This window comes from Actinoplanes sp. NPDC051470 (assembly GCF_040682035.1).
Lineage (GTDB): Bacteria > Actinomycetota > Actinomycetes > Mycobacteriales > Micromonosporaceae > Actinoplanes.
Genome location: NZ_JBFBAA010000001.1, coordinates 551,875 through 609,402, shown reverse-complemented (window position 1 = coordinate 609,402; position 57,528 = coordinate 551,875). Strand labels below are relative to the sequence as shown.

The following is a 57,528-nucleotide window of genomic DNA, read 5'->3' as shown; positions in this document are numbered from 1 at the left end:
GGCGAGACACCGGCCCGACTCTGGAGACGGACACATGGCGCACTACCCGGTCAACCACCCGCTGCGACCGCTCTACCGTGCGCTCGCCGCGCTGGCCGGCCTCTACCTGGTCCTCTACGGCATCGTCGGGCTCATCACGGTGAGCGACGACGGCCTGTTCGGGCACCCCGACGAGCGGATCCTGGGCCAGGGCGGCAACCTCTTCTGGTCGATCCTGTCGCTGCTGGTCGGCGCGGTCGTGCTGGTCGCGACGCTGCTCGGCCGCAACGTCGACACCGAGATCAACCGGGTGCTCGGCTGGGGTCTGCTCGTGGTCGGCAGCTACGAGCTGGCCGCCAGCCGCACCGACGCCAACTTCCTCGACTTCACGATCGGCACCGTCGTCGTGACCTATCTCGTCGGCCTGATGCTTATCCTGTCGGGGCTGTACATCAAGACCGCGCGCCAGGCCGACGCCGGCGCGCCGCGACAGGTAAGGGAGGGTCGCACGGCCTGATGGCGCATTTCCCCCTCAACCATCACCTGCGTCAGACCTACCGCTTCGTCGCCGCCCTCGCCGGCCTCTACCTCCTGGTGGCCGGCGTGATCGGCGTCATTCAGACCGCCGGGGCGCCCTTCTTCGACCGCTCCGGCGGCGCCTGGTCCCTCGGGCTCCGGGTCAACCCGGCCGGCTCGTGGCTGCTCGTGCTGCTCGGCCTGCTGATCCTGGCCGGCGCCGTGATCGGCGGCAACGTGCACCACCACCTGAGCATGGTCGTCGGCTGGGGCGTGCTCGGCATCGCCATGTTCGTGCTGGCGGCGATGCAGACCGACGTCAACGTGGTGCACGCCTCGATGATCAACGTCATCGCGCTGACCATCGTCGGCCTGGCCGCGTTGCTGGCCGGCCTCTACGGCAAGATCGAGCGGGCCTGACCCGGCCTCACTTGGTCTTGCGGGTGAGCAGGCTCGGCTTGGCCTCGAGGTGGGACAGGCCGTTCCAGGCCAGGTTGACCAGGTGGGCCGCCACCATCTCCTTCTTCGGCTTGCGCGCCTGCTGCCACCACTGGCCGACCAGCGCCACCATGCCGACCAGCGCCTGGGAGTAGAGCTCGGCGAACTTCGGGTCGAGGTTCCGCTGCTTGAACTCGGCGCCCAGGATGTGTTCGACCTGGTGGGCCACGTCGTTCATCACGCTGGAGAAGTTGCCGGTCGGTGACAGCACCGGCGACTCGCGGACCAGCACCCGGAAGCCGTGCGGCTCCTCGTCGATGTAGTCGAGCAGGGCCAGCGCGGCCTGTTCCAGCAGCTCGCGGGGATGGCCGGCGGTGAGCGCGGTGGCGATCCGGTCGAGCAGGGCCCGGACCTCCCGGTCCACCACCACCGCGTACAGGCCTTCCTTGCCGCCGAAGTGCTCGTAGACCATCGGCTTGGAGACCTTGGCCCGGGCGGCGACCTCTTCCACGCTGGTGCCGTCCAGGCCGCGCTCGGCGAAGAGCTGGCGTCCGATGGAGATCAATTGCTCGCGGCGCTGCGCGGCCGACATGCGCACGCGCGATGTCGCCGGAGCCCCGCCCGCCACGACACGAGTGCGTCGTGCTCGCGGCGGGACGGGACTCTCGTTCGACTCGGTCACCCGGTCATCCTGCCAGGAGACCGTCAACTGGTGGCCTTCACCATCTTGGCCGCGAGGCGCTCCGGCTTGGGCCATCTCACCTCGGACGCGGCGCCGGCCTTCTCGAACAGCCAGATGACGCGGGCCGAGATGTCGACCTGACCCTTCAGGACGCCGTGCCGGGCGCAGGTCGGGTCGGCGTGGTGCAGGTTGTGCCAGCTCTCACCGAAGGAGACGATCGCCAGCGGCCAGAAGTTGGCCGCCTTGTCGCCGTTGCGGACCTCGAACGGGCGCTCACCGTACACATGGCACACCGAGTTGATCGACCAGGTGATGTGGTGCAGCAGGCCGATGCGGACCAGGCCGGCCCAGAAGAACGCGGTCGCCGCGCCCTGCCAGGACTGGGTGATCAGGCCGCCGGCCAGCGCGGGCCCGAGCGTGGAGACGACCACGATCAGCGGGAACAGCGCGTCGACCCGGGCGATCGCCTTGTCGGCCATCAGGTCGGGGGCGAACCGGGCGCGGTTGGTGAGCTCACGCTTGAACAGCCAGCCCATGTGCGCGTACCAGAGACCCTTGGTCAGGGCCCAGAAGCCGGTGCCGAACCGCCACGGCGAGTGCGGGTCACCCTCCTGGTCGCTGAACGCGTGGTGCCGGCGGTGGTCGGCCACCCACTGGATGATCTCGCCCTCGATCGCCAGCGAGCCGGCCACGGCCAGGGTCACCCGCAGCCACGGCTTGGCCTTGAACGAGCCGTGCGTGAAGTACCGGTGGAAGCCGACCGTGATGCCCAGCCCGGAGATCACGTAGAACACCGCGCCGATGGCGACGTCGGTCCAGGACAGCCAGCCGCCCCAGGCCACCGGAACCGCCACCAGGACCGCCACGAAGGGGATGGCCACGAACAGGTAGAGCGCGAACAGGATCCCCTTGGACTGCGGGCCCTCGGTCAGCGGCTTCGGCCCGGTCTTCGGGGTGGACTCGGCAACAGCGGATGTCATGGCACCTCACAGGGGTGGTCGACGATCATTAACTTACGGCTACGTCACCGTAACCTACGCAACCGTAACCTGCCCACCCACCACCTGCCCGTTCGGCGGGCCCGCGTCAACGCTGAGGGTTGCCTCCGCCAGGGGCGGATCTGGCGAGAATCCGGTCGTGGGGGGCCGCTAATATGTGGCACGCGGGCGGCGCTCGGAACGGCTGCGCCCGATGTGGGTCCCGGATCGTCTAATGGTAGGACCGCGGCTTTTGGTGCCGTTTATAGGGGTTCGAATCCTCTTCCGGGAGCACTGATCCCTCCGGCGTGCTGAACTGATCACCGCCAACCCCCACCCCAACCCACCTCTGGAGTTCTCGCGTGAGCCAGACTCAGCGAACCGTCGTCGTACTCGCCGCCGGTGAGGGCAAGCGGATGAAGTCCGCCACGCCGAAGGTGCTGCACCCGCTGCTCGGCCGCACCCTGCTCGGTCACGTGCTGAGCGCGGCCGCCGCGGCCCGCGCCGAGCACACCATCGTCGTCGTCGGTCACCAGGCCGACCAGGTCCGCGCCCACCTCGACGAGATCGCCCCCGGGGCGACGCCGGTGCTCCAGGCCCAGCAGAACGGGACCGGGCACGCCGTACGCATCGCCCTGGAGGCCGCCCCCGACGCGGCCGGCACCGTCGTCGTGCTCAACGGCGACGTCCCGCTGCTCCGGCCCGAGACGGTGGAGGCGCTGGTCGCCGCGCACGAGCAGGCGGGCTCGGCGGGCACCGTGCTGGCCGCCGAGGTCGACGACCCGGCCGGGCTGGGCCGGGTGGTCCGTGACCCGGCCGGCCGGCTCGAGCGCATCGTCGAGGAGCGTGACGCCTCGCCCGAGGTGCGCGCCGTCCGCGAGGTGAACGCCGGCATCTACGCCTTCGACGCGGCCCGGCTGCGCGAGGCGCTGAGCAAGATCTCCACCGACAACGACCAGGGCGAGGAATACCTCACCGACGTGTTCGAGCTGCTCACCTCGGTCGGTCACCCGGTCGGGGTGTTCGTCGCGCCGGACGCCGAGGAGACGCTGGGCTGCAACGACCGGGCCGAACTGGCCGGGCTCGGCCTGCGGCTGCGCAACCGGGTCAACACCGGCTGGATGCGGGCCGGGGTGACCATGCTCGACCCGGCCACGACCTGGATCGACGTGACCGTGACCGTGGAGCGGGACGCCCAGATCGAGCAGAACTGCCGGCTCACCGGCCGGACCACGGTCGGCGCCGGGGCGGTCATCGGGCCGGACACCACGCTGACCGACACCACCGTCGGCGAAGGGGCGTCGGTGCTGCGTACGCACTCGATCGGCGCCGAGATCGGGCCGGAGGCGACCGTGGGGCCGTTCTCCTACCTGCGGCCGGGCACCCGGCTCGGGCGCAAGTCCAAGATCGGCGGCTTCGTCGAGGCCAAGAACGCCGAGCTGGGCGACGGCGCCAAGGTGCCACACCTCACCTATGTGGGTGACGCCACGATCGGCGCCAAGGCCAACATCGGGGCGGGCACGATCTTCGCCAACTACGACGGGGTCAACAAGCACCACACCACGGTCGGCGAGGCCGCGTTCGTGGGCAGCGACACCGTGCTGATCGCGCCGGCCGAGATCGGTCCCGGGGCCTACGTCGCCGCGGGCAGCGCGGTCAGCAATGTGCCGGCCGGTCACCTGGGCGTGACCCGCGCCGCGCAGCGGAACATCGAGGGGTGGACGGAGCGTAAGCGGCCGGGCACAGTTTCGGCTGATGCGGCCCGCCGGGCGACCGAGGAGAAGTGAGCAGGCACACCCCGGTTACCTGAGCGGGTGGCTTCCGGGCGGTCGAGAGGGATACTGCAAGCGAACAATCCCCCTCGACCCACGGGAGCAGACAAACCGATGGGCAGCATCGTCGCGGAGAACCGCAAGAGTTTGATGCTTTTCTCCGGACGCGGCTTCCCGGAGCTGGCCGAGGAGATCGGCCAGGTGCTCGGTATCGAGCCGACCCGCTCGGATTCGTACGAGTTCGCGAACGGCGAGATCTTCGTCCGGTTCAAGGACTCGGTCCGCGGGTCGGACTCGTTCGTCGTGCAGTCCATGACCGCCGGGATCAACACCTGGGTCATGGAGACGCTGATCATGGTCGACGCGTTGAAGCGCGGCTCGGCCAAGCGGATCACGGTCGTCCTGCCGTTCTATCCCTACTCGCGCCAGGACAAGAAGCACCGCGGCCGCGAGCCGATCTCGGCCCGCCTGGTCGCCGACCTGCTCAAGAGCGCCGGCGCCAACCGGATCCTCACGGTCGACCTGCACACGGCACAGATCCAGGGCTTCTTCGACGGGCCGGTCGACCACCTGTTCGCGATGGACATCCTGGCCGAACACGTGCAGCGCAAGTTCGAGGGCCGGCCGATGACCGTGGTCGCGCCCGACTCGGGCCGGGTGCGGGTCGCCGAGCGCTGGACCGACCGGCTGGGCGGCTGCCCGCTGGCCTTCATCCACAAGACCCGCGACCCGCTCAAGCCCAACCAGGTCGTCGCCAACCGGGTGGTCGGCGAGGTCGAGGGCCGGGTCTGCCTGGTGGTCGACGACATGATCGACACCGGCGGCACGATCGCCAAGGCGGCCGACATCCTGTTCGACTCGGGCGCCGCCGACGTCGTGGTGGCGGCCACCCACGCGCTGCTCTCCGACCCGGCCACCGAGCGCCTGAAGAACAGCCGGATCAGCGAGCTCGTGGTGACCAACACGCTGCCGCTCACGCCCGAGAAGAGGCTCGACAAGATCACCGTGCTGTCGATCGCCCCGCTGCTGGCCCGCGCCATCCGCGAGGTCTTCGACGACGGAAGCGTCACGACCCTCTTCGGTGGCCTGAGCTAAATGCTGTGCAAGTTGCACCGTTGGTGTCGCGATTTCGCTCAGGACGGGGACCGGTTCCTCGATGTGTGACATGGGCAGGTAGGCTGGTGCGGTTGCCACGGCGAGGGTGCCCCGTGGACTGCTGAGGTCCGCAGTCCTGGTGGAGGCGCCGTTATCGACGCGGTGCTCCGGGCCTGTGCCCAGCGCGCCCCTCTCGCCTCGGCACAGCCGACGCCCGCAGCCCGCCGACATGACGCCGCCGATTCAAAGAGTTTCAGGAGTTTCCCCGTGTCCGAGGTAAAGATCACCGCCGAGCCCCGCACCGAGTTCGGCAAGGGTGGTGCCCGCCGCACGCGCCGGGCCGGCAAGGTGCCCGCCGTGCTCTACGGACACGGCGAGAAGCCCCAGCACATCGCCCTGCCCGCGCGCGAGTTCGCGGCCGCGATCCGGCACGGCGGTCTCAACCAGGTTTTCACCATCGACATCAACGGCGCGTCAGGCACCACGCTCGCGCTGCCCAAGGCGATCCAGCGTGACCCGATCAAGGACACCTACGAGCACGTGGACCTGATCATCGTCAAGCGTGGCGAGAAGGTCCAGGTCGACGTCCCGGTGACGCTGGTCGGCGAGGCCGCCCGCAACACCCTGGTCGTCTCCGAGTCGACCACGCTGGCCGTCGTCGCCGAGGCCATGCACCTGCCCAACGGCTTCGATGTCTCGATCGAGGGCCTGGAGGCCGGTGCTCAGGTCACCGCGGCCGACGTGCAGCTGCCGCAGGGCACCGAGCTGGCGGTCGAGCCCGACTTCGTGCTCGCGCAGATCAGCCAGGCGCAGACCGCCGAGCAGATGGAGGGCGACACCGGTGACGCCGAGGGTGGCGACGCCGAGGGCGCTTCGGAGGGCGAGTCGGCCACCGAGGCATCCGCTTCCTGACGCTGCACCATCTCAGTTCTTTTCAGGGGAAGCGCCTTTCGGGGCGCTTCCCCTGAGCTGTCGTTGAGGAGAGGCGATGAGCGAGCCCTGGCTCGTGGTCGGTCTGGGCAACCCGGGCAAGGAGTACGCGGGCAACCGGCACAACGTCGGCTTCATGGTCGCCGACCTGCTCGCGTCCCGGGTCGGCGCCAAGTTCGGCCGGTCCAGGCGGGCCCAGGCCGACGTGGCCGAGGGGCACCTGGGGTTCGGCGGCCCGAAGCTGGTCCTGGCCAAGCCGCTGACCTACATGAACCTCTCCGGCGGCCCGGTCAGCCAGCTCGCCCAGTTCTTCAAGATCCCGGTGGAGAACGTGCTGGCCGTGCACGACGAGCTGGATCTGCCGTACGGACAGGTGCGCGCGAAGCGCGGTGGTGGTGAGGGCGGTCACAACGGCCTGCGCTCGATGTCGAAGTCACTGTCCACCAAGGAGTACGCGCGGGTCCGGTTCGGCATCGGACGCCCGCCCGGCCGGCAGGACCCGGCCGATTACGTGCTCTCCGACTTCCCCTCGGCCGAGCGCAAGGAGCTGGAGTTTCTCGTCGATCGGGCGGCCGACGCGGTGGAGGCGATCGTGCTCGAGGGCGTGGAGTGGGCCCAGAACAAATACCACGCCACCTGACCGGACCCGCTCCGAACGGATAGATCGTTTAGACCTTTTTGTCGGTCTATCCATGCCGTGACGATTGTCGGGTTCCGCGCGTTGGTCACGTGAACGCATCGCACGGTGCGGGATGGTCGGCAACGCGGGGAGGTTCGGGGTGCGAGACCTGTCCGAGGACCGCGGGACGGACGCCCTCGACGGTCCGACCGTGACGCTGCCGACGATCGCCCCCCGGCGGATGCCGGGGCCGCAGCGCCGCGACCACGACGACCCGGATCCGACGCCGATCCCGGAGAACTACGCGCCGGCCAACCACCCGCCGGCCAATCACGGCCCCCGTCCGCGCCGGCCGTCGCCGCGCAGCCGCAACAAGATCCCGGCGCCGGCCGTCCCGACCAGCCCGCCGCCCGCCGGCTCCGGCGACCTCAACCAGCTGCCGCTGGCCGGCGAGGGTGGCCGCCACCCGGTCGGCCGCGCGCGCAACCGGGCCGTCGAGCGGCACTGGTCGCCGGAGCCGAGCCGGTCGATGGCGGTGCGCCCGCCGACCCGGCCGTTCGTCCGGGTGCGGGGCCGGCACGCCGCGATGTCCCGGCGGCAGCGCTGGGAACGTAGTTACGTCCGCGCCCTGGTCGTCTGCGACCTGTTCGCCGGGGTGGCGGCCGGCGCGGCCACGTTCGGGGTGCGCTTCGGCGACGTGGTGACCCAGTACAACCGGTGGTACCTGCTGCTCTCCGCGCTGCTGCCGGTGGTCCTGCTGGTGGTGCTGGCGGTGAGCCGGGCCTACGAGCGGCGGTTCCTGTTCGTCGGCACGGACGAGTACCAGCGGGTGTTCCGGGGCGGGGTCGGCCTGATCGCGGGGGCGGCCGTCCTCTCGTACGCGCTCGATCTCGATCTTGCTCGTAGCTATGTCCTGGCCGCCATCCCGACGGCGATCGCCACGGCCGGCCTGCTCCGGTTCGGACTGCGCAAGCGGCTGCACCACGCCCGGTCCCGGGGCGAGCGGCTGCGCCGGGTGATCGTGGTCGGCCACGAACTCAGCGTCATCGGCATCACCCGGCAGCTCCGGCGTGAGCGGTATCACGGGCTCGAGGTGGTCGGTTGCTGTCTGCCACCGCAGCACGACGGTGTGGTGGATCTGCCGGTGTACGGAACCTTCGACGACGTGGCCACCGCGGTCGACGCCGCCGACGCCGACACCGTGGTCGTGCTGAGCTGCCCGGAACTGGACGGCGTGGTGCTGCGCCGGCTGGCCTGGCGGCTGGAACGCGACGAGGTCGACCTGGTGGTGGCCAGCGCCCTGATCGACGTGGCCGGCGCCCGGACCACCATCCGTCCGTTCGACGGGCTGCCGATGTTGCACGTCGAGCACCCCCGGCTGCACGGCGGCATCCGGCTGGTCAAGGAACTCGTCGACCGGCTCGGGGCGCTGTTCCTGCTCGGCCTGTTCAGCCCGGTGCTGCTGGGGGTCGCCCTGTGCGTCCGGGCCACGAGCCGGGGACCGGTACTCTTCCGGCAGGTTCGCGTCGGCCGCGACGGCCGCGAGTTCCGGATCTTCAAGTTCCGCAGCATGTATGTCGATGCCGAGGCGCGGCTGGCCGAGCTGAGACACCTCAACGAGCACGACGGTGTGCTCTTCAAAATGCGTGACGACCCGCGCGTCACCCCGATCGGTCGATGGTTGCGCCGGTTCTCGGTCGACGAGCTTCCGCAGCTGCTGAACGTGCTGACCGGGCAGATGTCGCTGGTCGGGCCGCGACCGCCGCTCCCGTCGGAGGTGGCCGCCTATGCCGACGACGTACGCCGCCGGCTGGCCGTCAAACCGGGCATGACAGGTCTCTGGCAAGTTTCCGGCCGATCGGACCTCTCCTGGGAGGAGGCGGTCAGACTGGACCTTCGCTATGTGGAGAACTGGTCCCTCAGTTTGGACCTGGTGATCCTGTTGCGGACCATGACGGCCGTGGTTCGGTCCTCGGGAGCCTACTGAGATGGGAGCACCATGAGCGAGACGAAGGCGTCTGCGCACATCACCGGTCAGCGTGAGCCGCTCGGCGAGAGTGGCACCCCGCCGGTGATCGACGCGGCGTTCGCGCGCTGGCTCGCCGACCGGGCCGGGCAGCTGCTGCTCCAGGTGCGGGAAGACATGGGGTACGCGGACGGCAAGGCGCTGAAGGCGGCCGGCGACAAGGCCGCGCACGACCTGCTGCGCACCGAGCTGGCCCGGTGGCGCCCGGCCGACGCCGTGCTGTCGGAGGAGGACGACCAGTCCCGGCTGGCCTGGACCGGCGAGAAGAACGCGATGCGCCCGGACCGGCTGGACGCGTCCCGGGTCTGGGTCGTCGACCCGCTGGACGGCACCCGGGAGTTCTCCGAGGAGGGCCGCACCGACTGGGCCGTGCACGTGGCGCTCTGGACCGCCGACTGCCACAGCCCGAACTGCCTGGCGGCCGGCGCGGTGGCGATGCCGGCTCAACACCGCACGATCGCGACCGACCACCCGCCGGCATACCCGCCGATGCCGTTGTCCGCGGCGACCGGCGGGCCGATCCGGATCGCGGCCAGCCGGACCCGCCCGCCCGCCTTCGTCACCGCCCTGGCCGACGACATCGGCGCCGAGCTGGTCCCGATGGGCTCGGCCGGCGTGAAGATCGCCGCGGTGATCAACGGCGACGCCGACGCCTACGTGCACGCGGGTGGCCAGTACGAGTGGGACTCGGCGGCGCCGGTCGCTGTGGCGACGGCCACCGGCCTGCACGCTAGCCGGATCGACGGATCTGAGCTGAAATACAACCAGCCCGACCCGAAGCTGCCCGACCTCGTCGTGTGCCGTAAGGATCTTGCTCCCCGACTGCTCGCAGCGCTGCAGCGTCATCTCCCGGTAACCTGACCAACAGCCCAGCGCGAGCCAGAAAGATAACGATGAGTCAGACGAAGCCCTACCGTGTGTCACACCTCGATGCCCTGGAGGCCGAGAGCATCTTCGTGATGCGCGAGGTGATGGCCGAGTTCGAGCGCCCGGTGCTGCTGTTCTCCGGCGGCAAGGACTCGATCGTGATGCTCCGCCTGGCCGAGAAGGCCTTCGCGCCGGGAAAGATCCCATTCCCGGTCATGCATGTGGACACCGGGCACAACTTCCCCGAGGTCCTGGAATACCGCGACACCCGGGTGGCCGCGCTGGGCCTCAACCTGGTCGTGGCCAGCGTGCAGGAGGCGATCGACACCGGCAAGGTGCGCGAGCTGCCCGACGGAACCCGCAACCGGATCCAGACCCCGGTGCTGCTGGCCGCGGTCGAGAAGTACCGCTTCGACGCGCTGTTCGGCGGCGCCCGCCGCGACGAGGAGAAGGCGCGGGCCAAGGAGCGGGTGTTCAGCTTCCGCGACGAGTTCGGCCAGTGGGACCCGAAGAACCAGCGGCCCGAGCTCTGGTCGCTCTACAACGGCAAGCACCACCCGGGCGAGTCGATCCGGGTGTTCCCGCTGTCCAACTGGACCGAGCTGGACATCTGGCACTACATCGCCAAGGAGCGGGTGCCGCTGCCGGACATCTACTACGCGCACGACCGCGAGGTGGTCGAGCGCAACGGCATGTTCTACGCGGTCAACGAGTTCATCCGGCTCCGGGACGGCGAGACCTCGGCCACGATGCGGGTGCGCTACCGGACGGTCGGTGACGCCTCCCAGACCGCCGCGGTCCGCTCCGACGCCGACACGGTGGAAAAGGTGATCGAGGAGGTCGCGGCGACCCGGATCACCGAGCGCGGCGCTACCCGCGGCGACGACAAGGTCAGCGAGGCCGCGATGGAAGACCGCAAGCGAGAGGGTTACTTCTGATGTCCCAGGCTGTTCTGGAGCCGGAATCCGCGTCGGCCCGTGGCATGGACCTGCTCCGGTTCGCCACCGCCGGCAGCGTCGACGACGGTAAGTCGACGCTGATCGGGCGGCTGCTGTTCGACACCAAGACGATCTTCGAGGACCAGCTCGAGTCGGTCGAGGCGGTCAGCGCGGCCCGTGGCGACGAGTACACCAACCTCGCCCTGCTCACCGACGGCCTGCGCGCCGAGCGCGAGCAGGGCATCACGATCGACGTGGCCTACCGCTACTTCGCGACGCCACGGCGGAAGTTCATCATCGCCGACACCCCGGGACACATCCAGTACACCCGGAACATGGTGACCGGGGCGTCCACCGCCGACCTGGCGCTGATCCTGGTCGACGCCCGTAAGGGTCTGGTCGAGCAGTCGCGCCGGCACGCCTTCCTCACCTCGTTGCTGCGCGTGCCCCACCTGGTGCTCTGCGTGAACAAGATGGACCTGGTCGACTGGGACCAGGCGGTCTACGAGCGCATCGCCGACGAGTTCACCTCGTTCGCGGCCAAGCTCGACGCCCCCGACCTCACGGTCATCCCGATCTCGGCGCTCAACGGCGACAACATCGCCTCACGGTCCGACAAGAGCCCCTGGTACGAGGGTCCGTCCCTGCTCCACCACCTGGAACACGTACACATCGCCTCGGACCGCAACCTGGTCGACGTGCGCTTCCCGGTGCAATACGTGATCCGCCCGCAGTCGACCACGGTCACCGACTACCGCGGCTACGCCGGTCAGGTGGCCTCCGGCGTGCTCAAGCCGGGCGACGAGGTCATGGTGCTGCCGTCCGGTCTGACCAGCACGATCGCCTCGATCGACACCGCCGACGGCCCGCTCGACGAGGCGTTCCCGCCGATGTCGGTGACGGTGCGGCTGACCGACGAGATCGACATCTCCCGTGGCGACATGATCTGCCGGCCGAACAACGCGCCGGCGGTCGCCCAGGACGTCGAGGCGATGATCTGCTGGATGGACGAGACCGCGCCGCTCTCGGTCGGGAGCAAATACCTGATCAAGCACACCACGCGTACGGCCAAGACGGTGGTGCGCGGCCTGCAGTACCGGCTCGACGTGAACACCCTGCACCGGGACGAGTCGGCCGATTCGCTGGGGCTGAACGAGATCGGCCGGGTGAAGCTGCGCACGGCCATGCCGTTGCTGGCCGATGAGTACCGCCGCAACCGCACGACCGGCGGCTTCGTGCTGATCGACGAGTCGACCAACCGCACGGTCGGCGCCGGCATGATCATCGAGGCGTCGTAGCTGTTGCGTATGAGTGCGCAGAGCTTCGCGGATCGGGCGTTTTGTTCGAAGTGAGCAGATGGAAAGGGCGGGCCCGGATGGGCCCGCCCTTTCCCGTCAGGTGATCGAAGATCAGCCGACGCCCTGCACGGCGCTCTCGTCGGCGTGCACGCCGGAGGCCAGCTCGAACATCTGCTGCTGGGTGAAGCTGAGGCCGCCCCAGAACTGCACGAGCACGTAGATGCCGTTGTCCTGCTTCACGAAGATCGTCGAGCCGTAGTCGCCGTCGGCGCGCTCGGGCTCGGGGGTCGGGAAGCCCTTGGCGTCGGACACGTCGCCGCGCGGGCTCTTGCGCAGGATCATCTCGCGCCCGTTGACCGTGGTCGTCTTGCCCGTGGGAGCTTTCTCGTCCTTGCTCTGCAGGAAGACGGCGATCTTTCCGCGGAAGTTGTTCGGGTCGTAGATCGGCGCCTTGGACGGGTCGACGTCCGGGCCCGGGTTCTTGGCCTTGTTCGGGGCGATCACCAGCGAGTAGGTGTCGATGGCCTGGACGAACCAGCCGTCCGGCACGGTGTCGACGGTGAAGCCCTTGGGCTGCTCACCCTTGTAGGCAACCAGGTTGATCTTGGCGGCCGTCGCGGCCGGCGGCGCTTTCGCGTCGATGGCGGCCGGCCCGGTCACCGTGCCGGACGTGGCGACCGCGAAGGCGGCCACCCCGGCGGCGATGGCGAAGATCGAGCCGCCGGCGGTCTGGATCAGCCGCCGCTTGCGCAGCTTGTCCCGGCCGCGGGCCAGGTCGGCGTCGGCCTGCTGGATGGTCGGCGCGACCGGGCGTCCGGCCAGATCCTGAAAAGCGTCACGAAGGTCCATGGCTAATTCACTCCTTGCTGAAGAAACGAGCCACGGGGCTCGAGGGCGGCGCGCAGCTTGTCCAGCGCGCGGGCGGTCTGGCTCTTGACGGTGCCCTCGGAGCAGTCCAGAGCGTCCGCGGTCTCGGCGATGCCGAGGTCGTAGAAGTACCGGAAGACGAGGGCGGCCCGCATCCGCGGTGGCAGCTGCTTCAGTGCCTGGCGCAGCTGGTCACCGCCGGGCACGTCGGGCGTGCCGGGGAAGTGTGGCTGGTCGGGCAGTTCGGCCACCGGTCGCTCGCGCCGCCGCCACAGCCGGCGCCGCTCGTCGGTCAGCGCGTTGACCAGGGAACGGCGTACGTACCCCTCGGGGTTCTCGGCCCGGAGGAAGGACGGCCAGCCGACATAGAGCTTGGTCAGCGTCGACTGCACCAGATCTTCCGCCAGGTGCGCGTCGCCCGCCGTCAACAGCGTCGCGGTACGCACCAGGCCGGCCCGCCGGGCCAGCACGAAATCGTGGAACTGCTCATCACGCTCGTTCATCACGAGCCTCCTGAAGTCTCACGCCCCCCTGACCGCCGCACCCGCCTCCGGGGTTGCATGGCCGGGAACGTTGTTATAGTCCGGGGGTTGGCGGTTGACGAGGGGGCGAGGCCGGTGCCTCCGGGCTTGAAGGATGTTGCCGCGCTGGCCGGCGTGTCCATCAAGACCGTGTCAAACGTGGTCAACGGCTATGTGCACGTGGCGCCGGACACCCGATCCCGGGTGCAGGACGCGATCGATCGGCTCGGGTACATCCCCAACGTCGCGGCCCGCCAGTTGCGCAGCGGCCGGTCCGGGGTGATCGCGCTGGCGCTGCCCGAGTTGCAGTCGCCCTACTTCGCCGAGATGGCCGGGCTGATCGTGCAGGCGGCCGAGCGCCGGTCGTGGACCGTGCTGATCGACCAGACCGACGGCCAGGCCGACCGCGAGCGCAACCTGGTCGCGGGGCTGCGCCGGCACGCGATCGACGGGGTGATCTTCAGTCCGCTGGCGCTGACCGGCGACGAACTGGTGCGGTCCGACGGCAGCCCGATGGTGCTGCTGGGCGAGCGGGTGTCGCACGGACCGGCCGACCACGTGGCGATCGACAACCTGGCCGCGGCCGCGGAGGCGACCGGCCACCTGGCCGCGCTGGGCCGGCGCCGGATCGCGGCGATCGGCGCCCAGGACCAGCCCTCGGCGGTGACCGCCCACCTGCGGCTGGCCGGCTATCGGCGGGCGCTGGCCGAGGCCGGTCTGCCGGTCGACGAGACGCTGGTGGCGCCGGCCGAGCAGTTCCACCGGGCTGACGGGGCGGCCGCGATGGAACGGCTGCTCGACCTGCCGGAGCCGCCGGACGCGGTGTTCTGCTTCAACGACCTGCTGGCCCTGGGCGCCCTCCGCACCCTGCTGCGCCGGGGCCACAAGGTGCCCGACGACGTGGCGGTGGCCGGCTTCGACGACATCGAGGACGGGCGCTTCAGCACGCCGACGCTGACCACGGTGGCGCCGGACACCGCCCGGATCGCCGAGATCGCGGTGGACCTGCTCGCGGAACGAATCGGGCAGACCGCCGAGCCGCCCCGGGAAGTGCGTGTGCCGCACCGCCTCGTGGTGCGCGAAAGCACGGCCTGACCTCAGGAAATCCGCACGTGACAGAATCACCTCAGGCTATTTACAACGTTGGTTCCAACGTTGTAAAAAGACTTGCATGTCAGTGGCGCAGCTCACTCTCGACCCCGCGTACACGATCGCGCCGGTCGATCCCCGGCTCTTCGGCTCCTTCGTCGAGCACATGGGCCGGTGTGTCTACACCGGCGTGTTCGAGCCCGGGCACCCCGAGGCGGACGCCGACGGTCTCCGCACCGACGTGCTCGAACTGGTCCGCGAGCTTGGGGTCACCACGGTCCGCTACCCGGGCGGGAACTTCGTCTCGAACTACCGCTGGGAGGACGGCGTCGGGCCGGTCGCCGAGCGCCCGCGGCGGCTCGACCTGGCCTGGCGGTCGCTGGAGAGCAACGCGTTCGGGCTGAACGAGTTCATGCGCTGGGCCACGGCGGCCGGGGTCGAGCCGATGATGGCGGTCAACCTGGGCACTCGCGGGGTGGACGACGCGGCCGCGCTGGTCGAGTACTGCAACCTCGCCGAGGGCACCGCGATCAGCGACCGGCGGCGGGAGCACGGCGTGGCCAAGCCGCACGACGTACGCCTCTGGTGTCTCGGCAACGAGATGGACGGCCCGTGGCAGGTCGGCCGGATGACCGCCCGTGAGTACGGCCGCCTCGCGTCCCGGGCCGGCGCGGCGATGAAGAAGGTCGACCCGGGCATCGAGCTGGTCGCGTGCGGCAGCTCGAACGCCGACATGCCGACCTTCGCGGGCTGGGAGGCCACCGTCCTCGAGGAGGCGTACGACCAGGTCGACTACGTGTCGCTGCACCAGTACTACGACCCGGAGAAGGACGACCCGGCCAGCTTCCGGGCCTCCGCGTACGGGCTGGACGGCTTCATCGAGGACGTGATCGCCACCGCCGACCACGTGCGGGCCAAACTCCGCCGGCGCAAGCGCGTCAACCTGGCCCTGGACGAGTGGAACGTCTGGTACCAGGGCCGGTTCACCGAGCCCGAGGACCGCGGCATCGAGGAGACGCCGGCGCTGATCGAGGACGACTACACCGTCACCGACGCCATGGTGGTCGGCAACCTGCTGATCAGCATGCTGCGGCACGCCGACCGGCTGAGCATCGGCTGCCAGGCGCAGCTGGTGAACGTGATCGCGCCGATCCGGACCCGGCCCGGCGGCCCGGCCTGGCGGCAGACCATCTTCCACCCGTTCGCGCACACCGCCCGCCTGGCCCGCGGCACCGTGCTCCGCACCGCCGTGACCGCGCCCACGATGGCCACCGGCCGATACGGCGACGTACCCGTGGTCGACGCCATCGCCACCCACGACCCGGAGACCGGCGCGCTGTCCGTGTTCGTCGTGAACCGCGGCACCGAGCAGGTCCGGCTCGACCTCGACCTGCGCGCCTTCCCCAACCACCGCCCCGGCGACCACCTGTGGATCGCCGACGGGATCAATGAGCCGCTCACCCAGACCGGCGGCAGCACCGTCGCCCTTCCTCCGCTCTCCTGGCACGCCCTGACCTTCGAGGAGTCGAAGTGAACAACAACCTGACCCGCCGCGGCCTGCTCGGCCTCGGTGTCGGCGCGAGTGGCGCCGTCCTGCTCGGCGCCTGCGGCGACGACGGACCCAACCCGGTCGTGAACGGCGGCGGTTCCGACGCCCAGCCCGCCGCGACCACCTACTCCGGCCCGAACGTGACCCTGACCTTCTGGAACGGCTTCACCGGCGGCGACGGCCCGGTGATGAAGTCCCTGGTGGACAAGTTCAACGCGGCCAACCCCAACATCAAGGTCACGATGAACGTGTACGAGTGGGCCGACTACTACCAGAAGGTGCCGGCCGCGGTGTCCACCGGCAACGGGCCTGACCTGGGCATCATGCACGTCGAGCAGGTCGCCACCAACGCGGCCCGCGGCGTGGTCCTGCCGCTCGACGACGTGGCCGCCTCCCTCCAGCTCAAGGAGGAGGACTTCTCGCCGCCGGTGTGGCGGGCCGGGGTCTACAACAGCAAGCGGTACGCGATCCCGCTGGACGTACACCCGCAGGGCATGTTCTACAACAAGAAGGTTCTGCGGACCGCCGGCCTCGACCCGGAGAAGCCGCCGACCACCAACGAGGAGTACCTGGCCGCGCTGGACGCGTTGAAGGCCAAGGGCATCCAGGGCCATTGGGCCAGCCCGTTCCCGTTCACCGGCGTGCACCAGTTCGAGTCGCTGACCTGGCAGTTCGGCGGCCAGTTGTTCGACGAGGCGGCGGGGAAGCCGCTGTTCGCCGAGGAGCCCGGCGTCAAGGCCCTGACCTGGCTGGTCGACCTGGTCAAGAAGGGCTACAGCCCGAAGAACGTGGCCCAGGACGCGGACGCGATCGCGCTGCAGAACGGCAAGGCCGCCTTCAACTGGAACGGCATCTGGAACATCAACACACTCAACGGCGTCAAGGGCCTGGAGTGGGGCGTCAGCGCGCTGCCGCAGATCGGCACCCAGAAGGCGGCCTGGGCCGGGTCGCACAACTTCGTGCAGTTCAAGCAGAAGGCCAACGACCAGAACAAGTTGACCGCGGGCAAGGTGTTCATCAACTACATCAGCCAGCAGTCGCTCGAGTGGGCCAAGGGCGGCCAGGTCCCGGCCCGCAAGGAGGTGCGCGAGGGCACCGACTTCAAGGCGCTGAAGGAGCAGTCGGCGATCGGCTCGCAGATCGACGACCTGCACTTCCCGCCGTCGGTGCCGGGCATCGCGGACGCCATGGCCACCATGGACGTCGCGGTCAACGAGGCGATCCTGCTGCGGAAGGAGCCGGCCAAGGCGCTGGCCGACGCGGCCGGCAAGGCGGGTCAGATCCTGGAGCAGAACAAGAAGAAGTACGGCGGCTGAGCATGGCCGTCAAGGAAGCGGTGCGGCCGCCGGCGGTTGCCGCGGCGACCGGCAGGAAGAAGGCGCGCAGCCATCGGGGAGCGACGCCCTATCTCTTCCTGCTGCCGTACGCGCTGATCTTCGCGACCTTCACCCTGGTGCCGGCGGTCTACGGGATCTGGATCAGCCTGCACGACTGGGACTACCTGCTGCCCGGGAAGCCGTTCGTCGGCCTGGCCAACTACGCGGCGCTGTTCGACTGGGCGTCGCCGGTGTTCGACTTCTTCTGGCAGAGCATGCAGGCCACCGGGATCTTCACGGTGTTCAGCGTGCCGCTGCTGATCGTGGTGCCGCTGGGCGTGGCGCTGCTGCTGAACCGGGCCTTCCCGGGCCGCACGCTGTTCCGGGCCGTCTACTTCGCGCCGTACGTGCTGGGCGTGGCGGTGATCGGCCTGCTCTGGCGCTTCCTGCTCGACCCCAACCTGGGCATGGTCAACGCGGCGCTCGGCGCGGTCGGGCTGCCCGCGGACACGCCGTGGACCACCGGTCTGCCCTGGGCGTGGATCTCGCTGGTCGGTGTCACGGTGTGGTGGACGATCGGCTTCAACGCGGTGATCTACCTGGCCGGCCTGCAGGACATCCCGCGTGACCTGTACGACGCGGCGCGGGTGGACGGCGCCGGGCGCTGGGCCGAGTTCCGGCACGTGACCCTCCCCGGGCTCCGGCCGGTGCTCGCCTTCGTCGTGATCAACACGATCCTGGCCTCGGCCAACATGTTCGGGCAGGCGTACCTGATCACGCAGGGCGCCCCGGGGGTGGAGACGCGGACGGCGATCATGTACATCGCCGACGAGGGCCTGCGCAGCTACCGGATGGGCAGCGCGGCCGCGATGAGCTACTTCCTCACCCTGGCCCTGCTGCTGGTCAGCGTGATCGTCTTCCGGCTGTTCCGAGAGAAGGACACATGACCCGGGTACGCGGCATCGCCTGGTACACCGTGCTGATCGGGATCAGCGTCGTGTTCGTCGCGCCGCTGGTGTGGATGCTGCTGACCTCGTTCAAGACCACCAGCGAGGCCACCGCGATCCCGCCGGCCTGGCTGCCGCGGGAGCCGACCACCCGCGCCTACGAGACGCTGTTCGCCGGCAACACCCAGACGCCGGTGCTGCGCTGGTTCCTCAACAGCATGGTGGCCGCGGTCGGTCAGGCGATCCTGGTGCTGGTGGTCGCGTCGATGGCCGCGTACGCGCTGGCCCGGATGACCTTCCGCGGTAAGAACGTGATCTTCGCGGTGATCGTCGGGACATTGTTCGTACCCGGCTTCGTGATGTTGATCCCGAACTTCCTGATGATCGACCGGCTGGGCTGGCTGGACAGCGTCTGGGCGCTGATCATCCCGGGTGCGGCCAGCGCGTTCGGCGTGTTCTTCCTGCGCCAGTTCTTCTCCGCGCTGCCCCGCGAACTGGAGGAGGCGGCGCTGATCGAGGGCGCCAACGCCTGGCAGATCTTCACCAAGGTCATCCTGCCGCTGTCCCGGCCGGCGCTGGCCACGCTGACCGTGATCGCGTTCCTGACCAACTGGAACGACTTCATCTGGCCGGTGTACGTGCTGTTCAGTCCCGAGAAGCTGACCCTGCCGCCGGGCCTGGCCACGCTCCAGGGCGCGTACACCACCGACTATCCGGTGATCATGGCGGGCGCGGCGCTGGCCAGCATCCCGGTGCTGATCCTGTTCGTGGTGTGCCAGCGGTACATCATCGAGGGCGTCTCCCGTAGCGGCCTGAAGGGGTGATCATGAAGAAGCTCCTCGCTCTCCTGGGTGTCCTGCTCGTGCTGGCGCCGACAGCAGCCCACGCCAACCCGATCTCGGCGTCCTTCGCCGACACGTTCGCCGACCCGGTCATCGTCCGCGGCGACGACAATCTCTACTACGCGTACGGAACGACGGATCCGCTGCGCGAAGGCGAGAAGGTCGCCCACCGGATCCCGATCGCCCGCTCGGCCGACCTGGTCACCTGGTCCTACGTCGGCGACGCGTTCAGCGCCGGCCAAAAACCCGCGTTCGCCGCCGATGACGCGGCCTACTGGGCGCCGGACGTCCGGAAGATCGGCAACCGCTGGATCATGTACGTGACCGTCACCGAGACCACCGTCGCGCCCGGCGCCTCGGCCATCGGCGCCGCCACCGCGCCGACCCCGGCCGGGCCGTGGACGTTCGTGGACACCCCGGTGGTCGCGCCGCGGCCCAGCGGGGACGGGGGCTGGCTCTGGACCTTCGACCCGGCCCAGCTCACCACCCCGGACGGCCGGAAGTTCCTCTACTACGGCAGCTACTTCGGCGGCATCTGGGTCAGTGAGCTCACCGCGGACGGGCTGCACCTGACCGGCCCGGCCACCCGGGTCGCGGTCGACAACAAGTTCGAAGGCGCGTACGTGGTGCGGCGTAACGGCTGGTACTACCTGTTCGCGTCGTCGGCCAACTGCTGCGCCGGCCCGACCACCGGCTACTCGGTCTCGGTCGGGCGCTCGCGGGACCCGCGCGGCCCGTTCACCGACAAGTTGGGCCAGTCGCTCAACGTCTCGCGGGCCGGTGGCACGCCGGTGATCGCGCCGAACGGCAACCGCTGGGTCGGCACCGGCCACAACGGACTGATCACCGACCGGCTCGGCCAGGACTGGTTCGTCTACCACGCGATCGACCGGAACGACCCGTACCTGGACGAGCCGTTCGGGATCAACGAGCGGCCGATGCTGCTCGACCGGCTGGACTGGATCTCGGGCTGGCCGACCGTACGCGGCGGTGCGTGGGCCTCGGACGTGCTCCGCGACCGGCCCAACCGTCCGCTGCCGCCGGTCCGGGTGGCGTCGGCGCCGACGCCGGGGCGCCTGCTGGTCTCCGACGAGTTCGCCGGCCGCTCGCTCGACCGCCGCTGGACCGCGATCCGGGAGCCGGCCGTGACGGTGGGCCGCGGGCGGCTGAGCTGGCCGGTCGAGGGCGCCGACCTGACCGGCGCCGGCAACGACGCCGGGGTGCTGCTGCGGGACGCGCCGAAGGGCAACTGGATCGCCGAGACCAGGCTCACGCTGCCGCTGGGCGAGGACACGGTGCGCAACTACCAGCAGGCCGGGCTGATCGCCTACGTGGACGACGACCGGTTCGCGCGGCTGTCGGCGGTGGCGATCTGGAACACCCGGCAGGTCGAGTTCGGCTACGAGATCCCGTACGCGGGCGCGCTGTCCTACGGCGGCACCATCGCCGGCCCGCCCGGCCTGGAGACCACCTGGCTGCGGCTGGCGCACCGGACCGACGCCGGCGGCGAGCACGAGTACCGCGCCGGGGTGAGCCGCGACGGCCGGAAGTGGACCTGGGGTGGCGTGTGGACGATGCCGGCGAACACCACACCGCGCATCGGCCTGATCGCCCACGGCGGAGCGGCGCCCGCCGTCACCGCGACGTTCGACTATCTGAGGTTCAGCCGGTGGTGACCCCACCAGTGGTAGCCCAGCGCGCCATCCAGCGGCGAAATACCGCCAGGGGCTACCACTTTCTCGTCCTGGACGTCCTGGCCGTTCTGGTCCTGGCCGGGTGCGGCGGCGAGGCGGCGCCCGCGAAGGAGGCACCGATGTTCAGCAACCCGGTCTTCGCCGAGAACTTCCCCGACCCGGGGGTGATCCGGCACGAGAACACCTGGTACGCGTACGGGACGAACAACGCCGCCGCGAACGTGCCGGTGCTCTCCTCGCCGGATCTCGTGCACTGGACCGGCGCGGGGGACGCCATGCCCGAGGTGGGCACGTGGGCCACCAAGGGCAACACCTGGGCGCCCGAGGTGATCGCGGGCGACGGCGGCTGGCTGCTCTACTACACCGCCCGCTCGACGGCGACCGATCGGCAGTGCATCGGGGTGGCGTTCAGCGCCGAGCCGGAAGGGCCGTTCGTCGACGAGTCGGACCGGCCGCTGATCTGCCAGGCCGACGAGGGCGGGTCGATCGACGCCAGCCCGTTCACGGCCGCCGACGGCAAGCGCTACCTCTACTGGAAGAACGACGGCAACGCGATCCGGCAGCCGACCTACCTCTACGGGGCCGAGCTTCGCGCGGACGGGCGGGCCCTCGCCGGCGAACCGAAGCAACTGCTGGTCAACGACGCCGCGTGGGAGGACCACGTCATCGAGGCGCCGCAATTGGTCGAGAGAGAAGGAACGTTCTTTCTCTTCTACTCGGCCAACGCCTTCGACCGGGACGTGTACGCGATGGGCTACGCGACCTGCGACTCGCCGCTCGGCCCGTGTCGCAAGGCGGCGGAGAACCCGATCCTCAAGACGTCACCGGCGGCGGCCGGGCCGGGACACAGCTTCCTGGTCACCACGCCGGCGGGGGAGAGCTGGCTGCTCTACCACGCGTGGCCGCCGGACGCGATCGGCAGCGTCTCGCCCGGCCGCCAGCTCTGGCTGGACAAAGTGGACTGGGTCGACGGCAAGCCCGTGGTGAAGGGACCGACCGCCGACCCGCAGCCACTGCCTCGCTGAGGCCGGTCTCAGCCGACCAGGTGGCGGCGCAGGTCGGGCGCCGACCTCGCCGTCACCGCGTCGGCGTCACTGAACGCCGCGACCCAGAACCGTGCGGGAACGACCGCCCGGGTCCTCCTGGCGGACGACCCCGGACTGTCCTCAGAGGCGGGTCGCGCCCTTGCTGGGGACCGCGACGAAGGGGGTGGGCGCGGTGAAACCATGCTTCGCGTACGCCTCGGCGATCGCCGAGGCGGTGGCGTCGGCCCGGTCGGCGTCGATCAGGGCGAGGATGCAGCCGCCGAAACCGCCGCCGGTCATCCGGGCGCCGTACGCGCCGGCCATCAGCGCCGCCTCCACCGCGACGTCCACCTCGGCCACGGTGATCTCGAAGTCTTCCCGCATCGACGCGTGCGACGCGGTCATCAGTGGCCCGATCTCCCGGATCCGGCCCGAGCGCAGCAACGCCACGGTGTCGAGCACGCGCTGGTCCTCGGTCACCACGTGGCGCACGCGGCGCCGCATCACCTCGTCGTCGAGCTGCTTCAGGGTCTGGTCCAGGCCGTCCGTGGAGACGTCACGCAACGCGGGTACGCCCAGCAGCCGCGCCGCCTCCTCGCACGACTTGCGCCGGGCGCCGTACTCGCCGTCCACGTGCCGGTGGGGCGCGTTGCTGTTCACCACCAGCACGGCCAGGCCCTCGGCGGCCACGTCGAACGGGATCTGCTCGACCTCCTGCGACCGGCAGTCGAGGAACAGCGCGCGGCCGGCCTCGCAGCGGATCGACGCCGACTGGTCCATGATCCCGGTCGGCGCGCCGACGTAGACGTTCTCGCCACGCTGGGCCAGGGCCGGCCGTTCGTGCGCCGGGATGTCCAGGCCGCCGAGGTCGATCAGCGCGGTGAGCACGGCCGACTCCAGCGCGGCGGACGACGAGACGCCGGCGCCGAGCGGGACGTCGGAGGTGAGCGCTATGCGGGCGGGCGGGGGCTCGTACCCGGCGTCGCGGAGCGCCCACACCACCCCGGCGACGTAGGCGGCCCAGCCCGTCACCGTTCCCGGCTCGCCGGGGTCGTCGAAGCTGACCGGCTCGCCCTGCAGGTCGGAGCACACCGCCCAGCCGGCGTCGGCCCGCCCGGCCGCGGCGATCACCCGCTCGGGCAACGCGAACGGGAGCACGAACCCGTCGTTGTAGTCGGTGTGCTCGCCGATCAGGTTCACCCGCCCGGGCGCCGCCCAGAGTCCCTCGGGCTCGGCGCCGTAGTGATCGCGGAAAATAGTAGCGACGTCTGTCATGACCGCCTGCACCGAGCGGCAGCAGCCGTCACCGACCAACGGCGTCGAGGGCCAGAAGGGCATGACGAAGAAGGCTCAGTCATGATCTGATCAGATCACGCCACGTGGGTCCGGTAGAACGCCCAGGCGTCACCGATCATGTCGTGCAGGGTCGCCTTCTCGGGCACCCAGCCGAGCTCGGCCCGGGCCAGGGCCGACGACGCGACCAGCGTGGCCGGGTCGCCCTCGCGGCGCGGCGCGATCTCCACCGGCAGCTCGTGGCCGGTCACCTCGCGGGCCACCTCGACCACCTGCCGGTTGGTGAACCCGCTGCCGGTGCCCAGGTTGTAGATCCGGTGTTCGCCGCCGACCGCCGCGTCCAGCGCCAGCAGGTGGGCCCGGGCCAGGTCTTCCACGTGGATGTAGTCGCGGACGCAGGTGCCGTCGGCGGTCGGGTAGTCGTCGCCGAACAGCTGGAGCTTCTCGCGCTTGCCCGCGGCCACCTGGAGCGCGATCGGGATCAGGTGGGTCTCGGGGTCGTGCCGCTCGCCGATCTCGGCCGCCTTTAGACGCTCGGTGTCCGGCCGGATCAGCGCCCCGGCCACGTTGAAGTAGCGCAGCGACACCGCGGCCAGCCCGTGCGCGAAGGTCTCCGAGGTGAGGGCGTGGTCGAAGGTCAGCTTGGTGGCGCCGTAGGTGTTGGTCGGCGCCTTGACGGCGCCCTCGGTGATCGGCAACTCGCTCGGGTTGCCATAGACCGCCGCGGTGGAGGAGAAGACAAGTTTGGGTACGCGCGCCGCGCGCACCGCCGCGAGCAGACGCAGCGACCGGATCACGTTGTGGTCCCAGTAGAGCTCCGGCTTCACCATCGACTCGCCGGCCGCGATCAGCCCGGCGAAGTGCAGCACCGCGTCGAAGCCGGCCTCGGCCGTCAGGACGGTGCCGGCATCGGCGATGTCGGCCTCCACGAAGGTCGCGTCGGGCGCTACCGCCTCGCGGAATCCGGTGCTGAGATTGTCCAGGACAGTCACGTCATGTCCGGCGTCGAGCAGCAGCCGGCTGGTCACGCTGCCGACGTACCCCGCGCCTCCGGTGACGAGCAGTTTCACGGCGGTGTGCCCTTCCGTCGGTGATTTGCCACTCTACAATCTCTCAATATCGCTCATGAGTCAACACGACCGAACATACATAGGTCGCACGCACGGGCGGTTTACGGGAAGTGGGCCGAGACTGTCACAATGACGCTCATGTCCGACGCCGCCCCTCGCCCGCGGGTGCTCTCCGGGATCCAGCCCACCGCCGACTCGTTCCACCTCGGAAACTATCTGGGCGCGGTGCGTAACTGGGTGGCCTTGCAGGACTCACATGACGCGTTCTACTGCGTGGTCGATCTGCATGCGATCACCGCCGGGCACGAACCGGTGGCGCTCCGCAATCGCACACGTCTCTCCGCCGCACAGCTGCTCGCCGTCGGCCTCGACCCCGATCGATGCACGCTGTTCGTGCAGTCGCACGTCCCCGAGCACGCCCAGCTGGCCTGGGTGCTGAACTGCATCACCGGTTTCGGTGAGGCCGGGCGCATGGTCCAGTTCAAGGACAAGTCGGCCAAGGCCGGGCAAGATTCCACCTCGGTCGGCCTGTTCACCTATCCGATCCTGCAGGCCGCCGACATCCTGCTCTACCAGGCCGACCAGGTGCCGGTGGGCGAGGACCAGCGACAGCACCTCGAGCTCACCCGCGACCTGGCCCAGCGGTTCAACACCCGGTACGGCCCGACCTTCACGGTGCCCGCGGCGTACATCGTCAAGGACACCGCGAAGATCACCGACCTGCAGGAGCCGACCGCGAAGATGTCCAAGTCGGCGTCCTCGCCGAACGGCATCATCGAGCTGCTGGAAGACCCGGCCCGCTCGGCCAAGAAGATCAAGTCGGCGGTCACCGACACCGGCCGCGAGATCCTCTACGACGAGGTGGCCAAGCCCGGCATCAGCAACCTGCTGACCATCTACGCCGCGCTGACCGGCCGGACCATAGACGAACTGCTCGAGCAGTACGACGGCCGCGGCTACGGCGACCTGAAGAAAGACCTGGCCGAGGTCGTGGTCGAGTTCGTCAAGCCGATCCAGGAGCGCACCCGGGCCTACCTCGAAGACCCCGGCTACCTCGACAAGGTGCTGGCCGTGGGGGCGGAGAAGGCGCGGGCGGTGTCCGCGGTGACACTCGCGCAGGCGTACCAGAACATCGGTTTCCTCAGCCCGGCGCGCGGAGCCTGACCGCGTGGCCCCGACCACCACGATCGGCGTCGCGATCGACATCCCGGAGCCGTGGGGTTCGCAGCTCACCAAGCGCCGCGGCGAGGCCGGCGACCCGCAGGCCGCGTTCACGCCCGCCCACGTGACGCTGCTCGGGCCGACCGAGGTGGACACCGGGCTGCTGCCGGCCGTTGAGGAACACCTGGCCACGGTCGCGTCCGGGCAACCGCCGTTCACCATCCACCTGCGCGGGACCGGCACGTTCCGGCCGATCACCGAGGTGGTCTTCGTGACCCTGGCCCAGGGCATCAGCGAGTGCGAGCTGCTGGCCGAGGCGATCATGGCGGCCGACGGGCTGCGTCGGGAGTCGCGATTTCCGTACCATCCACACGTGACCGTCGCCCAGGACGTGCCCGCCGCCGCGCTCGACGCCGTCTTCGACGATCTGGCCCCGTTCTCCTGCCGGTTCGGCGTCGCGTCGTTCACGCTGTTCTCGCATGGTGGCGAGGGCCCCTGGCGCCGGCGTCGTGACTTCTCGCTCGGGGGCTGACGTTGGCTGACGGTCGGCCCGCGAGCGCCGTCGACCGTGCCTACGACGCGATCGTCGCGCGGCTCATGGTCTGGCGGCACCGCTCGAAGTACTTCGACCACTTCAGCCGGGCGATCCTGCGCTACGACGAGGTCAACGGCGGCCGGCTGGCCGCGGCCATCGCGTACTACGGCTTCTTCGCGGTCTTCGCGCTGCTGCTGATCGGCTACTCGATCTTCGGCATCCTGCTCGGCAACAACGACGACCTGTTCGACATCGTCCGCGAGTTCCTCGCCCAGAACCTGCCGTTCCTCGACCTCCAGCAGGTGCTGGACAGCGGTCGTGCGGTCGGCATCATCGGCCTGGTCGGCCTGGTCTGGACCGGCCTCGGCTGGGTCGACGCGATCCGCTCCTCACAACGCCTGATCTGGCGGGTCAACGAGCACCCCGGCTTCTACGGCATCCGTCAGCTCGTCGACCTCGGCGTGCTGCTCGGCATCCTGGTCCTGGTCGGCCTGTCGGTGGGCGCCGTCAACCTGCTGGAACGGCTGCTCACCTGGCTCTCCGACGGGCACGCGGGCTGGCTGCTGACCACGGTCAGCTGGATCGCCATGATCGCGATCAACATGTTGCTGGCGGCGGCGCTGCTGGCCGCCGTGCCCCGGCTGCGGATGACCGTGCGCCGGATGATTCCGCCGGTGCTCCAGGTCGGTGTCGGCATCACGTTGCTCAACACGGTCGGTAAGTATCTGGTCGGCCTGGTCGAGCGGAACCCGGCCTACGGCCTGGTTGCCAGCGCGGTCGGCGTGCTCTTCTACCTGTACCTCTTCAACCAGGTCCTACTGTTCGGGGCGGCGTGGGCGGCGACCAGCCCGCACGGCCGCGTCGTCGACCTCGCAGCTGACGATAAAACTGCTCCGGTAGGACAAAATACCTGGATTCGGCACCACAGTCCGTAATGATGTGCCCGTGGGCAGTCTCGTGACGCTCAGCCTGCCGCCGGACTCCCCGGTGGCCGCCCTCCCGTGGGTGATCACGGTCAGCCCGCTGGACGACGCCGAGGGCTGGGAGCCGGTGGTGTTCGGGCCGTACGAGCGGGCCCACGCGCTGGCGCTGGCCCAGGCCGTGGTGGCCGACGACGACCTGGTCGCCGTGGTCGAGCCGCTGCTGCCACGGGTCGACGCCGAGGCGATCCGCGACGAGATCGAGGCGGTGCGTTCGGCCGCCGAACTTCCGCCGGGCGACGACGAGCCGCCGGACTACATCGAGACCGTCGAGCCTGGGCCGGCGCCCACCGCCACCGACGTCCGGGCCGGCTTCGCCCGCCTGGCCGCCAAGCTCCCCGGCATGGCCGGCTGACCCCTTTGCTCTGAGCGCGTATAGGCAACACCCGGTGACAAACCGGGCGAACCGCGGGGCTCTGCGCACTCATACGCGTCATCCGCGCGACAAACCGGGCGAACGGCGGGGCTCTGCGCACCTATACGCGTCACTCGCGCGACAAACCGGGCGAACGGCGGGGCTCTGCGCACCTATACGCGTCACCTCGGCGGTCAGCGGGTGAGGATCGCGCGCATTCCGGCGGCGAACGTCTCCTTGTCAGGCTTGCCGATGATCATGCGTTGCAGGGCGAAGCCGGGCACCATGCTGAACAGCACCGCGGCCATTGCCTCGGGGTCGACGCCGGCGGGCAGCTCGCCACGCTCGGCCGCGCGCTCGGCCAGGAGCGTGAAGGTGCCGTGCATCGCCGCGTACCGCTCGCGCACGATGTCGCCGATCGCCGGGTCGATCGTCGCCTCGCCCCAGACCTGCACACCCAGCGGGAAGTTGCCGCCCGGGCCGACCTGCGCGTCGACCAGCTCGAGCACCTGTTCCATGGCGTCCGGCAGCGGCACCGGCGGCTCCTGGTCGGCGATCTCCTGGATGCGCGCGGCGATGCCGCCGGCGACCTGCTCGGCGATCGCGCTGATGATCTCGTTCTTGGACTTGAAGTAGCGGTAGACCGCGCCCACCGAGAGGCCGGCCTCGCGGATCAGGTCCTGCATCGACGTGGCATGCAGGCCGTTGCGCAGGAAGCAGGCGCGGGCGGCGGCCAGGATCTGCTCGCGGCGGGCGGTCAGGTGGTTCTCGGATACGCGTGGCACGCCCCACACTGTAAAACGAACGCTCGTTCTTGACTACGGGCGACGCCGGGGAGCATTCTGGGCAAGTCAAAGAGAACGAGCATTCGTTTTAGGAGATCCCTGATGCGATCCCACCGCACTCCGCTGACCGCGGGCCTGCTCATCGCCCTCGTCGTCGTCGCGCTCCAGGCGCTGCTGGTGCCGCTCTTCGCCGGCCCGGCCACCAACCTCGCGCCCCGTGACCTGCCGATCGCGGTCGCCGGCCCGCCGCCGGCCACCGCCGCGATCACCCAGAAGCTGGCCGCTGAGCACCCGGGCGCGTTCGAGGTCACCACGCTCCCGGACGCCGCCGCCGCGGACGCCGCGATCCGCGACCGGTCGGTCTACGGGGCGATCGTCGTGGCCGGCCCCGCGCCCGAGGTGCACGTGGCGTCGGCCGGCAGTCCCACCGTCTCCGCCCTGCTCGGCCAGGCCGCCGGGCCGCAGGCCAAGGTCGTCGACGTGGTTCCGCTGCACGCCGGTGACCCGCGGGGCACCGGATTCGGTGCCGGCTTCCTGCCGCTCGCGATCACCTCGCTGCTGGCCGGGTTGCTGATCTTCTTCGTCGTCCGGCGCCGGGGCGCCCGGCTGACCGCGCTGCTCGGCTACGCGGTCGCGGCCGGTCTGGCCGGCGCGGCGGTGCTGCAGGGGTGGCTCGACGTGCTGCCTGGCGACTACCTCGCGGTGGCCGGGGTGCTCGGGTTGTTCGGCCTGGCCGTGGCCGGCGCGATGACCGGTCTGGGCGCCATGTTCGACCGGCCCGGGCTGGGGCTCGGCGCGGTCACGATGTTCCTGGTCGGCAACGCGCTCGGCGCGGTCGCGGCGGCGCCCGAGCTGCTGCCCCAGCCGTGGGGCGCGGTCGGCCAGGCGTTGCCGATCGGCGCCGGGGCGACGCTGCTGCGGTCGGTCGCGTACTTCGATGGCCACGGCGGGCTGACCGCGGCGATCGTGCTGGGGTCGTACGCGATCGGGGGTCTGCTCCTGACCGCCCTCGGCCGTCGCCGCACCGCCCCGGCCACGACGGAGGCCGCGCCGGTCGCCACGCCCGACCCGGAACACGCGCCGGCCCACTGAGGGCCGACCGAGAAGGCGCCGGCCCGCTGAGCGCCCGACCCCGAAGACCGCCCATACTCTCCGCGTGGTGATCTCGCGGAAATGGGCGGTCTTCCTGGTGCTGGTGGGCGTCTGGACCTGGCTGATCTGGCCGCGGTTCGGGCTGGCGATCTGGCGGGACGACCGGGCGTTCGACGGCGGCTCGCCCACCGCGTTCCTGTGGATCCACGCCCTGCTGATCGGCGCCTCGCTGGCCATCGGAACCGTCGTCGGAGTGCTCGGGGTCCGGGCCTGGCGGGCCGAACGATCCGTCGCCGACCAGGGCGCGTCGCCGAAAGATTAACGGCACGTTTCGCGGTCCACCGGGCAATTCCCCGCCGATTCCACCGAAAGCCGCAGCCTGTCCGCCGGGCGGTCGCCCGGAGGTAACGGTGCGCCAACAGTCCGGCCGGATTTCCTGACGCGGCTCTGGCCTGCGCGTACGCTCGCGGCCGAGAACTCACCACGAGTCTTCGGTGTGCTGTGGAAGGAGGGCGTTTTGCGCCCAGTACGTGGGATGCGGATCGTTGCGATTCTCGCGGCCGGTGGGCTCACGCTCGCTGCTGCCGCGTGTGGCGACGCTCCCGTTGAGACCCCGAGCGGTTCCGGCAGCAGTGCCGGCGCCGGAGCCCCATACAAGGCCTGCATGGTCACCGACGTCGGCGGCATCGACGACAAGTCGTTCAACGCGTCGGCCTGGGCCGGCGTGCAGGCGGCCAAAACCGCGCAGAGCAACATCGCGCCGGAGTACGTCGCCTCGACCGCCGAGGCCGACTACGAGCCCAACCTGCGTGGCTACGTCACCAAGAAGTGCAACTTCATCCTCGCGGTCGGCGGCCTGATGGGCGACGCCACCAAGAAGGTCGCGGCCGAGAGCACGAGCCAGCAGTTCGGCATCGTGGACAGCGCGATCGAGGGCGCCAGCAACGTCTACCCGATGCAGTTCGCCACCGACCAGGCCGCGTTCCTGGCCGGCTACGTCGCGGCGGGCTACTCGAAGTCCGGCAAGGTGGCCACCTACGGCGGCCTGAAGATCCCGCCGGTGACCGTCTTCATGGACGGCTTCGCCGACGGCGTGGCGTACTACAACAAGCAGAAGAGCAAGAACGTCCAGGTGCTCGGCTGGACGAAGGCCTCACAGAACGGCACGTTCGCCGAGTCCTTCACCGACCAGAACAAGGGCAAGGCGATCGCCAACAACTTCGTCTCGCAGGGCGCCGACGTGATCATGCCGGTGGCCGGTGGCACCGGGCTGGGCAGCGCCGACGTGGCCAAGGCGGGCGGCGGCAAGACCGCGATCATCTGGGTCGACCAGGACGGCTGCAAGAGCGCCGAGCAGTACTGCGACGTCTTCCTGACGACGGTGGTCAAGAACATCACCGACGCCGTGGAGCAGGCCGTCGCGGCCGGTGGCGCGGGCCAGCCGCTCAACGCCGACCCGGGCTACCTGGGCACGCTGGAGAACAACGGCGTCTCGATCGCGCCCTACAACAAGTTCGACAGCAAGGTCGACGCCGGGCTCAAGGCCGAGGTCGACAAGCTCAAGGCGGACATCATCGCCGGCACGGTGAAGGTGGAGTCGGCCAGCTCCCCCAAGTAGCCCTGTGAGATTTGTTCACGACGGTGGAGACCGCGTGGCCGGCCTACGGATCGGCGTCGGTCCAGGCAGGTCGTGAACAAACCTCGATAGGTAGCATCCAGGCCGCCGCACGGTACGTGAGTCCAGCTCAGCTCACGACCGGGCGGCGGCTCTGCACCGTTTACGCCACCGGGAGAATCCGCTGAGACTCGAACTGCGCGGCATCACCAAGCGCTTCGGCGACCTGGTGGCCAACGATCACATCGACATCACCGTCGAGCCCGGCGAGGTGCACGCGCTGCTGGGCGAGAACGGCGCCGGCAAGTCCACCCTGATGAACCAGCTCTACGGCCTGCTCCAACCGGACGAGGGCGAGATCCTGGTCGACGGCGAGCCCAAGGTGTTCCGCAGCCCCCGGGACGCGATCGCGGCCGGCATCGGCATGGTGCATCAACACTTCATGCTGGTACCGGTGTTCAGCGTGGCCGAGAACATCGCGCTCGGCTCCGAGGAGACCCGCGGCGGTCCGCTCGGCTGGCTCGACCGCCGCCGCAACCGGCGCGACGTGCTGGAGACCTCCCAGAAGTACGGCCTGCCGGTCGACCCGGACGCCCTGATCGAAGACCTGCCGGTCGGCGCCCAGCAGCGGGTGGAGATCGTCAAGGCGCTCACCCGCGACGTCGACCTGCTGATCCTGGACGAGCCGACCGCGGTGCTGACCCCGCAGGAGACCGAGGAGCTGCTCGCGGTGATGCGCGGGCTCTCCGACTCGGGCAAGTCGATCGTCTTCATCACGCACAAGCTCAAGGAGGTCAAGGCCATCGCCGACCGGATCACCGTGATCCGGCGCGGGCGCACGGTCGGGACCGCCACCCCGGACACCCGCGAGGACGAACTGGCCACGCTGATGGTCGGCCGGCAGGTGAGCCTCGAGGTCAGCAAGACCGCGGCCGAGGCCGGGCGGGACGTGCTGACCGTGTCCGGCCTGGTCGTCGAGGACGACCGGGGCGTCCGCGCGGTGGACGGGGTCGACCTGGTGGTCCGGGCCGGCGAGGTGCTGGGCGTGGCCGGCGTGCAGGGCAACGGACAGACTGAGCTCGTCGAGGCGATCATGGGGCTGCGCGAGGCGCGCGCCGGGTCGATCACCCTCGACCACGAAGACCTGACCAGCATGGGTACGAAGCAGATCCTCCGTTCCGGGGTCGGTTACGTCCCCGAGGACCGCAGCCTCGACGGCGTGGTCAAGGAGTTCACGGTGGCCGAGAACCTTGTGCTCGACATGTACGACCGGCCGCCCTACGGCAACGCGCTCAGTCTGAACCCGGGCGCGATCGCCCGGGCGGCGCGGGAACGGGTCGACCAGTTCGACATCCGCACCTCGTCACCGGACGCCACCGTCGGCACGCTCTCCGGCGGCAACCAGCAGAAGGTCGTGGTGGCCCGGGAGATGTCGCGGCCGCTGCGGCTGTTCATCGCGGCGCAGCCGACCCGGGGCGTGGACGTCGGCTCGATCGAGTTCATCCACGGCCGGATCATGCACGAGCGCGACATCGGCACCGCGGTGCTGGTCGTCTCCAGTGAGCTGGACGAGGTGGTCGGGCTGGCCGATCGGATCGCGGTCATGTACCGGGGCAAGATCCTCGCCGTCGTACCGCCGGACACCCCGCGTGAGGAGCTGGGTCTGCTGATGGCCGGCATCGTCGGTGACGCGGCATGACCGACGTCACCGAGAAGACCGAGAAGACCGGGGAGCCGAAGGAAGAGTCCTTCGTCGCCCACTTCGTGCGCAACCTCTGGTCGGCCAACACGGTCACCGTGACCGTACTGTCGATCGTGCTCGCCATGGTCATCGGCGCGATCCTGATGATCGTCTCGGACGAGGAGGTGCGGGCCACCTTCGCCTACCTCACCGCCCGGCCGAGCGACGCGCTCACCGGCAGCTGGAACCTGGTCAGCACGGCGTACGCCGATCTGTTCAAGGGCGCGATCCTCGACCCGGCCGCGATCTCCGCGTGGGCCGACGGCAGCGGCACCTGGCAGGCCGCGATCACCCCGCTCTCGGAGACCCTCACGTACGCCGCGCCGCTGGTCTTCACCGGCCTGTCGGTGGCGCTGGCCTTCCGCGGCGGCCTGTTCAACATCGGTGGTCAGGGCCAGGCGGTCATCGGCTGCGTGACCGCGGCCGTGGCCGGGTTCGCGTTCCCGATGCCGATCGTCATCCACGCCGTGGTGGCGCTGGTGGCCGGCCTGATCGGCGGCGCCGCCTGGGGCTTCCTGCCGGGCATCCTCAAGGCCCGGACCGGCGCCCACGAGGTGATCATCACGATCATGCTCAACTACATCGCCGGGCTGTTCCTGAGCTGGCTGATCATCCAGAAGGGCGTGCAGAACCCGGCCCGGACCGACGCGATCAGCAAACCGGTGGACGCCTCGGCCCAGCTCGCCTCGATCGGCGGGCCGGTCCGCGTACACCTCGGCATCGTGCTGGCCGTGCTGGTCACCGCCGGCGTCGCCTGGCTGCTCAACCGGTCGGCGTTCGGTTTCGAGCTGCGGGCGGTCGGCGCCAACCCGGCCGCGGCCCGGACCGCCGGCATCAGCGTGGCCCGGACGTACACGATGCTCATGGTGGTGGCCGGCGGCCTGGCCGGGCTCGGCGGCGCGACCCAGGTGCTGGGCACGGCACACACGCTGACCCCGGCGGTGGCCGGCAACATCGGCTTCGACGGCCTGCTGGTCGCGCTGCTCGGGCGCAACCGGCCGTGGGGCACGCTGTTGGCCGCGATCCTGTTCGGCGCGCTGCGCGCCGGCGGCAACCGGATGCAGTCGTTCAGCGGCGTCTCGATCGAGCTGGTCACCGTGGTCCAGGCGGTGATCGTGGTCTTCATCGCCGCGCCCGCCCTGGTGAAGACGATCTTCCACCTGCGCGCCGCCCGCTCCGCGCGGCTCGGCGCATCGATGGCGAAGGGCTGGTGAGCGGGTTGTCGACCGCAACGGCAGATGTGGCCGGGGTCGAGGCGCCCGCCCCACCTCGGTTCTGGGACCGGCACCGCCGGCTGGGCGCCGCGCTGGTGCTGCTCGGCCTGGCCGCCGCGATCGCGTTCGGCGCGGTCGCCAAGTCGGCCACCGCCCGGTTCACGCTCAGCCCCGGCAACGAGGGCCCGGCCCTCTCCATCAACGGCCAGCTCGGCGCGATCCTGTTCGGCGTGATCACGGTCGTCTTCGGCGGCCTGCTGCTGGCCGGGGTGGCCCAGCGCCGGCGGACCGCGTTCCTCGGCCTGGGCATCGCCGGGCTGGTGCTGTCCTTCCTGAGCTGGCAGGTGGCCGGCCAGTTCATGTCGCTGGTCGACGCCGCGAACGGCGCCCTGGTCTTCGCCCTGCCGCTGATCCTCGGCTCGTTGGCCGGTGTGCTCGGCGAGCGATCCGGCGTGGTCAACGTGGCCATCGAGGGCCAGTTCCTGATGGGCGCGTTCTTCGCCGCGCTGGTCGGCACCATGGCCGGCAGCGTCTGGGCCGGTCTGTTCAGCGCGGCGCTGGGCGGGGTGCTGATCGCGGCGCTGCTGGCCGTGCTGGCCATCCGCTTCCTGGTCGACCAGGTCGTCGTCGGCATCGTGCTCAACCTGCTCGCCCTCGGCGTCACGGGCTTCCTGTACGAGCGGCTGATGCAGCCGGAAGCGGCCCGGTACAACGAGCCGCCGGACATGCCGACCTGGCGGGTGCCCGGGCTGGCCGACATCCCGGTGATCGGGCCGGTGCTGTTCAACACCACGGTGCTGGTCTGGATCGCGCTGATCCTGGTCGTGGCCATCCACTTCGGCCTGTCCCGCACCCGCTGGGGCCTGCGCACCCGAGCCGTCGGCGAGCACCCGACCGCGGCCGACACGGTCGGCATCCGGGTCCGTGGCCTGCGCTACTTCAACGTGCTGGTCGGCGGCGTGATCGCGGGCTTCGGCGGCGCCTACTTCACGCTGATCGGGGCCGGCTCGTTCACCAAGAACATGACCTCCGGGGCGGGCTTCATCGCCCTGGCCGCGCTCATCTTCGGCCGGTGGACCCCGCTCGGCGCCCTGGCCGCGGCGCTGTTCTTCGGCTTCGCCCAGAACCTGACGTTCTTCCTGAGCTCGATCAACAGTCCGGTGCCGAGCCAGTTCCTGGGCATGCTGCCGTACGTCGCGACGATCATCGCGGTGGCCGGTCTGGTCGGCCGGGTCCGCGCGCCCGCGGCCGACGGCGTGCCATACGTCAAGAGCTGACAACGAGCACAGCCGGGACTGGCAGAATCAGCCGCATGGAGATCGACTGGGCCGGGTTGCGGGAAGCCGCGATCGAAGCCATGCGGCATGCGTACGCGCCGTACTCGGACTTCCCGGTGGGGGTCGCGGGGCTGGTCGACGACGGCCGGGTGGTGGTCGGCTGCAACGTCGAGAACGCGTCGTACGGTGTCGGGCTCTGCGCCGAGTGCGGCCTGGTGACCTCGCTGCACGCCACCGGCGGCGGCCGGCTGGTCGCGGTGTCCTGCGTCGACGCCACCGGCTCGCCGCTGATGCCGTGCGGCCGCTGCCGTCAGCTGCTGTACGAGCACGGCGGGCCGGACTGCCTGGTCGAGGCCACCCCGCGCCCGCTGCGCATGTCCGAGCTGCTGCCGGACGCGTTCGGGCCGGCCGACATCGAGAAGGTGACCGGCGCGACGCCGGTGCCCGAGGTGCCGACCGCGCTGGCCAAGTGGCGCGGTCGCGGGACCGTGTTCGTCCACCCCGACCTGGCCGGCGGCGAGCAGGTGTGGACGGCGTACTGGGAGCGCTCGGCCGGCAGTTCGGACGCCGTCGACGCCGAGAAGGGCGTGCTCGAGGAGGGCCCGAACTTCCCGGCCACCGCCGACGCGGTCGAGTGGGGCCGCGTGCGTACCCCTCGGATCGTGGTCGTCGACGCGTCGGGCGGCCTGTCCTGGGCCGGTGAGGGCTCCCCGCCCGAGGGCATCGACGTCCGCTGGGAGGAGGAGCCCTCGTGACCTTCGCCGCGGTGGACGTGATCCGGGCCAAGCGCGACGGCCAGGTGCTCAGTGACGCGCAGATCGACTGGGTGGTGGACGCGTACACCCAGGGGGTGGTGGCCGACGAGCAGATGGCCGCGCTGGCCATGGCGATCCTGCTGCGCGGGATGACGCCGGGGGAGATCTCCCGGTGGACCGCCGCGATGATCGCCAGCGGCGAGCGGATGGACCTGGGCGGCGTGGGCCGGCCGACCGCCGACAAGCACTCCACCGGCGGCGTCGGCGACAAGATCACGCTGCCGCTGACCCCGCTGGTGGCCGCCTGCGGCGCCGCCGTGCCGCAGCTCTCCGGGCGGGGCCTCGGCCACACCGGCGGCACGCTGGACAAGCTGGAGTCGATCCCGGGCTGGCGGGCGTCGCTGACCGGCGCCGAGTTCCGCGACCAGCTGCGCGACGTGGGCGCGGTGATCTGCGCGGCCGGCGCCGACCTCGCACCGGCCGACCGCAAGCTGTACGCCCTGCGTGACGTCACCGGGACGGTCGAGTCGATCCCGCTGATCGCCAGCTCGATCATGAGCAAGAAGATCGCCGAGGGCACCGGCGCGCTGGTCTTGGACGTCAAGGTGGGCAGCGGCGCGTTCATGAAGGACGCCGTCACCGCGGGCGAACTGGCCCGGACCATGGTCGACCTGGGCACGGCCGCCGGCGTGCGGACCGTCGCCCTGCTCACCGACATGAGCACCCCGCTCGGGCTGGCCGTCGGCAACGCGGTCGAGGTGGCCGAGTCGGTCGAGGTGCTGGCCGGTGGGGGACCGGCCGACGTGGTCGAGCTGACCCTGGCGCTGGCCCGGGAGATGCTCGACGCGGCCGGGCTGACCGACGCCGACCCGGCGGAGGTGCTGGCCTCGGGGGCCGCGATGGACTCCTGGCGGTCGATGATCCGGGCCCAGGGCGGTGACCCGTCGGCGCCGCTGCCCGAGGCGCGGGAGACCGAGGTGGTGCGGGCGGCGGCCGACGGGGTGGTGCGTTCGATCGACGCGTACGGGGTCGGCGTCGCGGCCTGGCGGCTCGGCGCGGGCCGGGCCCGCAAGGAGGATCCGGTCAGTTTCGGGGCCGGCGTGGTGCTCCGGGTGAAGCCGGGCGCCACCGTGCGGGCCGGCGATCCGCTCTGCGAGCTGCGTACCGACGAACCGGATCGGTTCGCCTCGGCCCGCGATCTGGTGGCCGGGGCCATCGTGGTGGACGATGGCGCTCCGCCCGTACCCTCATGGCTCCTGATCGATCGGATCGCCTGACCACCGATGAACAAGGCCGCACCCGACCCCCGAGCGGTACGCAAGGCCAGCCTGGACGAGGTCGACCGCCTCGGACTCGAGCTACCGCCGGCCGGCTTCCCCCTGGTCTGGGAACCCGGCGACTCCGTCGAGCTGCGCCCGACCGCCGAGATCGAGGCCCGCGCGGCGGTGCTGCACGTGGTGGTGGCCCGCTGCTTCGGGATGCCCACCGAGGCCGCCATGCACTGGCTGCTCGGCTCGCACCTGGTCGAACAGGTCACCCCGCCGGAGTGGGAGTTCGTGATCGGCGCCAAGGGCGACCACCGGTCGTTCGTGCTGCACCACGACGCGGTGTTCGCGCTGTCCTGGCTGCTCGGCCTGGCCCGGCACCTGGACCCGACGGCGCCGCCCGAGGACCGGCTGATGCAGCAGATGCCCGACCTGCCCAGCGGGGAGGCCTTCGACAGCTGGCGGTCGCGGTCGCTGATGTCGCCGCGTGACCCGATCGAGGCGGCCGTGCTGCTCGATCTCTACTACTGCCTGGACTGGGCGTTCCAGGACGCCGAACAGAACGGGCGGCCGCTGCCGGGCGACATCAACGGCAACGCGATCGGGCAGCGGCGGTGGGCTCTCGAATGGGCGGTGGTGTTCACCGGTCCGTTCCACGAGCGGCCGCCGGACTGGGAAGAGGTCGATCTGAGCGTCTGAACACGGTGACGTCGACGGCCGCGGTCACCGTTCCGCCGTCCGGGTCGGCCGACACGTGCCGGGCGCTCGGCGTCATGTCGATCAGCGTGCGCACCTCGGCGCCGGTCAGGGTGAGGCGGCGACGGACCGTCGTGACGGATTCCGGCGCGAAGGCGGACAGCGTTTCGGCCAGCCGCTCCCGTTTGGCCGGGTCGACCGACAGCAGGCCATGCTCCGCGACCAGCTCGTGCAGATGGTCGGCGGCCGGGGTCACCACCAGCAGGATCCCGCCGGGCGGCAGCAGCCGGGCGAACTCCGGGCCGTTGCGCGGCGCGAAGACGTTCACGATCAGATCGGCCCGGGCCACCGGCAGCGGCTGCCAGAGGTCGGCGAGCACCGCGGCGGCGCGGGGGTGCGCCCTGGCCGCGCGGCGCAGCGCCGGCTTCGAGACGTCGACCGCCAGCCCGGTGGCCTGCGGGTGCCGGTCCAGCAGGGCGGCGAGGTACCAGCCGGTGCCGGCGCCGGCGTCCAGGACGAGGCCGTCGACCACCGGAGCCGCGTCGGTGAGCGCCGCCCGGATGAAGTCGTAGTGGCCGGCCGCCAGGAAGGCGTCGCGGGCCTCGATCATCGGGGCGGAGTCGCCCTCGTGCGGCATCCGGCCACGCGTCAGGTTGGCGTACCCCTGCTTGGCGATGTCGAAAGCGTGACCCCGCGGACAGCGCAGGGTGCGCTCGGCGCCGTGACCCAACGTGTCGTCGCACACAGGGCACCGCAGGTACGGCAATGCGCCGTCCAACACTCGCCCCACCCCCGTAAAGTCATCGGATGGCCATCTCGCACGCCGACATCCTCAAGGCACCCAAGGCGCTGCTGCACGACCACCTGGATGGTGGTCTGCGTCCCGCGACCATCGTCGAGCTCGCCGGGGCCGTCGGGCACGCCCTGCCCGAGACCGACCCGGAACGACTGGGCGCGTGGTTCGCCGCCGCGGCCGACTCGGGGTCGCTGGAACGCTACCTGGAGACCTTCGCGCACACCGTCGCGGTGATGCAGACCGAGGAGGCGCTGCACCGGGTGGCCCGCGAGTGCGCGCTCGACCTGGCCGCCGACGGGGTGGTCTACGCCGAGGTGCGTTATGCCCCGGAACTTCACCTGGAGCGCGACCTGAGCCTCGATCAGGTGGTCGAGGCGGTGCTGGCCGGGTTCCGGGACGGCACGGCCGAGGCGGCCGCCGAGGGCCGGCAGATCCGGGTCGGCGCGCTGCTCACCGCGATGCGCCACGCCGCCCGCTCGCAGGAGATCGCCGAGCTGGCGGTGCGTTACCGCGACGGCGGCGTGGTCGGCTTCGACATCGCCGGCGCCGAGGCCGGTTACCCGCCCACCCGGCACCTGGACGCGTTCGAGTACCTGCAGCGGGAGAACTTCCACTTCACCATCCACGCCGGCGAGGCCTTCGGCCTGCCGTCGATCTGGCAGGCCCTCCAGTGGTGCGGCGCCGACCGGCTCGGTCACGGTGTGCGCATCGTCGACGACATCACGGGTACGAGCAACGACCCGATCCTGGGCCGGCTGTCCGCGTACGTCCGCGACAAGCGCATCCCGCTGGAGCTCTGTCCGTCGTCGAACGTGCAGACCGGCGCCGCGCCGTCGATCGCCGAGCACCCGATCGGGCTGCTGCGCGACCTCCAGTTCCGGGTCACCGTGAACACCGACAACCGGCTGATGAGCGGCACCACCCTCTCCCGCGAGATGGCACTGTGCGTCGAGGCGTTCGGCTGGGGCTGGGCCGATCTGCAGTGGCTGACGGTGAACGCGCTCAAGTCGTCGTTCATCCCGTTCGACGAGCGGCTCGCCATCATCACCGATGTGATCAAGCCCGCCTACGCCAAGTTGCTGGGCTGAAACCGAGAAATTTTCGCGCATGGCGGAATGCGCGATCCGGGGTTGCCGAAAACTGACCGTTTCGGTCATCGGAATCAACCTTTCGGACAGACTGGTGTCTACAAAAGCTGCAAAATGCGGCAACTCACCTTGCCGTATCCCGGCCGCCGAGCAATCGTCTGTCCTGCCACGATCCGAGAGGATCAAGTACGACCGGTGCGCGTAATCCCCCGCGCCGCATCAGTCGTCCGGAGTGACAGTAAGAGACGTAGACATATACGAGCAGTGACGACGGACCCGGCGATGTGCAACCACTCGGGCGCAACATCGCATCACACAGCCGGTCCGGGTCCGGCTGCTCTTTCTCTTTGACACTCGTCGTGATGGAATCTCGGGGGCCCGACCCCCGTGTCGGCCGTGTGTGGGGTCCGGACGAGCCGACGACGGGCCCGAATCAGGAGGACGGTGACGTGAGCAAGCGCCCCAAGCCGGCGAACGGCGTCATGTCGCGTCTTCGACGGCCGGCCGGACGGCTGCGGGACCTTCCCATCTGGTCGAAGCTCGGCCTGATCATGCTGGTTCCCACGCTCGCGACGATCATCGTCGGCGTGAGCGGTCTGGTCGACCACATCGAAGAGGCGAGCAACGCCGAGCAGGCGCGCACCCTGGCCGTCCTGTCCCAGGCGTCAGGTGGACTGGTCGACCAGCTCCAGAACGAGCGGGCCTACGCGGTCATGATCGCCCGCACCATCGACACCAAGAGCAACAAGAACGACCCGGTGCGGCTCAAGGGCGTCCAGCTCTACCAGGCCGAACACCCCAAGGTCGACGCGGCCAAGGTGCCGTACGCGCAGCAGAAGGCCGCACTCGACCTGGAGGGCCAGGACAACGTCAACATCCTGCTCACCCGGCTCGACCGGAACCTGAGCGAACTTCCCGTGGTGCGCAGTGAGGTGGTCAACCTCAACCGCAACGAGAAGGACGTCGACGACACCTACGGCAACATCATCAATGACCTCCTGAACGTCCGCGACGTCTCCGCGCAGCTCGCGTCGGACACGACGCTGGGCGACCAGATGCGCACCGCCGCCGCGGTGGCCCGGATGAAGGAATTCATCGCTCAGACCCGCGACGTCGGCATCAAGATCGTCGACGAGAAGCGGCTGACCGTCGGGCTCCGCCGGCAGCTCGACCTGGCCGAGACCGGCCGGCTGCTCGCCTACAGCAACCTGGAGCAGGTCGGCACACCCCAGGAGCAGGCGTTCTACAACGGCACGGTGAGCGGCCCGGCCCAGCGCCAGGCGACCAACCTGATCGGGCCGCTGAGCGCCCTGCAGGGGGCGAACGCCGACCGGATCGACTTCACGCTCGACAACTGGGAGAAGGCGCTCCAGGGCTACAACGGCCTGTTCCGCCAGGTCGAGACCAAGTCCGACGCCGACATCGTGACCGCCGCGACCGGTCTGCGCGACGACGTGCAGCGCCGGGTGTTCATCGAGACCAGCGCGCTGCTCGGCATGCTGCTGCTGGCCATCCTGTTCGCCTGGCTGGTCGCCCGGTCGATGGCCCGCTCGCTGCGTGAGCTGCGCCAGGGCGCCCTGTCGGTGGCCCAGTACGGCCTCCCGCACGCGGTGAACCGGCTGCGTGACCCGTCGCTGTCCAGCTCACTGACCCCGGCCCAGATCGCCGACCAGGTGGCCGAGCCGCTGCCGGTCCGCAGCCGGGACGAGTTCGGGCAGGTGACCGAGGCGTTCAACGCGGTCCACCTGGAAGCGGTGCGGACCGCGGCCGAGCAGGCCGCCCTGCGGTCGTCCGTCGCGACCATGTTCGTCAACCTCGCCCGCCGTTCGCAGATCCTGGTCGACCGGCTCATCGGTCACCTCGACCGGCTGGAGCGTGGCGAGGAAGACCCGGACCGCCTGGCCGAGCTGTTCCAGCTCGACCACCTGGCCACCCGGATGCGTCGGAACGACGAGAACCTCCTGGTCCTCGCCGGCGCCGACTCGACCCGGGTCCAGCGCGAGCCGGCCGCCCTGATCGACGTGCTCCGTGCCGCGCAGTCCGAGGTCGAGCACTACACCCGCATCGAGTTCGGCACGGTCGACCGGGACATCGAGGTGGCCGCCCACGCGGTCAACGACATGGTCCACCTGGTCGCCGAGCTGTTCGACAACGCGACCGCGTTCTCCCCGCCGAACTCGACCGTGCTGGTCGAGGCCCGCCGCCTCGGCGACGGCGCCATCCTCTCGGTGGAAGACCGCGGCATCGGCATCAGCCACGAACAACTGCGCGACCTGAACGAGCGGCTGGCCAACCCACCGATGGTGGACGTGGCCGTCTCCCGGATGATGGGCCTCGTCGTGGTCGCCCGGCTGGCCAGCCGGCACACCGTCAAGGTCGAGCTCCGCCCGGCCGGCGCCGAACGCGGCACCGTGGCCGAGGTGGGCCTGCCGGTCAGCGTGCTGATCTCGTCGTCCGGGGCCGGTCGGCTCCCGTCGGCCCAGCCGCAGCCCCCGCAGCAGCCGACGTTCGGCGGCGACCCGGCCGTCACCCAGGCGCGTCCGGCCTTCCCCGAGCCCCTGGCTCTGGAGAGCGGCCGCGGCTCGGGTGGCTACCCCGGCGGCCGCCCGTTCGACCCGAACCCGCCGATGTCCAACGGTGGCATGCTCGGCACCGGCCGCAACGTGCCGGCCTGGTCCGACCTCACCGGTGCGTCCCCGACGGGCGGCCCGCCGATGGGTGCGCCGATGAGCGGCCCGCCGGCCAACAGCGGCGCCAACGGGACGAATGGCGCCAACGGGAACAACGGCTACCACGGTCCGCGCAGCAACGAGCCGATCCCGCCGATCCCGGGCCCGCAGGGCTTCGCCGGTCCGGACGGTCTGCCGCAGCGGCGCAACGGTGAGAGCTACCGTCCGGGTGCGGACGGCACCGACACGATGAACGGGTTCGGTCAGCCGACGATCCCGCGCCAGCTGCCGGCCAACCCGGAGAATCAGGGTGGGTTCGGCGGGTTCGGCGCGCCGCCGTCCTCCGGCCCACCGGCGCCACCGACCTCGGCCCCGCCGGTGCCGTCGGCGCCCCCGTTCGACCGTGGCCCGGCGAACCCGCCGAACACGCCCGACCCGAACGCGTACCCGCCGATCCAGGAGCCGGTCAACGGCGCCGGAGCACCACCGGCCTGGCCGCCGGTCGCGCCCGAGCGGGACAACCCCCCGCACGTGCCCGAGAGCCTGGCCGCCGCGCTCGACATGACGGCCGAACTGCCGCGCTACCGCCCCGAGAACCGCACCGCCAACCCGGCGCCACCGACCGACTCCGAGCGCGCGGTCGCGGCTCACGAGGCGGCCGCGGCCCAGGCGGCGGAGGCGCAGGCCACCGCGGCGGCCCAGATCGCCGCGGCCCAGGCCCGGCAGCAGGCCGGCGACGGCCAGGGCCAGTACGCCGACGAGACCATGGAGCTGCCGATCTTCCGGGAGCTCGAGTCGGCCTGGTTCACCACGGCCAAGCAGCCGGCTCAGCCCACCAACGACACGATCGTGTCGCAGCGGATCCCGACCGGCGAACCGACCCGCACGGTGCCCCAGCAGCCCCAACCGGCGCCGGTCGAGTCGCGCGACCTCGACCCGGTCGGCGCGGTCGCCGGCAACGGGGCAGCCAGCGGGAACAGCCCGTGGCAAACTGCGGCCGACGAGGGCTGGCAAGCAGCCCGGGCCGCTTCCGAAACTCCCGTCGAGGCCACCACCGGGGCGGGACTGCCGAAGCGTAAGCCGATGGCACAACTGGTCCCAGGCGGCGTCGATCGGGCGGAGACTTCCACCCAGCGTCGCACTCCCGAGGCGGTTCGTGGTCTGCTGTCCGCGTACCACCGCGGCGTGCAGCGTGGTCGCAGCAACGGACAACCGACCAACCCGGAGGGCAATCCGGGCGGGCAGCAGTCTTTCCAGGCTGGCAAGGAGCATGAGGCATGACATCAACGCAGGATCTTGGTTGGCTGCTGGCCAACTTCGCCGACCGCGTTCCCGGGGTCGCCCACGCGATCGCGGTCTCAGCCGACGGTCTGCTCCTGGCGTCCTCGCGGGACCTCCCGCGGGACCGGGCGGATCAGCTGGCGGCGATCGCCTCCGGCCTGGTCAGCCTGACTCAGGGCGCGGCTCGGTGTTTCGAGGGCGGCGCCGTGCTGCAGACGGTCGTCGAGATGGACAACGGGTTCCTTTTCCTGATGTCGATCTCCGACGGTTCGTCGTTCGCGGTACTCGCGGCGCGCAGCTGTGACGTCGGTCAGGTGGGCTACGAGATGGCCCTTCTGGTCGACCGGGTGGGCGAGGCCCTGACACCGGCTCCGCGGTCCGCGGCCGGCGTGCTCGGCTGAAAGGGCATGCCGCCGGAACTGTTGGCGGTTGTCCAAATGATGAAAGACAAGAGACACTTTGACAGGGCTGAGCATGGGGTGGAGGTGAGCGGTGACGATGGCCGAACGCGATGAGCCAACCGGCGCGCTGGTAAGGCCGTACGCCGTGACCCGTGGCCGTACCCGGCCCAAGCTCGAGATAGCGCTCGAAGCGCTCGTGGAGACCACCGTCCGAGGCCGTTCGGGTGGTGGCCGTCAATCCGGCGGCGGAAGCGAGCACCAATACATAGCAGCGATGTGTGACGGCGGCAGAGTTCAGTCGCTGGCGGAGATCGCGGCACGCATGCAACTGCCGCTCGGCGTGGCTCGGGTGATCGTCGCGGACATGGCCTCGGACGGCCTGGTCGCGGTGTATGAGCCGACGTCATTGGAAGACGAGACCGATGCGGTGGGCACGGAACTGCTGGAGAGGGTGCTGAGTGGACTTCGCAGGCTCTGACACGTCGCGTCGCCCGAGTTCAGGGCGCGTCACATCGGCGAAGATTGTCATCGCCGGTGGGTTCGGCGTCGGTAAGACGACGCTGGTGGGGTCCGTCTCCGAGATCACCCCACTGACCACCGAGGCGATCATGACCTCAGCCGGCGTGGGTGTCGACGACAACCGGCAGGTGCCGGGTAAGACGACGACCACGGTGGCGATGGACTTCGGCCGGATCAGCATCGACCGGGACCTGATCCTCTATCTGTTCGGCACGCCCGGACAGACGCGGTTCTGGTTCATGTGGGATGAGCTGGTCCGCGGTGCGATCGGTGCGGTCGTCATGGTGGACACCCGCCGGTTGGCGGACTGCTTCGCCGCGATCGACTTCTTCGAGCATCGACGGCTGCCGTACCTCGTCGCCATAAACTGCTTCGACGGTATGCAGTACCACAACGCCCAGGATGTCCGCGACGCGCTGGCCATCTCGAGCGATGTGCCGGTGGTCAGCTGCGACGCGCGTAACCGCGAGTCGACCAAGAACGTGCTGATCTCGCTCGTCGAGTACGTGCTGACGATGCGCCGCTCGCGGGCGGTCGCGCCGGCCTGATCGGCTTGGTGATCACCCCGTTCGGCCCTGGTGCCGAGCGGGGTTTTCGCGTGGGCTGAGTTGGCTGGTCGTCGCTTCGCTCCTCCGGCATTTCGCCCCGAGTAGCTGGCGGGCGAAATGCGTGGTGGTTGCGGTTGTGTGGCCGGGTGGGACTCGGTGCGCTTGGGCGCCCAGCTTGCGGGAGGCGGGGGTAGAGAGGGCTGGCGTGGCGCGTGAGGTTGTGCTCGAGACGGAGCGGCTGGTGCTGCGGCGCTGGCGGGTGGACGAGGCTGTGGTCCAGCGTGAGCTCTGGGCCGAGCGTGATCCACGCGTGCCGCCGCATCGGCGGATTGATGCGGATGGGCATCCTACGGTCGCGGAGATCGAGGAATGGATACGCGGCGACCGGACGTCGTCGCTCGGGTTGCCGGCCGTCGTGCGGAAGGCCGGTCGTGACGTCATCGGCTACTGCGGGTTGATCGACGGCGGCCACGGAACGGGCGAGGAGCCGGAGCTGGCGTTCGAGTTTCTGCGCCGGGTCTGGGGTCAGGGGTATGCGACCGAGGCCTCGTCGGCGGTTCTGGAATGGGCGAGATCGGCCGGGTACGAACGTCTGTGGGCCACGGTCCGGGATTGGAACGTCGCCTCTCGCCGGGTGCTGGCCAAGATCGGGTTCGCCGAGACCGGGCGGGTGGAGGTGGACCCGGTGTTCGGAGACATGCTGTTCACCATGAGACGGCTCTAGGGGGCTTTCCGGGCGGAGGTCATGAAAGTCTGCGGAAGGCGGGGGTTGGGGTTCCGACCTGGGGGCCGCTGCCCAGCTGGGATTTGAGGCGGGTGGCGGCGTCGGGGAGGAACGGGGTCAGCTCGGTGGCTATACGGCGGCAGGTGGCGACGACGGTGGCCAGGGTGGTGTCGAAGGACGGCGGGAGTTCCCAGGGGCGGCGGTAGTCGAGGTAGCGGTTGGCGGTGGTCACGGCCTCGCGGATCGCGCCCGTGGCGGCGCGCAGGTCGAAGGCCGCCACGGCTCGGTCGATCGTGGCCGGCAGGTCGGGGGAGAGTGCTTCGGGCGTACCGGGGAGAAGGCCTTGGCGGTGTCGGTGTGCCAGCGTGAGGGTGCGGTTGACCAGGTTGCCGAGGCCGTTGGCCAGGTCCTGGTCGGCCCGGCGGATCAGGCGGGACTCGGTGAAATCGGTGTCGCCCAGCGGCGCTACCTCGCTCAGCAGCCACCAGCGCAGGGCGTCGGGGCCGTAGCGGGTGGCCAGGTCAACCGGATCGACGGCGTGGCCGGCCGACTTCGAGAGCTTGGCGCCGTCGACGGTCAGGTAGTCGTGGACCAGGATGCGGTCGGGCCGCGGGCGGCCGGCCGACAGCAGCAACGCCGGCCAATAGACCGCGTGGAAGCGGGTGATGCCCTTGCCGATGACGTGGGTGCGCTCCACCGAGCCGGCGGCCCACCAGCGGTCGTAGTCGGCGCCCTCCAGCGCGGTCAGATAGTTGGCCAGGGCGTCCCACCACACGTAGATGATCTGGCCGGGGTCGTCCGGCACGGGAATGCCCCAGCCGCCCGCCCGGGACGCCGGCCGGGAGACGCTGAGGTCGGCCAGCCCGGCCCGGACGAAGGCCAGCACCTCCTCGCGGCGGGCCGCCGGCTCGACCGACAGGGCGCCGGACTCCAGCAGGGCGAGGATCTGCTCCTGGTAGCGGGACAGCCGGAAGAACCAGTTCCGCTCGGTCACCGGCGTCGGTGCCACCCCGTGCTCGGGGCAGCGCCCGTCAACCAGCTCGGCAGCCGCCCAGAACTGCTCACAGCCGCCGCAGTAGAGCCCGCGGTACTCGCGGAGGTAGAAGTCGCCCCGCGCGGCGCAGGCGCGCCACAGGGCGGTCACGCCGGAACGGTGGCGCTCGTCGGCGCTGGTCCGGATGAAGTCGTCGAACGACAGCGACAGGGGTCCGCGCAGATCGCGGAATCGGGCGGCGTTGCGGTCCACGAACTCGGCGACCGGCACCCCGGCCGCGCGGGCGGCGGTCACGTTCTTGAGCGCGTTGTCGTCGGTGCCGGTCAGGAAGCGGGCCGGCCGGCCGCGCAACCGGGCGTGCCGGGCCAGCACGTCGGCCTGCACCAGTTCGAGGGCGTGGCCCAGATGGGGCGGAGCGTTGACGTACGGAATGGCCGTCGTGACATAGAGGCTGGTCATGATCTCCTCCGCGGAAGGAAGTCCCGTCGGAGGAGCGGACCGACCCCCGGACGGGGGTCTGGTCGGTGTCAGCGCACGACGAAAGGCCCCATGGTGGGGCGCATCATCAGGTCGGTACGCATGGCCGGAATGCTGGCACGTGCCCTGAGGCACATGCCAGCCATTTAGTTCCGGTAGCCGGCGCTGTTGCGGTAGTCGTCGGCGGGCTGGCCGTCGCGGGAGAAGTCCCAGCCGCCGGCCGACTCGCGGCCGGGCCGGCCGCCGATCGCGTAGCCGCCGATCTCCTGCCCGCGACGCCAGCCGCGGAAGTAGCCGGTGGTGTGGGCCGCGATGGACGCCGCGTCGCGGACGATCCGCTGCGGCTGCTCCTCGCGCAGCGGCGAACCCGGCACCAGGTTGGCCTGAGGCACCCGCTTGGGCAGCCCAGCCGTGGTCTGTGCGGCCACCGCCGGCGTCGCCGCCTTGGCCGCGGCCTTCCAGCCGGTGTCGTTCGGGTTGGTCCAGTCGAGGTCGGCCGGCTCGTCGCTCTGGCCGGTGAACCAGGCCGACCGGGCCGCCGCGAAGATCAGCAGGTCGCCGTCGCCCTCGGCGGAGACGGGCGGCGTGAGGCTGCGGTCGAGCGCGGTCAGCGTGGTGCGCCGAGCGGTGCGGCCGTTGCCATTGCCATTGGCATTGGCCCGCGCGGTGTCGACCAGGCTCAACCGGGGCGGCTCGGTGACCGCGGTGACGTCGGCGGGCACGTTGGCCAGCCCGCTCAGCGACGACTCGACCAGGCGCAGCGCCGGCGGCTCCTTGGGCATGTCCTGCCACGGCGGACGGACCCGGCCCTCGGTGGCGCCGTTGCCGTTCGACGCGGCCGGCGGCTGCGCGGCGTTGTCGTCGCTGGTGTTCATCAGCGGCCAGTTGGCCCGGGAGCCGGGCGGAGGCGCGTCGGCCGCGCGCGGCTGGGCCGGCATCGGCAGCGAGTAGTCGGTGGCGCCGTTGGCCGCGGGCCGGGCCCGTTGCCGCTCGGCGCGCGCCTTGCTCATCGCCGCGTCGGTCAGCGTGGGCCGGAACTCGCGGCCGGACTCGGCCGGGGAGACCGGCCGGGCGCCGGGTGTGATCGGGGTCATCCCGGGCGGAGGCGGGGGCACGGACACCGGACGGTTGCCCGGGGTCGGTTGGGTCGGCAGGTTCGCGGCAGCCGGCATCGGCGCCGTGGGGCGGCCGGACAGCGGCGCGGGCGCCATCGGCGGCGGCGTGATCGGGGCGGGCGCGACCGGCGGCGCCGTGAGCGGGTGGGGCGTGACCAGGCCGTTGCCGAGCGCGGGCTCGGGACGGTTACGGCGCGGCAGGCGGGTGCCGGTGTCGGACGGCCGGGTCATCCGGGTGCCGGTGTCGGCCGGGCGGGTCGGAGCGGCCGCGGGCTCGGGCGCGCGGCGGGCCCCGGCGGACCGGCGGGTGCTGGTCGCGGGCGGGGTGACCCGGGCCGCGAGCGTGCCGATCAGCGACTCGCAGGCGTTGTCGGAGCACCGGACCGCGCCGATGGCCTGGCGCACGGTGTCGGCCGCGGAGGGGGACAGCGACTTGTTGACGCCGCCCCGGCGCGGTGACTCGTTGATGGCCACCACGAGCGCGGTGACCGCGGCGGTGACCTGGTCGTCGGTGCCGGCGCCGGCCCGGGTGAGCTCGGTGGCGACCTCGAAGGCGGTCTGCTCGGCCTCGCCGCCACGGCCACCGAGGCGGCCGGGCTCGGGCAGGGCGTCGAGCACGGCCATGGCCAGCGGGTGGGCCGGGTCGGGGTACGCCCGGAGCGCCGCCGGGTAGAGCTCGCGGAGCACCTCACGCAGCGCCGACGCGGCGGCGTGGCGGCCGTTCAGCATCGCCACGTGAGCCGCCAGTATCGGCTTGTAGCTGGTCAGCTCGCGGGGCGCGGGCACCGTGGTGGCGGCGATCGCCCCGGCCTGGAGCGCGCGGGCCAGGCCGACGGCCCGGCGGGCGGCCGGCGCCGCCTGCATCTCTTCCACGGAGTCGTCGTCGGCGAACCGCTCGGCGTAGTCGTCGGTGGCGTCGTCGTCGGTCACGACCAGCGGACGCCCGGCGGCGGTGAGGAGGGACGTGACCATGTGGTCGTCACTGTCGGCAGCCACGGCGGCATCGGTGAACCCACTGGTCCGCTCCACGAGCAGCGAACCCAGCTGGGCATAGCCCGACGGGTCGTCGCTGATCTCGTGAAGCCCGAGCAGCCGTCCCGCGTCGTCCACCACGGCGATGGTCAGTGACGCGGTCGTTCCCGCTCGCACCGATTCATCTGCCGACGCCAGACCGCAGTACACGCGCACGAGCGCCACGGCGCGTCCTCCTCCCCGGACTCTGCTCATCTAGGACCAAACACTGATGGTCCCTGTTGAGGGGTCAGTCGCGCCAGTCCACAGCGGCAGAGATCTTCCCGATGATCGAGCGCCAGCCGAGACTTGCCTGTTGTGCCCCGATTTTCTTCAATCGGCGGCGGCCGAGATAACCGCCCATTCCGCCGGTCTCCGCCTTGCGCAGAGACTCATCGAGGTCGTCCAACGGTGAACCAGGCGCCAATGCCAAGATCACCGGCTTGAGCCGGAGGCCGTGACCCAGATCACGCGCCACCTCGCCCGCCGCGATCAGGAGCGGCAGGTCCCACGTGTCGTGTCCGCCGCGCAGGTTCTCGACGACCAGGTCCAGCTCGTACCGGTCCTCGGGCAGCGGGTCGATGTCGGTCGACTCTACCCGGTCGGCGACAGTGCTCCAGCTGTCCAACTGGGTCATATCGTGCGGAGCACCCGAACGAATGAAGCTGACCAGCGATTCCGGCGTCTTGAAGGTGAGCAACCGGCCGCGGTGGCTGAGGAAGATGGGAACTTCCTCGTCATCCGGCTCGGGCTCGTCGTCCTCGAAGTCGGCCGGGTCGGGCTCCTCGGCGTCGTCATCCGACTTGCCATCGGCCTTTTTCGTCTTGTCGTCGTCCTCGGCCAGCAGGGCCTGGAACTCTTCGTCGACGATGACCTCTTCTTCGGCGTCCTCGGCGGCGCGGGCCGCGGCGGCCCGCTCGCGGACCTCAAAGGGGTCGTCCTCGTCGATCTGGGTCTCGGTCGGCGTCAGCTCGGACGACTTCCGGTACGCCCGCAGGGTCAGACCCACGCCACCGGGCATCGCGATCTCCACCGGGGAGATGCGAACCTCGTCCCACAGCTCACGTCCGGACAGGCCGGCGGTGGCCTCGGACTCGTCGGACTGGGTGGCCACGGTGACCTCCGGGTGATTTTCGGGCGGACTATCAGGGTGACTCTGCGCACAGACACCCTAGTCGAGGTTCCAAAACCGGCTTACAGGGCGTCCGGATGCGCGGCCGAACGGCGAACTTCGATCTGGCCGAGCCGTACTCAGAAGCCCTTGGGGTGCCAGACCGTCTTCGTCTCGAGAAAAGCCGTCATCGGCCGCAGCCCGGGGTCGGCGGTGAAGTCGGGCTCACCGGCCGGGCGTAGCACCCGTTTGAGCGTGCCCCCGGCCGAGCGTTCCAGGTCGGCCGCCAGCTCGGGGTCGGTGACACCGGTCAGGTCGAGCCCGTTGACGTCGTCGTGCGACGCCAGCCAGGGCGCCACCTCGGCCGGGTCGCCGGTGAGAATGTTCACCACGCCGCCGGGCAGATCGGACGTGGCCAGCGTCTCGGCCAGGGTGATCGCCACCTGGGGGCCGGTGCTGACCACGACCGCGGTGTTGCCGGTGACGACGGCCGGCGCGACCACGCTGACCAGGCCGAGCAGCGACGGCGGGGCGACCACGCCGACCACCCCGGTGGGCTCGGGCGAGGACAGGTTGAAGAACGGGCCGGACACCGGGTTGGCGCTGCCGGTCACCTGGGCCAGCTTGTCGGCCCAGCCCGCGTACCAGACCAGCCGGTCGATGGCCGCGTTGAGCTCGTGGCCGGGTACGTCGAGGGTCTTGAACTCGCCCCGGCGGGCCTCCAGCATCTCGGCCGCGCGGTAGAGGATCTGCCCGCGGTTGTACGCGGTCGCGCCGGCCCAGCCGGGTTGTGCCTTGCGGGCCGCGACCACCGCGTCCCGAGCGTCCTTGCGGGAGGCGCGGGCCACGTTGTCGCCGTCCACGAGATCGGTCCGTCCTGACTCGCTCCGCGGGAACTTGCCGCCGATGAAGAGCTTGTACGTCTTCCGAACTTTCAACCGCTCAGACAAGGTACGCCTCCAGGCCGTGCCGGCCGCCCTCCCGGCCGTAGCCGGATTCCTTGTAGCCGCCGAACGGCGAGGCGGGGTCGAACTTGTTGAACGTGTTGGCCCAGACCACGCCGGCCCGCAACTTGTCGGCCACGGCGAGGATCCGGGACCCCTTCTCGGTCCAGATGCCGGCCGACAGCCCGTACGGCGTGTTGTTGGCCTTCTCGATCGCCTCGGCCGGGGTACGGAAGGTCAGCACCGAGAGCACCGGCCCGAAGATCTCCTCGCGGGCGACCCGGTGGGCCTGGGTGACGCCGGTGAAGATCGTCGGGGCGAACCAGAAGCCCCGGTCGGGCAGCTCACACGGCGGCGACCAGCGCTCGGCGCCCTCGGCGTCGCCGGCCTCGGCCAGCTCGGTGATCCGGGCCAGCTGGGCGGCCGAGTTGATCGCGCCGACGTCGGTGTTCTTGTCCAGCGGGTCGCCGACGCGCAGGGCGGCCATCCGGCGCTTGAGCGACACCATCAGCTCGTCGAACAGCGACTCCTGCACCAGCAGCCGCGACCCGGCGCAGCAGACGTGGCCCTGGTTGAAGAAGATGCCGTTGACGATGCCCTCGACGGCCTGGTCGACCGGCGCGTCGTCGAAGACGATGTTGGCCGCCTTGCCGCCCAGCTCCAGCGTGAGCCGCTTGCCGGTGCCGGCCACCGAGCGGGCGATCTGGCGGCCCACCTCGGTCGAGCCGGTGAAGGCGACCTTGTTCACATCCGGGTGTTCGACCAGGTAGCGGCCGGTGTCGCCGGCGCCGGTGACGATGTTCACCACGCCGGGCGGCAGGTCGGCCTGGCGGCAGACGTCGGCGAAGAACAGCGCCGACAGCGGCGTGGTCTCGGCCGGCTTGAGCACCACGGTGTTGCCGGTGGCCAGCGCGGGCGCGATCTTCCAGGCCAGCATGAGCAGCGGGAAGTTCCACGGGATGACCTGGCCGGCCACCCCGAGCGGGCGCGGCGACGGCCCGAAACCCGAGTAGTGGAGTTTGTCGGCCCAGCCCGCGTAGTAGAAGAAGTGGGCCGCGACCAGCGGGAGGTCGACGTCGCGGGACTCCTTGATCGGCTTGCCGTTGTCGAGCGACTCGAGCACGGCCAGCTCGCGGGACCGCTCCTGGATGATCCGGGCGATCCGGAAGAGGTATTTGGCCCGCTCGGCGCCGGGCCGGTCGGACCAGGCCGGGAAGGCTCGGCGGGCGGCGGCCACGGCCCGGTCGACGTCTTCCGGGCCGGCCAGCGCGACCTCGGCCAGCACCTCCTCGGAGGCCGGGTTCACGGTCTTGAAGCTGGCCTTGCCGGGGCCGAACTCGCCGTCGATGAACAGGCCGTACGACGGCTCGATGGTGACGATCGAGCGGGACTCGGGCGCGGGGGCGTAATCCAGGAAGGACATGATCAGTCCAGCGTGAAGTAGTCGGGGCCGGCGTAGTGGCCGGTGGTGAGCTTGGTGCGTTGCATGAGCAGGTCGTTGAGCAGCGACGACGCGCCGAACCGGAACCAGTCCGGGCTGAGCCAGTCGTCGCCGGCGGTCTCGGCCACCATGACCAGATACTTGATCGCGTCCTTGGTGGTCCGGATGCCGCCGGCGGGCTTGACGCCGACCTGGCGGCCGGTCTGCTCCCGGAAGTCGCGGACCGCCTCGAGCATGATCAGCGTGACCGGCGGGGTGGCGGCCACCGGCACCTTGCCGGTCGAGGTCTTGATGAAGTCGGCGCCGGCCCACATGGCCAGCCAGGAGGCGCGGCGGACGCTGTCGTACGTGCCCAGCTCGCCGGTCTCCAGAATGACCTTGAGATGGGCCGGGCCGCAGGCTTCCTTGACCGCCACGATCTCGTCGTAGACATGCCGGTAGTCGCCGGCCAGGAAGGCGCCCCGGCTGATCACCATGTCGATCTCGTCGGCGCCACCGGCCACCGCGTCGCGGGTGTCGGCCAGCTTGACCTCGAGCGGCGCCTGGCCGGACGGGAACGCCGTGGCCACGCTGGCCAGGTGGACGCCGGAGCCGCGGAGCACCTCGGCCACCGGCGGGACCATGGCCGGGTAGACACAGACCGCGGCGACCGGCGGGCAGGTCGGGTCGGCCGGGTCGGGCCGGACCGCCTTGGCCGCCAGCGCGCGCACCTTGCCGGTGGTGTCGGCGCCCTCGAGCGTGGTCAGGTCGACCATCCGGATGGCCAGGTCGATCGCCGCCGCCTTGCTGGTGGTCTTGATCGACCGGGTGCCCAGGGACGCCGCCCGCGCCTCGACGCCGACCTTGTCCACGCCGGGCAAACCGTGCAGAACTGAGCGTAACGACGCGGTCGGGTGGAGCGTGGCAGTCATGAGTCGGATGCTACGCGCTGGGCCTGCGGGCTGATCCGGTAAAGAACCAGTAGGTTGATCGCCGTGGACGTACTCGTGGTCGATCACCCGCTCGCCCTCTCCCGGCTCACCGCGATGCGCGCCGCCGAGACCGACAGCGGCGCCTTCCGCGCCGCGTTGCACGAGCTCACGACCATGCTGGTGTACGAAGCAGCGCGCTCCTTCGCGATCGAGAAGTTCCCGATCTCCACCCCGGTGGCGCCGACCGAGGGCGTCCGGCTGGCGAGCCCGCCGCTGATCGTCCCGGTGCTGCGCGCCGGCCTGGGCATGGCCGACTCGGCGCTGGCCCTGCTGCCCGAGTCGTCGATGGGGTTCGTGGGGCTGGCGCGCGACGAGGAGACCTTCGAGCCGCGGGCCTACATGGAGTCGCTGCCGGGCGACATGAGCGGCCTGCCCGCCCTGGTGCTCGACCCGATGCTGGCCACCGGCGGCTCGCTGGTGCACTGCTGCCGGCTGCTGGCCGACCGCGGCTGCGACGACATCATCATCTGCTGTGTGCTGGCCGCGCCCGAGGGCATCGCCAAGCTGGAGTCGTCGGGTCTGCCGCTGCGGTTGGTCACCGCGTCGATCGACGACGGACTGAACGAGAAGAAGTACATCGTCCCGGGGCTCGGTGACGCCGGCGACCGTCAGTTCGGCGGCATGCCGCGGTTCTGATTCGCTGAACTTTGCGGTAACGCGAGATTTCCGCGCGAAGTCGAGTTCGTCACATTCGCGCCCCCGGAACCGCGTTGACGTCCCCGTCCATTTCCCCTTTGCCGCCCCGGCCGTTGTAATAGCCGAAGTGGACGTCGCCGGCGAGCATCATCACCACGCTCCGTCGATCTCGCGACAACAGAAGGCCCCCGGTGGCCAGGACGGCTCACACCGTCGTCACCATGGGCCGTGGGCCTGGTGGGATGAGGTACTGTTCCCGCCGCCTGCGTATACCGACAGTCATTTGGAGGACGCCCATGTCCGGGCCTCAGGACGCCATCCCTCCCGCCAAGCCTGAGATCGGCGATGCCGAGATCGAGGCCGCCGTACGCGTGCTCCGCAGTGGCATGGTCGTGCAGGGTCCCGAGGTGGCCGCGTTCGAGCAGGAGTTCAGCCCCGTCGCGGGCGACGTGCACTGCGTCGCCGTGAACTCCGGCACGTCCGCCCTGCACCTGGCGCTGCTCGCGCTCGGCTTCGGTCCGGGCGACGAGATCATCGTGCCGTCCTTCTCGTTCGCCGCCACCGCCAACGCGGTGCGCCTGGTCGGCGCCGAGCCGATCTTCGCCGACATCGAGCCGGGATCGTTCAACCTCGACCCCGACGCGGTCGCCGCCGCGATCACCCCGCGCACCGTCGCGATCATGCCGGTCCACCTGTACGGCCACCCGGCCGCCATGGACCGCCTGGTGCCGCTGGCCCAGCAGCACGGCCTGGCCATCATCGAGGACGCGGCGCAGGCCCACGCCGCCGAGCTGAACGGCCAGAAGGTCGGCAGCTTCGGCGCCGCCGGCTGCTTCAGCTTCTACCCGACCAAGAACATGCACTCGCTCGAGGGCGGCATGATCACCACGCCCGACGCGGAGATCGCCCGTACCCTGCGGCTGCTGCGCAACCAGGGCATGGAGGCGCGCTACCAGAACGAGATCGTCGGCACCAACACGCGGCTCACCGACGTGGCCGCCGCGATCGGCCGGGTGCAGCTGGGCAAGCTGGCCGGCTGGACCGAGAAGCGCCGCGCCAACGCCGCCTACCTGGACGCCAACCTCCAGGGTGTCGTGGTGCCTCCGGTCGCCGCGGGCGCCAAGCACGTCTACCACCAGTACACGATCCGGGTGCAGGGTGACCGGGACGCGTTCCAGGCCGGGCTCAAGGAGCTGGGCATCGGCAACGCGGTCTACTACCCGATCCCGATCCACCGGTTGAAGCCGTTCCTTGACAAGGACGGCAATGTCGGCGACTGGAAGCTGCCCGAGACCGAGCGGGCCGCGGCCGAGGTCGTCTCGCTGCCGATCCACCCCAGCCTGACCCAGGAGCAGCTCGACCGCGTCGTCGAGGGCGTCAACACCGTGGCGGCCCGGGCATGAGCGGGACGGCGGGACTCCGCGCCGGCCTGATCGGCCTCGGCGCGATGGGGCGGAACCACGCCCGGGTGCTCAACCTGCTGGACGGCGTGGAGCTGGTCGGCATCCTCGACCCGGCCCCGAACGCGACCGGCCCGGCCGGCGTGCCGGTGGTGGCCGACCTCGACCAGCTGCTGGCTCTCAAGCTGGACTACGCGGTGGTGGCCTGCCCGACCGGTCTGCACGAGGAGATCGGTCTGCGGCTGGCCGCCGCGGGTGTGCACGCGCTGATCGAGAAGCCGCTGGCCCCCTCGGTGCAGGCGGCCACCAAGCTGGCCGAGGCCTTCGAGAAGGCCGGTCTGGTCGGCGCCGTCGGCCACATCGAGCGGTACAACCCGGCGCTGCAGAGCCTGCGGTCCCGCCTGGAGGCGGGCGAGCTCGGCGACATGTACCAGGTGGTCACCCGGCGGCAGGGCCCGTTCCCGGGCCGGATCGCCGACGTCGGCGTGGTGATGGACCTGGCCACGCACGACATCGACCTGACCGCGTGGGTCACCGGGCGTGACTACGCCAACGTCTCGGCCCGCACCGTCTCGCGCAGCGGCCGTCCGCACGAGGACATGGTCTCGGCGGTCGCCTCGCTCGGCGACGGCCTGATGGCGACCCACCTGGTGAACTGGCTCAGCCCGTTCAAGGAGCGGTCCACCGTGATCACCGGCGAGCGCGGCAGCTTCATCGCCGACACGCTCACCGCCGACCTGACCTTCTACGCCAACGGTGCCAACACCACCGAGTGGGAGGCCATCCGGGCGTTCCGGGGCGTCGCCGAGGGCGACATGGTCCGGTACGCGATCCCGAAGCGTGAGCCGCTGCTGGTCGAGCACGAGCGCTTCCGCGACGCGGTCGAGGGCAAGGAGAGCGATATCGTCACGCTGCGTCAAGGCACGCGTACGGTTGAGGTCGCCGAGGCCGTCCTCCGGTCCGCTGTGGACGGCGTCACGGTCGCTGTTCCGACACGGTAGAGTCCCGGCGGTTCGTACGCTTCGGGCACGAAAGGCAACTCCATGACTACCCCCGCTCCGGCGCCGCGCCTGCTGGTGATCGTCGCCAACGGCATCACGGGTGATTCCCGGGTGCAGAAGACCGCGATCGCCGCGGCCCGGGCCGGGTGGGACGTGACCTTGCTCGGCGCCGGCGGCCGTCGTGGCCGCCGGCTCGAGTCGGTGATGGGCTCCGTCAAGGTGGTCCGTCTGCCGGTCACGGCCAACTTCGCCGCGCGCAGCAAGGGCCACCCGGTCCGCCGTCTGGTCACCCAGACCGACATCCGCAACCGGGAGGGCCTGGCCGGCGTCCGCGCCGCCCACCAGGCCTGGCTGCGCGAGAGCACGGCCCGCATCGGCCGGCTGCGCGCCGCCGGTCCGGCCGGCAAGCCGGTGGCCAAGGCGCTGGGCGGCGTGGTCCGCGCCCGCCGGCTGTGGCACCAGCTGCGGGTCAAGGCGTTCTACTGGGAGCAGGGCCAGACCCTGCGGCCGACCGGCAACTGGCGCCGGGACTGGCCGTCGCTGGTCGACCTCGACCTGACCTTCGGGCCGGTGATCGAGG

54 protein-coding genes and 1 tRNA gene (1 of these 55 only partly in view) are annotated in these 57,528 nt (G+C 70.7%); 41 read left to right on the top strand and 14 right to left on the bottom strand.

The window, feature by feature from the left end; genetic code table 11:
• The first annotated feature begins 34 nt into the window (after positions 1-34).
• Together AB0M54_RS02920 and AB0M54_RS02915 are read left to right on the top strand one after the other, a co-directional pair.
• Positions 35-496: a DUF4383 domain-containing protein gene (locus AB0M54_RS02920; protein ID WP_364468800.1), complete on the top strand. Its 462-nt coding sequence runs from the start codon at positions 35-37 to the stop codon at positions 494-496.
• On the top strand, positions 496-915 hold the full coding sequence (locus tag AB0M54_RS02915; protein ID WP_364468798.1) for a DUF4383 domain-containing protein: 420 nt from the start codon (positions 496-498) through the stop codon (positions 913-915). The genes AB0M54_RS02920 and AB0M54_RS02915 overlap by 1 nt, the downstream gene beginning before the upstream one ends.
• 7 nt (positions 916-922) lie before the next feature.
• On the opposite strand, the gene AB0M54_RS02910 is transcribed toward AB0M54_RS02915, so the two are convergent.
• Together AB0M54_RS02910 and AB0M54_RS02905 are read right to left on the bottom strand one after the other, a co-directional pair.
• Positions 923-1,525, bottom strand: coding sequence for a TetR/AcrR family transcriptional regulator (locus tag AB0M54_RS02910; protein WP_364313873.1), 603 nt, complete (start codon positions 1,523-1,525; stop codon positions 923-925).
• Positions 1,526-1,638: 113 nt separating this feature from the next.
• Entirely contained in the window at positions 1,639-2,595 is a 957-nt protein-coding gene (locus AB0M54_RS02905) for an acyl-CoA desaturase (protein ID WP_364313876.1), read from the bottom strand.
• A gap of 218 nt (positions 2,596-2,813) precedes the next feature.
• Between AB0M54_RS02905 and AB0M54_RS02900 the strand changes: the two genes are divergently transcribed.
• The 9 genes from AB0M54_RS02900 to cysN all read left to right on the top strand — a co-directional run bounded on the left by AB0M54_RS02900 (position 2,814) and on the right by cysN (position 12,137).
• A tRNA-Gln gene (locus AB0M54_RS02900) sits at positions 2,814-2,884 on the top strand.
• Between the two features lie 70 nt (positions 2,885-2,954).
• Positions 2,955-4,379, top strand: a complete 1,425-nt coding sequence (gene glmU / locus AB0M54_RS02895) for a bifunctional UDP-N-acetylglucosamine diphosphorylase/glucosamine-1-phosphate N-acetyltransferase GlmU (RefSeq protein WP_364468796.1) — start codon at positions 2,955-2,957, stop codon at positions 4,377-4,379.
• A 99-nt stretch (positions 4,380-4,478) separates the two neighbouring features.
• Positions 4,479-5,459 (top strand): ribose-phosphate diphosphokinase, encoded by a 981-nt coding sequence (locus AB0M54_RS02890; RefSeq protein WP_364313881.1) that lies wholly within the window; start codon positions 4,479-4,481, stop codon positions 5,457-5,459.
• A 267-nt stretch (positions 5,460-5,726) separates the two neighbouring features.
• Positions 5,727-6,371, top strand: coding sequence for a 50S ribosomal protein L25/general stress protein Ctc (locus AB0M54_RS02885; RefSeq protein WP_364313884.1), 645 nt, complete (start codon positions 5,727-5,729; stop codon positions 6,369-6,371).
• Positions 6,372-6,447: 76 nt separating this feature from the next.
• Complete coding sequence (gene pth / locus AB0M54_RS02880) at positions 6,448-7,029, top strand: aminoacyl-tRNA hydrolase (protein ID WP_364468794.1); 582 nt, start codon at positions 6,448-6,450, stop codon at positions 7,027-7,029.
• A 139-nt stretch (positions 7,030-7,168) separates the two neighbouring features.
• Positions 7,169-8,995, top strand: coding sequence for an exopolysaccharide biosynthesis polyprenyl glycosylphosphotransferase (locus AB0M54_RS02875; protein WP_364468792.1), 1,827 nt, complete (start codon positions 7,169-7,171; stop codon positions 8,993-8,995).
• A gap of 12 nt (positions 8,996-9,007) precedes the next feature.
• The gene (locus tag AB0M54_RS02870; RefSeq protein ID WP_364468790.1) at positions 9,008-9,895 is read left to right on the top strand and encodes a 3'(2'),5'-bisphosphate nucleotidase CysQ; all 888 of its coding nucleotides are present in this window, start codon (positions 9,008-9,010) and stop codon (positions 9,893-9,895) included.
• 32 nt (positions 9,896-9,927) lie between these two features.
• Positions 9,928-10,839 (top strand): sulfate adenylyltransferase subunit CysD, encoded by a 912-nt coding sequence (gene cysD / locus AB0M54_RS02865; RefSeq protein ID WP_364468788.1) that lies wholly within the window; start codon positions 9,928-9,930, stop codon positions 10,837-10,839.
• Positions 10,839-12,137: a sulfate adenylyltransferase subunit CysN gene (gene cysN, locus AB0M54_RS02860; RefSeq protein ID WP_364313895.1), complete on the top strand. Its 1,299-nt coding sequence runs from the start codon at positions 10,839-10,841 to the stop codon at positions 12,135-12,137. Before cysD ends, cysN begins: the two co-directional genes overlap by 1 nt.
• Positions 12,138-12,248: 111 nt before the next feature.
• Here the strand turns inward: cysN and AB0M54_RS02855 are convergent, their stop codons facing one another.
• Together AB0M54_RS02855 and AB0M54_RS02850 are read right to left on the bottom strand one after the other, a co-directional pair.
• Complete coding sequence (locus AB0M54_RS02855; RefSeq protein WP_364313897.1) at positions 12,249-12,986, bottom strand: hypothetical protein; 738 nt, start codon at positions 12,984-12,986, stop codon at positions 12,249-12,251.
• A gap of 2 nt (positions 12,987-12,988) precedes the next feature.
• Positions 12,989-13,510 (bottom strand): SigE family RNA polymerase sigma factor, encoded by a 522-nt coding sequence (locus AB0M54_RS02850; RefSeq protein ID WP_364313900.1) that lies wholly within the window; start codon positions 13,508-13,510, stop codon positions 12,989-12,991.
• Between the two features lie 111 nt (positions 13,511-13,621).
• Between AB0M54_RS02850 and AB0M54_RS02845 the strand changes: the two genes are divergently transcribed.
• The 7 genes from AB0M54_RS02845 (at position 13,622) to AB0M54_RS02815 (ending at position 21,987) form a co-directional block, all read left to right on the top strand.
• The gene (locus AB0M54_RS02845) at positions 13,622-14,620 is read left to right on the top strand and encodes a LacI family DNA-binding transcriptional regulator (protein WP_364317040.1); all 999 of its coding nucleotides are present in this window, start codon (positions 13,622-13,624) and stop codon (positions 14,618-14,620) included.
• 76 nt (positions 14,621-14,696) lie between these two features.
• Entirely contained in the window at positions 14,697-16,148 is a 1,452-nt protein-coding gene (locus tag AB0M54_RS02840) for an alpha-N-arabinofuranosidase (RefSeq protein ID WP_364313903.1), read from the top strand.
• Entirely contained in the window at positions 16,145-17,479 is a 1,335-nt protein-coding gene (locus tag AB0M54_RS02835; RefSeq protein ID WP_364468786.1) for an ABC transporter substrate-binding protein, read from the top strand. Before AB0M54_RS02840 ends, AB0M54_RS02835 begins: the two co-directional genes overlap by 4 nt.
• 2 nt (positions 17,480-17,481) lie before the next feature.
• A complete protein-coding gene (locus AB0M54_RS02830) occupies positions 17,482-18,426 on the top strand; it encodes a sugar ABC transporter permease (RefSeq protein ID WP_364468784.1) in 945 nt (314 codons plus the stop codon).
• Positions 18,423-19,250: a carbohydrate ABC transporter permease gene (locus AB0M54_RS02825; RefSeq protein ID WP_364313911.1), complete on the top strand. Its 828-nt coding sequence runs from the start codon at positions 18,423-18,425 to the stop codon at positions 19,248-19,250. The genes AB0M54_RS02830 and AB0M54_RS02825 overlap by 4 nt, the downstream gene beginning before the upstream one ends.
• 2 nt (positions 19,251-19,252) lie before the next feature.
• Positions 19,253-20,944: a family 43 glycosylhydrolase gene (locus AB0M54_RS02820; protein WP_364468782.1), complete on the top strand. Its 1,692-nt coding sequence runs from the start codon at positions 19,253-19,255 to the stop codon at positions 20,942-20,944.
• Complete coding sequence (locus AB0M54_RS02815; RefSeq protein ID WP_364468779.1) at positions 20,938-21,987, top strand: glycoside hydrolase family 43 protein; 1,050 nt, start codon at positions 20,938-20,940, stop codon at positions 21,985-21,987. Before AB0M54_RS02820 ends, AB0M54_RS02815 begins: the two co-directional genes overlap by 7 nt.
• 141 nt (positions 21,988-22,128) lie before the next feature.
• Here the strand turns inward: AB0M54_RS02815 and galK are convergent, their stop codons facing one another.
• Positions 22,129-23,262: a galactokinase gene (gene galK, locus AB0M54_RS02810; RefSeq protein WP_364468777.1), complete on the bottom strand. Its 1,134-nt coding sequence runs from the start codon at positions 23,260-23,262 to the stop codon at positions 22,129-22,131.
• A 95-nt stretch (positions 23,263-23,357) separates the two neighbouring features.
• Positions 23,358-24,350, bottom strand: coding sequence for a UDP-glucose 4-epimerase GalE (gene galE, locus AB0M54_RS02805; protein ID WP_364313922.1), 993 nt, complete (start codon positions 24,348-24,350; stop codon positions 23,358-23,360).
• A 138-nt stretch (positions 24,351-24,488) separates the two neighbouring features.
• On the opposite strand from galE, the gene trpS reads away from it, so the two are divergent.
• Genes trpS through AB0M54_RS02785 form a run of 4 tightly spaced genes read left to right on the top strand, consistent with a single transcriptional unit; the run spans position 24,489 to position 27,381 of the window.
• On the top strand, positions 24,489-25,514 hold the full coding sequence (gene trpS, locus AB0M54_RS02800; protein ID WP_364468775.1) for a tryptophan--tRNA ligase: 1,026 nt from the start codon (positions 24,489-24,491) through the stop codon (positions 25,512-25,514).
• A gap of 4 nt (positions 25,515-25,518) precedes the next feature.
• The gene (locus AB0M54_RS02795; RefSeq protein WP_364313928.1) at positions 25,519-26,043 is read left to right on the top strand and encodes a 2'-5' RNA ligase family protein; all 525 of its coding nucleotides are present in this window, start codon (positions 25,519-25,521) and stop codon (positions 26,041-26,043) included.
• A gap of 2 nt (positions 26,044-26,045) precedes the next feature.
• Positions 26,046-26,981 (top strand): YihY/virulence factor BrkB family protein, encoded by a 936-nt coding sequence (locus AB0M54_RS02790; RefSeq protein ID WP_364468773.1) that lies wholly within the window; start codon positions 26,046-26,048, stop codon positions 26,979-26,981.
• A 10-nt stretch (positions 26,982-26,991) separates the two neighbouring features.
• Positions 26,992-27,381 (top strand): hypothetical protein, encoded by a 390-nt coding sequence (locus tag AB0M54_RS02785; protein WP_364313933.1) that lies wholly within the window; start codon positions 26,992-26,994, stop codon positions 27,379-27,381.
• A 194-nt stretch (positions 27,382-27,575) separates the two neighbouring features.
• Here the strand turns inward: AB0M54_RS02785 and AB0M54_RS02780 are convergent, their stop codons facing one another.
• Positions 27,576-28,166, bottom strand: a complete 591-nt coding sequence (locus AB0M54_RS02780) for a TetR/AcrR family transcriptional regulator (protein ID WP_364313936.1) — start codon at positions 28,164-28,166, stop codon at positions 27,576-27,578.
• 102 nt (positions 28,167-28,268) lie between these two features.
• On the opposite strand from AB0M54_RS02780, the gene AB0M54_RS02775 reads away from it, so the two are divergent.
• The 9 genes from AB0M54_RS02775 to AB0M54_RS02735 all read left to right on the top strand — a co-directional run bounded on the left by AB0M54_RS02775 (position 28,269) and on the right by AB0M54_RS02735 (position 37,824).
• Positions 28,269-29,258: a hypothetical protein gene (locus tag AB0M54_RS02775; RefSeq protein ID WP_364468771.1), complete on the top strand. Its 990-nt coding sequence runs from the start codon at positions 28,269-28,271 to the stop codon at positions 29,256-29,258.
• A 64-nt stretch (positions 29,259-29,322) separates the two neighbouring features.
• A complete protein-coding gene (locus tag AB0M54_RS02770; RefSeq protein WP_364313941.1) occupies positions 29,323-29,580 on the top strand; it encodes a hypothetical protein in 258 nt (85 codons plus the stop codon).
• Positions 29,581-29,793: 213 nt separating this feature from the next.
• On the top strand, positions 29,794-30,876 hold the full coding sequence (locus tag AB0M54_RS02765; protein ID WP_364313944.1) for a BMP family ABC transporter substrate-binding protein: 1,083 nt from the start codon (positions 29,794-29,796) through the stop codon (positions 30,874-30,876).
• 226 nt (positions 30,877-31,102) lie between these two features.
• Entirely contained in the window at positions 31,103-32,572 is a 1,470-nt protein-coding gene (locus AB0M54_RS02760) for an ABC transporter ATP-binding protein (protein ID WP_364313947.1), read from the top strand.
• Positions 32,569-33,828, top strand: a complete 1,260-nt coding sequence (locus tag AB0M54_RS02755; RefSeq protein ID WP_364313950.1) for an ABC transporter permease — start codon at positions 32,569-32,571, stop codon at positions 33,826-33,828. Before AB0M54_RS02760 ends, AB0M54_RS02755 begins: the two co-directional genes overlap by 4 nt.
• 5 nt (positions 33,829-33,833) lie before the next feature.
• A complete protein-coding gene (locus AB0M54_RS02750) occupies positions 33,834-35,105 on the top strand; it encodes an ABC transporter permease (RefSeq protein ID WP_364317043.1) in 1,272 nt (423 codons plus the stop codon).
• A gap of 35 nt (positions 35,106-35,140) precedes the next feature.
• Positions 35,141-35,860 (top strand): cytidine deaminase, encoded by a 720-nt coding sequence (locus tag AB0M54_RS02745; RefSeq protein WP_364313953.1) that lies wholly within the window; start codon positions 35,141-35,143, stop codon positions 35,858-35,860.
• The gene (locus AB0M54_RS02740) at positions 35,839-37,137 is read left to right on the top strand and encodes a thymidine phosphorylase (RefSeq protein ID WP_364469178.1); all 1,299 of its coding nucleotides are present in this window, start codon (positions 35,839-35,841) and stop codon (positions 37,135-37,137) included. The genes AB0M54_RS02745 and AB0M54_RS02740 overlap by 22 nt, the downstream gene beginning before the upstream one ends.
• 6 nt (positions 37,138-37,143) lie before the next feature.
• Positions 37,144-37,824, top strand: coding sequence for a DUF4272 domain-containing protein (locus tag AB0M54_RS02735; RefSeq protein WP_364313956.1), 681 nt, complete (start codon positions 37,144-37,146; stop codon positions 37,822-37,824).
• Here the strand turns inward: AB0M54_RS02735 and AB0M54_RS02730 are convergent.
• The gene (locus tag AB0M54_RS02730; RefSeq protein ID WP_364468770.1) at positions 37,766-38,566 is read right to left on the bottom strand and encodes a methyltransferase domain-containing protein; all 801 of its coding nucleotides are present in this window, start codon (positions 38,564-38,566) and stop codon (positions 37,766-37,768) included. The genes AB0M54_RS02735 and AB0M54_RS02730 overlap by 59 nt on opposite strands.
• Before the next feature lie 62 nt (positions 38,567-38,628).
• Between AB0M54_RS02730 and AB0M54_RS02725 the strand changes: the two genes are divergently transcribed.
• The 6 genes from AB0M54_RS02725 (at position 38,629) to AB0M54_RS02700 (ending at position 45,847) form a co-directional block, all read left to right on the top strand.
• Positions 38,629-39,705, top strand: coding sequence for an adenosine deaminase (locus AB0M54_RS02725; protein WP_364313959.1), 1,077 nt, complete (start codon positions 38,629-38,631; stop codon positions 39,703-39,705).
• Positions 39,706-40,154: 449 nt separating this feature from the next.
• Positions 40,155-43,655 carry a sensor histidine kinase gene (locus tag AB0M54_RS02720; protein ID WP_364468768.1) on the top strand — a complete coding sequence of 1,167 codons (3,501 nt, stop codon included), beginning with the start codon at positions 40,155-40,157 and terminating at the stop codon, positions 43,653-43,655.
• Positions 43,652-44,056 carry a roadblock/LC7 domain-containing protein gene (locus AB0M54_RS02715; RefSeq protein ID WP_067706828.1) on the top strand — a complete coding sequence of 135 codons (405 nt, stop codon included), beginning with the start codon at positions 43,652-43,654 and terminating at the stop codon, positions 44,054-44,056. The genes AB0M54_RS02720 and AB0M54_RS02715 overlap by 4 nt, the downstream gene beginning before the upstream one ends.
• A gap of 97 nt (positions 44,057-44,153) precedes the next feature.
• Positions 44,154-44,534, top strand: a complete 381-nt coding sequence (locus tag AB0M54_RS02710; RefSeq protein ID WP_364317051.1) for a DUF742 domain-containing protein — start codon at positions 44,154-44,156, stop codon at positions 44,532-44,534.
• A complete protein-coding gene (locus tag AB0M54_RS02705; RefSeq protein WP_364313963.1) occupies positions 44,515-45,123 on the top strand; it encodes an ATP/GTP-binding protein in 609 nt (202 codons plus the stop codon). Before AB0M54_RS02710 ends, AB0M54_RS02705 begins: the two co-directional genes overlap by 20 nt.
• A 205-nt stretch (positions 45,124-45,328) precedes the next feature.
• A complete protein-coding gene (locus AB0M54_RS02700) occupies positions 45,329-45,847 on the top strand; it encodes a GNAT family N-acetyltransferase (protein ID WP_364468766.1) in 519 nt (172 codons plus the stop codon).
• Between the two features lie 19 nt (positions 45,848-45,866).
• Here AB0M54_RS02700 and AB0M54_RS02695 read toward each other — a convergent pair whose 3' ends face one another.
• The 6 genes from AB0M54_RS02695 to deoC all read right to left on the bottom strand — a co-directional run bounded on the left by AB0M54_RS02695 (position 45,867) and on the right by deoC (position 53,851).
• Positions 45,867-47,300, bottom strand: coding sequence for a methionine--tRNA ligase (locus AB0M54_RS02695; protein ID WP_364468764.1), 1,434 nt, complete (start codon positions 47,298-47,300; stop codon positions 45,867-45,869).
• 164 nt (positions 47,301-47,464) lie between these two features.
• Entirely contained in the window at positions 47,465-49,660 is a 2,196-nt protein-coding gene (locus tag AB0M54_RS02690; protein WP_364468762.1) for a transposase, read from the bottom strand.
• A 34-nt stretch (positions 49,661-49,694) separates the two neighbouring features.
• A complete protein-coding gene (locus AB0M54_RS02685; RefSeq protein WP_364313972.1) occupies positions 49,695-50,558 on the bottom strand; it encodes a DNA primase in 864 nt (287 codons plus the stop codon).
• Positions 50,559-50,695: 137 nt separating this feature from the next.
• Entirely contained in the window at positions 50,696-51,505 is an 810-nt protein-coding gene (locus tag AB0M54_RS02680) for an aldehyde dehydrogenase family protein (RefSeq protein WP_364468760.1), read from the bottom strand.
• Entirely contained in the window at positions 51,498-52,922 is a 1,425-nt protein-coding gene (locus AB0M54_RS02675) for an aldehyde dehydrogenase family protein (RefSeq protein WP_364468758.1), read from the bottom strand. Before AB0M54_RS02675 ends, AB0M54_RS02680 begins: the two co-directional genes overlap by 8 nt.
• A 2-nt stretch (positions 52,923-52,924) precedes the next feature.
• Positions 52,925-53,851 carry a deoxyribose-phosphate aldolase gene (gene deoC / locus AB0M54_RS02670; protein ID WP_364313980.1) on the bottom strand — a complete coding sequence of 309 codons (927 nt, stop codon included), beginning with the start codon at positions 53,849-53,851 and terminating at the stop codon, positions 52,925-52,927.
• Positions 53,852-53,914: 63 nt separating this feature from the next.
• On the opposite strand from deoC, the gene upp reads away from it, so the two are divergent.
• From upp to AB0M54_RS02650, 4 genes are all read left to right on the top strand, one after another.
• The gene (gene upp, locus AB0M54_RS02665; protein WP_364313982.1) at positions 53,915-54,547 is read left to right on the top strand and encodes a uracil phosphoribosyltransferase; all 633 of its coding nucleotides are present in this window, start codon (positions 53,915-53,917) and stop codon (positions 54,545-54,547) included.
• A 296-nt stretch (positions 54,548-54,843) separates the two neighbouring features.
• On the top strand, positions 54,844-55,950 hold the full coding sequence (locus AB0M54_RS02660) for a DegT/DnrJ/EryC1/StrS family aminotransferase (RefSeq protein ID WP_364313984.1): 1,107 nt from the start codon (positions 54,844-54,846) through the stop codon (positions 55,948-55,950).
• On the top strand, positions 55,947-56,948 hold the full coding sequence (locus AB0M54_RS02655; RefSeq protein ID WP_364313986.1) for a Gfo/Idh/MocA family oxidoreductase: 1,002 nt from the start codon (positions 55,947-55,949) through the stop codon (positions 56,946-56,948). The genes AB0M54_RS02660 and AB0M54_RS02655 overlap by 4 nt, the downstream gene beginning before the upstream one ends.
• Positions 56,949-56,990: 42 nt before the next feature.
• Positions 56,991-57,528: the start of a glycosyltransferase gene (locus AB0M54_RS02650; RefSeq protein ID WP_364313988.1), read on the top strand. It continues 2,057 nt past the right edge of the window; only the first 538 of its 2,595 coding nucleotides appear in the window; its start codon is at positions 56,991-56,993; its stop codon lies beyond the right edge, outside the window.

Coding starts and splice junctions, on each gene's coding strand:
- AB0M54_RS02655 (WP_364313986.1), top strand. CDS start 55,947: ATGAGCGGGACGGCGGGACTCCGCGCCGGCCTGATCGGCCTCGGCGCG.
- AB0M54_RS02775 (WP_364468771.1), top strand. CDS start 28,269: ATGCGATCCCACCGCACTCCGCTGACCGCGGGCCTGCTCATCGCCCTC.
- AB0M54_RS02855 (WP_364313897.1), bottom strand. CDS start 12,986: ATGGACCTTCGTGACGCTTTTCAGGATCTGGCCGGACGCCCGGTCGCG.
- cysD (WP_364468788.1), top strand. CDS start 9,928: ATGAGTCAGACGAAGCCCTACCGTGTGTCACACCTCGATGCCCTGGAG.
- AB0M54_RS02745 (WP_364313953.1), top strand. CDS start 35,141: ATGGAGATCGACTGGGCCGGGTTGCGGGAAGCCGCGATCGAAGCCATG.
- AB0M54_RS02825 (WP_364313911.1), top strand. CDS start 18,423: ATGACCCGGGTACGCGGCATCGCCTGGTACACCGTGCTGATCGGGATC.
- deoC (WP_364313980.1), bottom strand. CDS start 53,851: ATGACTGCCACGCTCCACCCGACCGCGTCGTTACGCTCAGTTCTGCAC.
- AB0M54_RS02830 (WP_364468784.1), top strand. CDS start 17,482: ATGGCCGTCAAGGAAGCGGTGCGGCCGCCGGCGGTTGCCGCGGCGACC.
- cysN (WP_364313895.1), top strand. CDS start 10,839: ATGTCCCAGGCTGTTCTGGAGCCGGAATCCGCGTCGGCCCGTGGCATG.
- pth (WP_364468794.1), top strand. CDS start 6,448: ATGAGCGAGCCCTGGCTCGTGGTCGGTCTGGGCAACCCGGGCAAGGAG.
- AB0M54_RS02765 (WP_364313944.1), top strand. CDS start 29,794: ATGCGGATCGTTGCGATTCTCGCGGCCGGTGGGCTCACGCTCGCTGCT.
- AB0M54_RS02660 (WP_364313984.1), top strand. CDS start 54,844: ATGTCCGGGCCTCAGGACGCCATCCCTCCCGCCAAGCCTGAGATCGGC.
- AB0M54_RS02905 (WP_364313876.1), bottom strand. CDS start 2,595: ATGACATCCGCTGTTGCCGAGTCCACCCCGAAGACCGGGCCGAAGCCG.
- AB0M54_RS02820 (WP_364468782.1), top strand. CDS start 19,253: ATGAAGAAGCTCCTCGCTCTCCTGGGTGTCCTGCTCGTGCTGGCGCCG.
- AB0M54_RS02710 (WP_364317051.1), top strand. CDS start 44,154: ATGGCCGAACGCGATGAGCCAACCGGCGCGCTGGTAAGGCCGTACGCC.
- AB0M54_RS02690 (WP_364468762.1), bottom strand. CDS start 49,660: ATGAGCAGAGTCCGGGGAGGAGGACGCGCCGTGGCGCTCGTGCGCGTG.
- AB0M54_RS02695 (WP_364468764.1), bottom strand. CDS start 47,300: ATGACCAGCCTCTATGTCACGACGGCCATTCCGTACGTCAACGCTCCG.
- trpS (WP_364468775.1), top strand. CDS start 24,489: ATGTCCGACGCCGCCCCTCGCCCGCGGGTGCTCTCCGGGATCCAGCCC.
- AB0M54_RS02910 (WP_364313873.1), bottom strand. CDS start 1,525: ATGTCGGCCGCGCAGCGCCGCGAGCAATTGATCTCCATCGGACGCCAG.
- AB0M54_RS02840 (WP_364313903.1), top strand. CDS start 14,697: ATGTCAGTGGCGCAGCTCACTCTCGACCCCGCGTACACGATCGCGCCG.
- galK (WP_364468777.1), bottom strand. CDS start 23,262: ATGACAGACGTCGCTACTATTTTCCGCGATCACTACGGCGCCGAGCCC.
- AB0M54_RS02735 (WP_364313956.1), top strand. CDS start 37,144: ATGAACAAGGCCGCACCCGACCCCCGAGCGGTACGCAAGGCCAGCCTG.
- AB0M54_RS02725 (WP_364313959.1), top strand. CDS start 38,629: ATGGCCATCTCGCACGCCGACATCCTCAAGGCACCCAAGGCGCTGCTG.
- AB0M54_RS02915 (WP_364468798.1), top strand. CDS start 496: ATGGCGCATTTCCCCCTCAACCATCACCTGCGTCAGACCTACCGCTTC.
- AB0M54_RS02675 (WP_364468758.1), bottom strand. CDS start 52,922: ATGTCCTTCCTGGATTACGCCCCCGCGCCCGAGTCCCGCTCGATCGTC.
- AB0M54_RS02920 (WP_364468800.1), top strand. CDS start 35: ATGGCGCACTACCCGGTCAACCACCCGCTGCGACCGCTCTACCGTGCG.
- AB0M54_RS02755 (WP_364313950.1), top strand. CDS start 32,569: ATGACCGACGTCACCGAGAAGACCGAGAAGACCGGGGAGCCGAAGGAA.
- AB0M54_RS02890 (WP_364313881.1), top strand. CDS start 4,479: ATGGGCAGCATCGTCGCGGAGAACCGCAAGAGTTTGATGCTTTTCTCC.
- AB0M54_RS02870 (WP_364468790.1), top strand. CDS start 9,008: ATGAGCGAGACGAAGGCGTCTGCGCACATCACCGGTCAGCGTGAGCCG.
- AB0M54_RS02715 (WP_067706828.1), top strand. CDS start 43,652: ATGACATCAACGCAGGATCTTGGTTGGCTGCTGGCCAACTTCGCCGAC.